This window comes from Leisingera sp. MMG026 (assembly GCF_021654205.1).
Lineage (GTDB): Bacteria > Pseudomonadota > Alphaproteobacteria > Rhodobacterales > Rhodobacteraceae > Leisingera.
The window spans coordinates 1-55397 of sequence record NZ_JAKFZM010000024.1; the positions used below are offsets into that span (position 1 = coordinate 1).

The window sequence follows — 55397 nt, forward strand, 5'->3', positions numbered from 1 at the left end:
GGCCGCTGCCGTTGCAGGTTTCCTGCAGGGGCCGGGCGCGGGAGATCCGGGAGTATTGAAGTTACGCGGTAGCCGCCTGGGGTGTGGTCTCCAGATGCGTCACCACCTTGGCGCCGCTCTCCAATGTCCGGTGCACCGGGCATCTGTCTGCAATCTCCATCAGCTTGGCCCGTTGTTCCCCGCTCAAAGGGCCGCAAAGGTGGATCACACGGGTGAACTGGTCGATTTTGGCGGGTCCCGTCGGCTGGGCATCCTGAGCATGCACCTTGTCATGGCTGACATCGACGCTGATCCCCTCCAACGGCCAGCCCTTGCGGCGGGCATACATCCGCAGCGTCATCGAGGTGCAGGCACCCAGCCCCGCCGCCACGAAGCCGTAAGGCGACATGCCGCGATTGGTGCCGCCATAGGCCAATGGCTCATCTGCAAAGGTGTGGTGATAGGGACCGGATTGCACATCCTGCAGGAATCCCTCCGGGTCGGCCTCGGTCACCCGCAGGATGCCTTCGGGGGCACCGGGCGGCGGCGCGGGCGGGGCCATTCTGACATAGCGCCCGGCCCAGGCGGCAATCACCTCGGCGGCATATTCCGCATCCGCAGCACGGGTGATCAGGTGATCGGCATCATCCAGGGTGACAAAGCTTTTGGGGTGTTTGGCCGCAGTAAAGATCGAGGCGGCATTGTCGATGCTTACTGTTTCATCCCGCGGGGCATGCAGCACCAGCAGTGCAGCCTTGAGGCCGGTAATTGCAGGCTCCAGCGCTTCGGCGTTGATATCGTCGACGAATTCCCTGCCAATGACAAAAGGCCGCCCGCCCAGGCAGACTTCAGCACGGCCTTTGGCCTCTATCTCGGGCAAGGCAGCGTCGAAGTGGTGCGAGACATGGCCGGGATCAAACGGTGCGCCCAGTGTCACCACGCCTTTGACAGACGGGATGCCTGCCCGTGCCCGCAGCACCGCCGCGCCGCCCAGCGAATGGCCGATAAGCAAAGAAGGCGCCATGCCGCGCGAGGCCAAATACTGCGCCGCCATGATCAGATCCGCGACATTGGAGCTGAAGGAGGTGTTTTCGAATTCCCCTTCGGAATGCCCCAAACCGGTAAAGTCGAACCGCAGCACCGCGATCCCCATCGCCGCCAGCCGTCCGGCAATCCGCCGCGCGGCCGGAATATCCTTGGAACAGGTAAAGCAATGGGCAAACAGCGCCGTTGCAAGCACCGGTCCCTCAGGCAGGTCGAGGCGGGCAGCAAGGGTGTTTCCGGCATGGCCGGGGAAGGAGATGCGTTCAGCGGGCATGGGCGTGGCCTTTGTTGGGTGTTCCGTTTAGATTGAGCGCTCGTTGGCACAGGAACAAGGCGGCGGCCCGCAACGTCACGTGAAGGTGAAGGCAGATGAGTGCATTAAGTCTGGCCGGAATTGGCATTTACACGCCGCAAACGGCTCGCGACAGGGAAATGTGGCGGCAGTTGCGGTTCTTTTGCGAAAGTGAACCCCAGGCCTTTGGCCGCAACCCTGAGACAGGTCATGTTACCGGTTCTGCCTTTGTGCTGTCACCGGACATGAAATGCGTTCTGCTGACCCATCACCGGAAGCTGGATCGCTGGTTGCAGTTGGGCGGCCATTGCGACGGCATTGCCGATGCGGCTTTTGTGGAGTTGAAAGAAGCCTATGAGGAAAGCGGGCTGCCGCGGATCAAGCCGCTGTCTGATCAGGTGTTTGATGTGGACATTCACGCAATCCCGGAAAATGCGTAGGACTGCGAGCATCTGCATTATGACGTTCGGTACCTGTTTCAAGCAGAGGCAGGGGATTTTGCGGTGAGCGGGGAATCCCATGCACTGACCTGGGTGCCGCTGAACCGGCTGCATGAGGTGACGGATACGCCCGGTGTACTGGTGCTGCGTGAAAAGCTCGCGCTGTTCTTAAGCGGAGGCGCCTGACGGCGCCGCAGGATATCCCGGCCCCACCTGTACAGGCGGGGCCGGCGGTTCAGGTCAGGCTTCCCCCATAAGTGCCTTGTCGAACGGATATTTGGTCAGGTTCTCGTAGCCGTCTTCGGTGATCAGAACCTGATCTTCCAGCTTAATCGAGAAATCGCCGCCCTCGGGGGAGATCAGCGCCTCGACACACAGCACCATGCCCGGTTCCAGGTCATAGTCAAAGGCGCCCTCGACCATCTGGTCCGGATAAGCAACCAGCGGCCATTCATCGCACAGGCCGACGCCGTGCATCATGCAGCCGTATTTCTGCTTTTGGAACTGCGCATCCAGCACATGGCAGCCGCGTGACAGCTCCTGGATGTTCACACCGGGCTTCAGCATCTCCATGTTATGGCGGATGTGTTCGACCCCGTGCTGCATGGCATAGACCATATCGGCGCGCGGTTTTTCATCACCGATCCACCAACTGCGGGAGATGTCGATGCAGATGCCGTAGGAGCCGACAAGATCGGTGTCGAAACTGATCATCTCGTTGTTCTGGATGATCCGGGGGCCGCATTCCTGGAACCACGGGTTGGTGCGCGGGCCGGAGGACAGCAGACGGGTTTCGATCCACTCGCCGCCGCGGCGGATGTTTTCGGCGTGCAGCACCGCCCAGACGTCGTCTTCCGAGATATTGCCGCCGGGCACATTTTCACGGGCGAACTTCTCCATCTCCGCCACAGCGGTTTCGCAGGCGTGATGGGCGCAGCGCATCGCCAGGATCTCGTCCGGGCCTTTCACCGCGCGGCATTTCTCAGTGAGTTCCTCGCCGGGGAGGATCTCCAGGCCTTGCGCCTCCAGCGCGCGCAGCCCGTGCAGCATGACCTTGTCCACTGCCAGGCGCTTGTTACTGCCGCTGTGTTCCTCCAGCAGTTTGCGCACCTCATTGGAGAACACGTCGGCGGCCACATCCACCTTGTCGCCGCGGTCGAAATAAAACAGGTCGGCGCCAGCGCGCTGTTCGCGCACTAGAGGGTTGAATTCGCTGAGAAACGGCGACTGTTTGTAATCCCACAGCACCATATAGCCGTCAGCGCAGATCAGCAGGGCGCGGAACGGGTTGTGGGTGTTCCACAGCTGCATGTTGGTGCTGTCGGTGGCATAGCGGATGTTCAGCGGGTCAAACACCAGAAGGCCGGCATAGCCGCGGTCGTTGATGAAACGGGTCAGCCGCTCCCAGCGGAAATTGCGCATTGCCTGCAAATCGGGCAGCTGCAACCCGGCCTCGGTCCATTCGCCAAAAGCCAGCTGGGTCGGGCCGATTTCAACCCGGTCATTGTTGTTCGGGGTGTTGTCGCCCAGATTGGCGCCGCGGGTTGGATCAATCTTGCGGATGTCGCGGTAATGCTCGTTCATGCGTGGCCTCCGTCGCTGCACAGGTTTGTCCAGTGTGCAGCCGTCTACTGGCGGAAGCGCTGCAGAAAACGACGGGTTCTACAGTCGTTTCTGACCCTTGGGCATCGGACAATGTGAACCGTGAAGGGTAAGCTTCAGCAAACGTGGCGGCCCGTGTTCATACACAGGGCTTAAGGCACCAGCGGGCGGGCAGCCTGCACCATTCCGGCACTTTCCATATACAGCAGCAATGCTGTCAGAAGCATAAGATGGCTGATGAAACGCAACCGGCGGGTGCCCGCAATGCTGAAAGCGGCAATCGCCGTCGACCTGAGTTGATGCGCCCAGCCGCGGTAGGGGCTTTGGGCCTGTTCCGGTTTGCGGGCCCTGGCCTGAGCGAGATCTGCTTTCTGGATTTCTTCTGGTTCGCTTTGGGTAAGCCTGACAGCTTGGAACGCCTGATCGCAGTGGGCATCAAGAGCCAGCGCAGCTTGATCAACCGGAGTGAAACATGCCCGGCCGCGCAGCCTGACAGGAGCGGGGCGTTCCCGCCGGGTTTCGGCTGGCTCGGGTGTGGCTTGCAGACTGTTTTCCGGATTGGGCTCGAATACGCTCAGGAACTGTTCGCACGTCAGCGCCACATCGGATTCGAGCCATTCAACCGAAGTTGCCTCAACAGCAGGAAGCAGCCGCCGCAGCATTTCGGCCAGAAACAGTTCCGAAATCTCCTGATCGCAATAATCGGGAAAGGCGGGCGTCAGCGAAAGTTCCAGCAGTGCCGCGGGCTGCAGCATCGCGTTTGTCAGCCGGCTGGCGCGCCGCAATGGAACCCTGCGCAACCGTACAGTCACCAGGTAATGGTCACATTGAATTTTGGCTGTATTTTCTGCCCGCGCCTCGATTGTTTCTGCCGGATGGCCGAAATCCTCGAGCGTGTCCACAACAGCCGAAACCGCTGCTGAAAGGGTCCCGGTATCGCGGGCCTCCAGTCCGAGCCTGCCTGTATACTGCACTTTTTCTGCCACCGTCCGGATCCTCCATTCAGGGTGCCGATAAAAGAAGGATAAAATTTGAACGAGTTGAAAGTGGGGCGGAAAACACGGCGTCCTGCGATACAGCGTGAACAGAGTTGCAGGAAACGGGGTGTTGTTGAAGCTCTTGTTTTTAATTGATTTAATTCGAGGGGCTCGATTTGGGTGGCTGGATTACGGCCCAATTGCGGCGGCCGGCGGACACATTGATGCCCTAGAGCCTACAATGACGCGGGAATCATCTTCACTGTTCCTGGCGGTCAAGAAGGCAGCCGCAAAACAGCCAAAGGAGCGGGCAGCAACCTTGCCTGATATTTGCCTGGTTGCGGCTTAGCCGTCGATCTGCCGCCCCATGATTGCAAGCGATTGCTGATAAACAGTTGCGGCGTTCCATTGCTTCAGAACCCGGTAGTTCGGCTCGCCCTGCTGATATCCCTTGCCGGGCTTCCAGCCTTTTTGGCGCAGGTAATTGGCGGTGGAGGCCATCGCATCCCCCATATTGTAGAAATCCACCCGCCCGTTGCCGTCCCAGTCCACCCCGTATTGCAGCGCATTGCCGGGCAGGAACTGGGTATGGCCCAGCTCGCCGTGCTTGGCACCCAGCGTGGCCGGGGTGATGGCGCCCTGGTCCACCAGCTTCAGCGCCCCCAGCGCATGCGGACGGAAAAAATCGGAGCGGCGGCAATCATAGGTCAGCGTCACGATGGCGGAAACCACCTGGCTGTCGCCCATATAGTTGCCGAACGCGGTCTCCATCCCGTGGATTGCAATCAGAACGCCGGCGGGCACGCCGTACTTACGCTCAAGTGCGGCATAGAAGTCCGGGTTGCGCGCCTTTCGCTTGCGGCCCTGCGCCACGATGGTTGCCGAGCCGCGGATCTGCATGAATTTCTCCAGCGAGTATTTAAAGCTCTTCTGGTTGCGGTCAGCAGAAATGGTACGGCGGGCATATTGCGCGGCCGCAAGCGCCTGCAGCCCCGCCTTGCGCACACCTGCGCGCTTGGCCTCGTTCTGGAAGTCCCGCTTCCAGGCGTCAAACCCGGATGAGGTATTGCCGCAAGGCGCGGCCAGGGCAGGGGAAGCTAGCAGGGCGGAAATCAAGGCAGGGGCCAGCAGGCGGCGCATGAAAGAATCTCTCAAATGTGGCTCGTAGCCTTCAGCCTAACGTGCTGGCCGCGCGTGTCTAACGGGAAAAGCCGTGCATGGTTCCCATTTACCTAAGCAAAGGCTGTTCCGGCGGCCAGGGCAAGCCCGTCCGCCACCGCTGTCATGGCATTTCCTGTTTCAACGCGGGCGTTTGGACAGATGCTGCGCATTTGCGCCTGAACCGCCCCCAGCAGCGAAGAGCCGCCGACCAGCACGATCCGGTCCACGCTGGCTGCAGGAAGACCGGCCTGCGCCAGAGTCTCGGCAGCGCAGGCCCCGATGGCAGCGGTCTGTTCTGCCAGTGTCTGGTTCATTTCTGCGGCGGGCAGCGGCACGGACAGGCCGCGCTGCAGCAGCTTAAGATCAATCGCCGCCGCGCCGCCTGCCGTGTTGGCCTGGATCTTGCCGCGCTCAACCGCAAAGGCCAGCTCGTGGCCCAGCTCATCTTCCAGCACGTCAACCAGCCGGGCCAGCCTGTCCGGCTCAACCGCATTGGCGGCCAGATCCTTGGCGGCGCGGCGGCTTTCCGGACTGTAAAGGAAAGGAATCATCTGCCAGGTGGCCAGATCGTTGAACAGCCGGTTCGGCGCAGGCAGGGTGCCGCCGCCAAAGCTGTTGCGGATCTGGCTGCCGCGCCCCAGCAGCGGCATGACATGGTGGATGCTCAGCTGCCGGTCAAAATCGGTGCCGCCCAGCCGCACCCCATGCGAGGCCAGGATGCGGGTGGCGCCGTTTGCGTCCTGTTCAAAGGCGGTGAAGTCCGAGGTGCCGCCGCCGATATCGACAATCAGCCCGCAGCCCGGCGCAGGTGCTGCAGCGCGCAGGGCGGCTTCCGGCTCAAACAGGAACAGCACGTCCTGAAAACCTGCTTCCAGATAGCAGGCGCGCAGGTCCTTTTCGGCCTGGATATTGCGATCCTCGTCCTTGGAATGAAACCGTACCGGCCGGCCGGACAGCGCATGGGTGAATTCCATATGCGTCGCCGTCTCGGCCCGCTGCTTCATCTCGGCCAGAAAGCGGGCGATAAGGGTGCCGAAACTGATCCGCTCGCCGCCCAGCCGCCGTTCCTCATGCAGCAGCGGCGTGCCCAGCAGGCTTTTCAAGGCGCGCATGAAGCGCCCCTCGTCACCGTTGATCAGCGCCCGCGTGGCGCTGTGGCCGATCCGCATGCTGCGGCTGTCCTCGTCGAAGAACACAGCGGTGGGCAGGGTCTGCTCGCCAGGTTCCATCTCGACCAGCCAGGGCCGGCCGGCCACGGCAATCCCCGCCGCCGAATTGGAGGTGCCAAAATCGATACCAAGGGTGTTGGGGGCAGTCATGGAAAAGGCTCCTTTCACAGGCGGGAGCGGGCCGGGATACAGCAGCCGCAATACAAGAGCAAGAAAAAGCAGCACTGCCGCCAGAAGCGCCGGGCGGAGGAAAACCCCGATCCACTGAGCACGCTCATGGAACAGTAAAAGGGCGCCCCGAAGGACGCCCTTTCAAAGTCATGGCTGTGCAGCTTAGCAGCTGTAGTACATGCCGAATTCGACGGGATGGGGGGTGTGCTCGTACTTGTGCACTTCTTCCATTTTCAGCTCGATATAGCCGTCGATCTGATCTTTGGTGAACACGTCGCCCTGCAGCAGGAAGTCGTGGTCGGCGGCCAGCGCGTCAACCGCTTCGCGCAAGCTGCCGCAGACGGTCGGGATGCCTTCCAGCTCTTCGGCCGGCAGGTCGTACAGGTTCTTGTCCATGGCTTCGCCGGGATCGATCTTGTTGCGGATGCCGTCCAGGCCGGCCATCAGCAGTGCTGCGAAGCACAGGTAGGGGTTTGCCGCCGGATCGGGGAAGCGGGCCTCGACGCGCTTGGCTTTCGGGCTTTCAGTCCACGGGATCCGCACGCAGCCGGAACGGTTGCGGGCAGAGTAGGCGCGCAGAACCGGGGCTTCAAAGCCCGGGATCAGGCGCTTGTAGGAGTTGGTGGACGGGTTGGTGAAGGCATTCAGGGTCTTGGAATGCTTCAGGATGCCGCCGATGAAATACAGCGCTTCCTGGCTGAGATCCGCGTATTTGTCGCCTGCAAACAGCGGCTTGCCGTCTTTCCAGATCGACATGTTCACGTGCATGCCGGAGCCGTTGTCGCCATAGATCGGCTTCGGCATGAAGGTTGCCGATTTGCCATAGGCGTGCGCCACGTTGTGGATCACGTATTTGTACTTCTGCAGCTCGTCTGCCTGCTTGGTCAGGCTGTCAAAGATCAGGCCCAGCTCGTGCTGGCAGGAGGCAACCTCGTGGTGGTGCTTGTCGACCTTCATGCCCAGACGCTTCATGGTTGAGAGCATTTCCGAACGCAGATCCTGCGCTTCGTCGGTCGGATTGACCGGGAAGTAACCGCCCTTCAGGCCCGGGCGGTGGCCCATGTTGCCCATCTCAAACTCGGCGTCGGTGTTCCAGGAGCCGTCGGTTGCGTCGACCTCATAGGACACCTTGTTGATGGTGTTGGAGTAACGCACGTCGTCGAACAGGAAGAATTCCGCTTCGGGGCCCATATAGGCGACATCGCCGATGCCGGAGGACTTCAGGTAGGCTTCTGCCTTCTGGGCGGTGCCGCGCGGGTCGCGCTCATAGGCTTCGCCGGTGTCGGGCTCAACAATCGAGCAATGGATGCAGAGGGTTTTCTCGGCATAAAACGGATCGATATAGGCGGACGTGGTGTCGGCCATCAGTTTCATGTCGGAGTTTTCAATCGACTTCCAGCCGGCGATCGAGGAGCCGTCGAACATGAAGCCTTCTTCGAGGAAGTCTTCGTCGACCAGGTCCACGTCCACGGTCACGTGCTGCAGGCGGCCGCGCACGTCGGTGAAACGGATGTCGACATAGGCGACGTCGTCTTCACGGAGAGTCTTGAGAACTGCGTCTACGCTCATTCCCTTAGTCCTTCTTTAGAGATGTCTTGGAGATTTGCTTTTAACTTACAATGCGTCCGGGCCGGTTTCGCCGGTGCGGATGCGAATGGCTTGTTCGACGGGCGAGACAAAAATCTTGCCGTCGCCGATCTTGTCGGTCTTGGCGGCATCGACGATGGCCTCGATCGCCTGGTCGACCTGATCGTCGTCCAGCACCACTTCGACCTTCACCTTGGGCAGGAAGTCGACCACATATTCAGCACCGCGGTACAGCTCGGTGTGGCCCTTCTGACGGCCAAAGCCTTTGACCTCGATCACTGAAAGGCCTTGCACGCCGACGTCCTGCAACGCTTCCTTCACCTCATCCAGTTTAAAAGGCTTGATGATGGCTTCGATCTTTTTCATCGGAATGGCTCCTCGCAAGCTTGTTGAGGGTGTCATTTCACTTCTAAATGAAGGCAGCAATGCGCGAGGCTGCAGCTGCGGCAATTGTGGCCAGGATTTGATCGTCACCGCCTAAAAATTAAGCACTGCGCCCAAGGATTGCGCAAAATTGAATCGGGAAAGAAGACGAAATGACCGAACTGCTGACCGCCGCCCAGATGCGGGCCATCGAACAGGCCGCCATCGCAACCGGCGAAGTAACAGGCCTTGAACTGATGGAGCGGGCCGGGCAGGGGGTGGTTGAGGCCATCTTTGAGGAGTGGCCGGAACTTGCGGAGCCTGTTGAAAGCGGGCGAGGGGCCGGCCCCTCGCACTCCCCGGAGTATTTGGAGAAAGTTGAAAAACCGCTGCGGACCGTGGTGCTGTGCGGGCCTGGCAATAATGGCGGCGATGGGTTTGTGGTCGCCCGGTTGCTGAAGGAGCGCGGCTGGGAGGTGGAGGTGTTTTTGTATGGAGACCCGGACAAGCTGCCGCCGGATGCGAGGGCGAATTATGAGCGTTTGGGTGCGGGCACTGTACAGCCGTGGAGTATGGAAGCTGTAGGTAACGCGGAAGGGAGCCTTTTCGTGGATGCAATTTTTGGCTCCGGATTGTCGCGTGCACCGGACAGTTCTGTCCTTGAGCCGCTGACCAAACTATACACCGAGGGCAGAACTTTGAACCGCATGGTAGCGGTTGATGCGCCAACGGGTCTTTGCATGAACAGTGGCCGTGCTTTGTGCCTGGAATATGGTGGTAACTGGAGCTGGCTTACAGTCACTTTCCATAGACCCCGTATTGGGCATTTCGTTGACGATGGGCCGGGTTACTGCGGGAGCCTGCGCACTGTAGATATTGGGCTGGCCGGGTTTGAAGCCAGGAAGGGCTTTCTGGCCAAGCAAGATGATTTCCCTGGAATGAATGAGTGCGGCGGGACGAGCGGCGAGGGTTTTGTAAACCTCGTAGATCACCGGCGGTCAGATTTACTGCCCAAAAATAGAGAAGAGCACAAGTATTCCCACGGCCACGCCCTCGTCCTCTCCGGCGGCCACGGCAAAACCGGCGCCGCGCGGCTGGCCGCCCGCGGAGCCTTGCGGATCGGGGCCGGGCTGGTCACCGTCGGCTCGCCGCGTTCGGCGATGTTTGAAAATGCCGCCAACCTCACCGCCATCATGCTGCGCCAGATTGACGGGGCGCATGGGCTGGTAGAGCTGATGGAAGACGAACGGCTCAGCGCTATTTGCCTTGGCCCTGGTATGGGGCGCGGCGCGGATACGCAGGCGATGGTGTTCGCCACATTGAAGGAAAAACGGGCAACCGTGCTGGATGCAGATGCGCTTACCCGGTTCGAGATGAAGCCGGAGGTGCTATTTGAGGCTTTGCATGAAGACTGTGTGATCACCCCGCATGGCGGTGAATTTGCCAGGCTGTTCCCGGACCTGGCCGAAAGGCTGAATGCACCTGCCGCCGCAGGCCCGGGCTATTCCAAGGTCGATGCAACCCGGGAGGCGGCAAAACGCACGGGCTGCGTGGTGCTGTTCAAGGGGCCGGATACGGTGATTGCCGCGCCGGACGGGCGCTGCTCGGTCAACTCAGCCCATTACGAGCGTTCCGCGCCTTGGCTGGCCACCGCCGGGTCGGGCGATGTGCTTGCAGGTTTTATCACCGGGCTGATGGCGCGCGGGTTCTCTCCAATGCAGGCCGCCGAAACTGCCGCCTATGTTCATGTGGAATGCGCGCTGGAATTCGGCCCCGGACTGATTGCCGAGGACCTGCCAGAGCAGGTCCCCGCGGTGTTCCGCAGGCTGGGGGTGTAACGCTCCGGCTCAGGCCGCCGGGCGCAGATCTTCGTCCGGTGCGGCGGCCGCGGCCAGTTCCAACCCGCCTGCATAAATCACATGCGGGCGGGAAAACTCCAGGATCGTCAGATCCATCATCTGCAGACCCAGATCACGGATGAATTCGCCATCCACCAGCTCATAGGCCGGCACCACTGCCTGCGGCTGGCCGAACATTGCCTTGGCACGCCAATCACGGACAAGGATCCGCTGGTCCCAAGGGACGGTCAGGTCGCTGTCTGCGCGGGTGTCGCCAAGCGATCCGGCAGAAATGCATACGGCTTGCAGCATGGCGCGGCGGGTGCGGACCGCTTCTACCCGGGCCATGCCCTGGGTGCGGGTGATGAGGCTGCCGCCTGCTTTAACCTCTTCCGCTGCGCGCTCGCCCTCGCGGGTCAGTACCAGGGTGCCGCGCAGCAGGCTGATGTTCTGGCTGCCCTGATACAGGCGCCGGGGCTGTGCTTGGCCGCGCATCGCCAATTGCGCGCGTAATGCCGCATTACCAAACGGTTTCATGTTGTTACTCGCTCTGTCTGCCTCAGACTTTTTTGTGAATCTATGCCGGAACCGGATTCCAGGCCCAGCCTTTTCCGTCGAAAGCCTGTTCATTGTTGCAATTATGCGGACGGATTGTTGCTGTTTTGCACATGGCGCCCGAGCACGCGTTTTCCGCTCGCATCCGCCGCTGTCCTTTGATAGTCACCGCGTCACACAAAGCATTTTGTGTGCGTGCGGGTGTGGCGGAATTGGTAGACGCACCAGATTTAGGTTCTGGCGCCTATGGCGTGGGGGTTCGAGTCCCTTCACCCGCACCAATTTGATTTTACAGATGAATTTTTACAAACTTAGCGCGCCGAGTGTTCTGCGCTATGTTTTTTTAACCTTGATTTTGTTCTTACTATGTTCCGGTGCGGCTGGGCCGTCTTGGATAGCTGCTTTTGCTTGGTCTGTTCTCATCACAGCGGGCGGCAGGATCGACCCCAAGGTGCCGGATCCTGCGATATGCGCGAACGGCAGCTTTGGTGAAATCCTGGAAATCTGCATTGTTCGTTCTGAAACGGTCTCCGGATCATTTATTCAGGCCGCTCAACAGGTTCAGGGCGGCTCTACCCCAAACAGGTTGCGCTCTTTGGCCAGATAGGCGAGGCGCGCGGTGGACTTGCAGCCGAACTTTTGCCGCATCCGCAGAAAGCTGGTTTTCACTGCTGATAGAGAAAGCGTGAACTGCTCGGCGATCTCATCATAAGACATTTCCTGCTGGATATGCAGACGCAGCATCTCCAGTTCTTTTCCGGAAAGGGACGGGGGGGGAAGCAGCGAGTCAAAAAACTCCGTGACAACCATGCTCAGCCTGCGCATCTCGGTATCCGAAAGCTCCCTGTCCTGCCGGGAAACAAACACCATCGATCTTTTTGATCCCGTCAGAGCCGCAAAGGCAGCGCCAAACACCAAACCGTACCGCTGAGACTTTTCGAGTATCTGCAGAGGATCGGGCAGCTGAATGGCCGACCAGCGTATGGCGCCTTCGTTCTTCAGCGCCCAATTGAATACAGGGTCATGAAGGAAGTAGTTTTCCCGGTCATACTGTTCCTTCCATTTTTCGTGGAAGGAACATTCAAAGTGCTCATATCCCATGATTGAAAAGTTGACCATGAGGGTGAAACCCGTGGTGCTTACTTCGTTGATCGCGGACCTGCAGGCCGAAAAAGCCTCGGCAATCTTCGTGCTGTTTGCTCCGTCCGAGGGCAGATTCGTTGTAATTACAGATTTTGGCATCTCAATTTTCCACCCCGAATGGCCTGCGACTTAAGTCTCTCTGCCGGCAACCTCGGTTGCCTTACCCGCAACCTAGGTCGCATTTGATGTGACCAGAGTTGCAAATAGAATGCAACAGCAAGGTAGTTGTAGACAACCGGGAATCTACCTTTAGGTGTAATTTCTGAGCGGGGAAGGTCGAAACCTGTACTGGAGATACATTTATGCAAAACGGATACGCCAGGAGCGAGGCCAAGGCTGGAACGGGTATTGAAACTATGGTTGTCCGGTTTGATCCGGTGCGGCTGCCAAAGTCCCTGAGAAGTCCCGATCAGGATGTACTGGATGCCTTTATGTCGTTGCGCAAGAGCGTGTTTGCGGAAGGCAAAAACTGGCGCGTGTGGCTGTCCTGCCGAAGCGATCTGGATCAGTACGACCATCTGGACGCCTATTACATTATCGCATTTGATCCTGCCACAGGCGAAGCGCTGGCCGGCGCGAGGCTGTTGCGCACAGATCGCGGGGGCCGCCATCCTAGCAGATCCGAAATGACTTACATGGTGCGTGATGCGGTCCGCGGCATGCTTCCAGGGCTGCCCACGGACCTGTGTGATGAAGAGCCGCCATGCGATCCCGCGGTCTGGGAACTCACCAGGTTTGCATCGAATGGTGCCGCGGGTGCAGGGCAGCTGGTGCTGCAGCGGCTGCGGACATTCCTGCAGGAGCTGGGCGGAGAACGTTTTGTGTTTCTGTCTCCGCCGGTTGTCGCACGGCTTGCCAAGTCCTCAGGCTTTGCAAATGTCGTCCCGCTTGGCCCGCTAAGAGGCGATCAAAACGGCAAGTACCGCGTTTATTCTGCCGATGTGCCCCAGCCAAGAAGCAGCGAAGCGTGAAGAGCTTTCTGTTTTTTCGCAGACAGCACAGCCTCGACGGCACTCATGGCCTCAGACGGAAATCCGAGCACTCCCGCATGTCAAAATTAAACACTCAGCAAAGTATTTCCGACTGGCGTATCCTGTCCGAGCTTCAGGGCATCCCGCGGGCGTCTCAATTCGTCATGATGGGCGGCGAAGTCAGACTGGTGCGCGGGGAACAGACAGCTGCGCCTGAAAGCCGGTGGTCTGTTCAGCTGCACGGGTTTTCCGCACGCGGCGCCACATTGCGCGATGCGCTGGACAGCTGGATAGTGATAGCCGGGCTAAGCCCCTTCGGCTTGCCATAAGCGCTGGCCCGGCCTTCTAGGTGCATCTGGGCGCAGGTTGAAAGTTCTGATCCTTGCGGGACCCGGCGCACTGAAATGCCCCGGTTGTCCGAGGCATTTTTTGCCGGACTCCGCTGCGCTGTCCTGTGCAAAAATGGTTGCAGTATTGAGCGTATGCGCAGGGTTGCAGAAATTGCATACCCCCTCTGAGCCTGGCGGTTGGGTGAAAGTGATCTTCTTCACCTAACACATTGTTCATAGGCGGTTTCCTGCAGGCTGAAAGTTGCCGTAGGCGAAATTTCGCCTATTCATTTCTCCTGGTACCAGGATGAATTTTCAACCCTGAAGGGGCGGAAAAACGCGTGATAGCTCCTAGCGCAAGCGGCGGTCTCAGGGATGGAGAGACATGCTGCTGACGGAACAGGAGACCTGAAGAAAATGAGCATTAAATTTGCAGCGCGCGCAGGTGCGGCCACTTTGGCAGCAGCGCTTGCAGCCCCGGCATTTGCGGGCCCGACTTACACCAATGACACCGGCGGCAGCTTCCGCTGGTACGGGCAATTCAACCCGTCGTTCCAGTCCTTTGACGACGGGCAGGAAGACTTTAACCGCCTGGTGGACAACGAGGCGTCAAATTCGCGCATCGGCTTTGAACTGGAGCAGGCCTATGGCGAAAACACTCTGCGGTTCCGCTTCGAGACTGCCTTTGGCTTTCGCGGCTCCGACGGGGTCAGCCAGCTGACCACCGGCGACAACATCAGCTGGGACCGCACCAACATCCGCCATGTTGATTTCCAGTTCGACACTGCCAGCTATGGCCGCTTCTCGGCAGGTCAGGGCTCGATGGCAACCGACGGCATCACCGGCGCGGATTTCTCGGGCACCGGCCTTGGCGCCTCCAACTCTGTTGCCGACTCCGCGGGCGGCTATGCTTTCCGCACCACCGGCGGCGCTCTCAGCGGTGTGGATATCGGCGATGCCTTCACCGATCTGGACGGCGGCCGTCTGGGCCGGGTCCGCTATGACACCCCGGAACTTGCGGGTTTCACCCTGTCCACCTCTTATGGCACTGACGTGCTGAAGGACGCAAACGACCGCGAAAGCTATGACGTGGCGGTGCGTTGGGCCAATGACGACGCGGCAGGTTTTGCCATCGACAGCGGCATCGGCGCCTCCTGGACCGAAGAAACCGGCAAGGCCGACCAGCGCGATATCTCCGGCTCCTTCGCAGTGCTGCACAAGGCAACCGGCCTGTCGCTGAACCTGGCTGCGGGCGAGCGCGACATTGCGGGCACCTATGCCTATGCAAAGCTGGGCTATAAGGCGGATCTGATCGCGGCGGGCTCCACCGCGTTCTCGGTTGATTACTACGATGGTTCGGACATGGTGACCGCCGGTGACAGCGCCGAGTCCTGGGGCATTGCCGCGGTCCAGAAGATCGACGCTTACAATGTCGAAACCTATCTGGCCTACCGTGACTATTCCTATGCTGATACCAGCGCCGCCACCTATCAGGATGCCAATGTGATCCTGGCCGGTGCCCGCTGGAAGTTCTGAACCTTCCTCCCTCGGTTGCAGAACGGAAAACACGCCCCTTTGCGGGCGTGTTTTTCTGTTGTGCAGCCCGGAAATCCGCGGGATTGCGCGGTAAACCGGCAATGCCTCTTGCGCCGGGGCGCCGGGGGAAATAGAAGACCGCAAATTGTCTGGGGGCGCCTGTGCGCACGCGCCCCGAATCTCTATGGGGTATAGGATGCAGGTCACCGAGACGCTGAACGAAGGTCTGAAACGCGGCTACGCCATCACCGTCACGGCTGCCGAGCTGGACGCGAAGGTCAACGACAAGCTCGTCGAAGCACAGCCGGAAGTCGAAATGAAAGGTTTCCGCAAGGGCAAGGTGCCGATGGCACTGCTGAAAAAGCAGTTCGGCCAGCGCCTGATCGGCGAAGCCATGCAGGAAGCCGTTGACGGCGCCATGAACCAGCACTTCGAGGACAGCGGCGACCGTCCGGCGCAGCAGCCCGACGTGAAAATGACCAACGAAGACTGGAAAGAAGGCGACGACGTCAACGTCGAGCTGGCCTATGAGGCGCTGCCGGAAATCCCCGAGGTCGATTTCTCCGGTGTTGAGCTGGAAAAGCTGGTTGTAAAGGCAGAAGAAGAAGCCGTCACCGAAGCGCTGACCAACCTGGCAGACACTGCCAAGGAATTCGAAGCCCGCGAAGACGGTGCGGCTGCGGAAGACGGCGACCAGGTTGTGATCGACTTCGTCGGCCGGATCGACGGCGAAGCCTTTGAAGGCGGCGCAGGCGACGACTACCCGCTGGCTCTGGGTTCCAACTCCTTTATCCCTGGCTTTGAAGAGCAGCTGATCGGCTCCAAAGCCGGTGAAGAAAAAGACGTGACCGTGTCTTTCCCGGAAGAATACGGCGCCGAGCATCTGGCAGGCAAAGAAGCCGTGTTCTCCTGCACCGTGAAAGAGGTGAAAGCCCCGAAAGCGGCCGAGATCAACGACGAACTGGCCACCAAATTCGGCGCTGACGATCTGGATGCGCTGAAAGCCCAGATCACCGAGCGTCTGGAAGCCGAATATGCCGGTGCAGCACGTGCTGTGATGAAGCGTGCGCTGCTGGACCAGCTGGACACTCTGGTCTCCTTTGACCTGCCGCCGTCGCTGGTCGAGGCCGAAGCCAAGCAGATCGCGCATCAGCTGTGGCACGAGGACAACCCGGAAGTCGAAGGCCACGATCACCCCGAGATCGAAACCACCGACGAGCACAACACCCTGGCCGAGCGCCGCGTGCGCCTGGGCCTGCTGCTGGCCGAGCTGGGCCAGAAAGCCGAAGTCGAAGTGACCGACGCCGAAATGACCCAGGCGATCATGGCGCAGGCGCGTCAGTATCCGGGCCAGGAACGCCAGTTCTTTGAATTCATCCAGCAGAACGCTCAGATGCAGCAGCAGCTGCGCGCGCCGCTGTTTGAAGACAAGGTTGTCGACCACATCGTCGAGCAGGCGAAGGTTACGGAGAAAGAAGTCTCCAAGGACGATCTGCAGAAAGCTGTCGAGGCGCTGGACGAGGAGTAATCCTCTCTGCCGACCGCGTTACGGAAAGGCCGCCTTTGGGGCGGCCTTTTTCGTTGCGGCCGGCCTTACAGAACAACCCGGTCCTGCAGCCAAAACAAGGACGGATAGGCGGCCAGCCAGATCCAGAAGAACCGGTTCAGCCCGAACAGGCAGGCATTGGCCAGATGGAACAGCGCGGCGGTGAACAGCGCCAGCACCAGTGCCTCGCGGCTGAACAGGGCCAGCGGAAACAGCACCTCGAACGACATCACGGCCCAGCCCATGGCCCACAGCAGCCGCGGGCGGTCCGCCAGCCCGCGCAGGTCCTCGCTGACCGGGTAGGCGGAGAAGCGGAAAACGTCCTGAAGCGCGCGGCCGGAACGCCACTCGGGGTTCACGATCTTCACCTGGCCGGAAATGAAGTAGCAAATCACCAGCTGCCCGGCGAGATAGGCGAATGCGTATTCCTGCCACTGTTCGGAGGGCAGCCAGCGGGCCGCAGTAAGGCAGCAAAGAACCAGAAGGCTCATCTTGTCGCTGCCGCCGTTATACGGGCCTTGGAACCGCTGCAGGATCATGAGGCCAAGTCCGAGCAGTCCCAGCAGCATCCAAGGCGTGGCAATGCCGAACAGCAGGAACCCGGACAATACCAGGCGGGGCCCGTAAATCACTTGTTCATTCCGGAAGCCCGCCAGATGTTCGGCGCTTTGCTGCAGAAAAGCGAACGCCAGCAGGATCTCGGTCATGCGCAAGGCCAACTCCAGGCTCATGCAAATGCCATCCCGGCAATCAGAAACGGGTCGGATAGGTAGGTGACAGCCTTGACCAGCTGGCCATCCTCGGCACGGTCGGTAAAAACCAGCCGGAACTGCAGATAGGGCAGCCGGGCAGCGGGCGGCAATGTGCGCTCCAGCTCGGCGGTGATGCGGCGCAGGATTTCCTGCTGGCTGTGGCCGGATGGCGCCAGCGTCAGCCGTTCCGCGCAGCTGACCAGGAACAGGTTTTCGTTCCAGCGCGGGTTCCACAGCATCCGGCAGGCCATTGCCCAGGGCGCCAGGTGCTGCGGGCGCGGCCGGAATTCATGCCATTGGGCTGGCGTGCTGGCGGCATTGGCAAGCATGGCCCATTCCACCCGCGGCGACGGGTCCACCGATTTGAAGAAACGCCAGGACGGCATCAATGCGGGCAGCAAGAGGTTCAGCAAGGACAGCATGGCGCCAGTAAAACGGAGGACCGTTAGAATTCTGCTAAAATTCCCGCTGTTTTACAGCGCAAATCTCCCGCCCGTCCTTGATGCCTTTCTGCGAAAAGCACCGCGTCCCGTTGGGCCGGGCAGCGCCCCGCCGGGCGCTGCGGCCGCCTGCGGCGCCTGGAGATCAGGGGCGCAGGCCGGTTTCCTTGAGCATGCCGCGGCGCTTGGCCTCGTGGTAATAGCCGCGCGAGTAATGTTTGACGGCCTGGTCCTGGCTGCCGTCGGAGATCAGCCAGGCGCCGCGCAGATATTTCACGGAAAATTGCAGGTTGGTGTCCGCATCCAGCAGGTCCTGGGGCTTGCCCCTGAACCCCATCGAGCGCGCGGTGGCAGGAAGGATCTGCAGCAACCCGTAATAGGGCCGGTTCACCGCATGGGGCCGGTGAGTGCTTTCGCGCACAGCCAGCCGATGCACCAGGCTGCGCGGCACCTCGTAATGATCGGCCCAATAATTGATCTTTTGCCGCAGTTCGGGCGTTTCATTGGGGTAGAGCGGCGGCGTGTGCCGTACCGGCTTGGGCGGTGAGGCCGTGCCTGCGCAAGCCGCCAGACTTGCGGCGGCAAAAAAGGAAATCAAAAGGTTCCGGCGCGTCATGCAGCCTCCGAAAATAGGGTGTTTACACCCAGCTTAACTGCGTCGCAGCAGGCTGCAACGGCGCCCTGCCGCCGCCATGCTGCAACCGGCAGGGAACCGCCAATCCGGCAGAGGTTCTACGGCGCAACCAAGCCTGCGCTGAACACTCCCGACTGGATCAAACTTTAATGATTAGACATTTGTTAAATATGGTTTCCTACTACATATTGAGTATGCGCATTGAGGCAGAAACAACCCTCAGGGCAGTTAGCCCCTCACGCCTGTGGGGCTGCTGACCAAATCGGGCAGAGGGGACCGCGGCTGTTTCCCAACTTTTCCGCGGTCCCTATAAGCGCCGGGTTCTATCTGAAACACCCGTTCACCCCAGCTGACGCACGACGCGCCGGTCCCGAATGGCCGCGGTTCTTCCTGCTGTTGGTGTTCACCAAGTACAGGCTAGGCTGCACTCAATGCCAACCGTGCCGTCTGCCGCTCCGAATGCCCCGCGGATGACAGCGCCTGCATCAGGTTTTGCTTTGCCCGGCGTCTTGCCGTCTTTCAGCGCCAACCAGGCGGCGCTGGTACATGATCGCGCCAAACCGGGCAGCATCAGGCCCGCGCACAGGCGTGCGTCGTTGCTGCGATCTACAGGATCTTGACCTGTCAGCCTGGCGGCATTCCAGAGCATGTCCCGCCGGACCGGGATCTGTCCTGAGAAGGGGGCTGCCCAGCAGACCCCGAAGGCGTGAATAGCCCGTTTCCAGGTTTAATCATCCCCTGCGGCACCGGGTCGGAAATCGCCTCGGTTTTGAAGACCGGTGTGTCGAATCTGTGCCCGCGCAGCAACCGGAACAACAGCCGGCGGCGCAAGGCCAGCTCCTCTTGCTCCAATGATTTTTCCATATCACGGCCCCGTTTTTATCCTTCTCCCGGCACCATCCTGCCAAAGGAAGGCAAACGGGAGGTTTATGGGGGAGGTGTATGTTCCTACAACTTAGGACATCTTTTCAAACTGTTAAGATAACAAAGAAAAGGCCGCTCAATCGAGCGGCCTTTTCCCTGTTTCGCTGATCCGGTTGGATCAGTTGGTTTCTTCGCCAGCGGCGTCAGCAACCGGCGCGTCGTCGTCGTCAGACGCGGCGGACCCGATATCGTCGAACAGTTCCGAGATCTCGTATTCAGCAGCGGCTTCCTCTTCGGCGGCCAGCTCCTGGATCGATTTACCGGATGCCTGCAGTTCGGCTTCTTCAACCGAGCGGGCAACGTTCAGATTGATGACGGCTTCGACTTCCGGGTGCAGGCGCACGGAGACAGAATGCAGGCCGAGGTATTTGATCGGAGCGATCAGGGCGACCTGTTTCTTGTCAACGGTGAAGCCGTCCGCAGTTGCGGCATCGGCTGCATCGCGCGGGGTGACCGAGCCGTACAGCGCGCCCGCGTCCGATGCGGAGCGAATCACGATGAACTGCTGGCCGTCCAGCTTTGCTGCCAGAGCTTCGGCCTCTTTTTTGGTTTCCAGGTTGCGCGCTTCGAGCTGCGCTTTCTGGTCCTCAAAAGAGGCGATGTTGGCCTCAGAGGCGGTTTTCGCCTTGCCCTGCGGCAGCAGGAAGTTGCGGGCGAACCCGGGCTTCACGTCAACGACGTCGCCCATCTGGCCCAGCTTTGCAACGCGCTCAAGAAGGATAACTTGCATGTGCTTATCTCCTTACTTCACGGCGTAGGGCAGCAGGGCGAGGAAGCGGGCGCGCTTGATCGCACGGGCCAGCTCACGCTGCTTCTTGGCCGAAACGGCGGTGATGCGCGACGGTACGATCTTGCCGCGCTCGGAAATGTAGCGCTGCAGAAGACGGGTGTCTTTGTAGTCGATCGCCGGTGCGTTGTCGCCCGAGAAGGGGCACACTTTGCGGCGGCGGAAAAACGGTTTGGCTGCCATGGTTTAGCGTCCTTTTCTCAAGCTAAGATCAGCGGCGCTCGCGACGGGTGTCGCGTTCATCGCGTTTCTGCATCTGGACCGAGGGGCCTTCCTTGTGCTCGTCGACCTTGATGGTCAGGACGCGCATCACGTCGTCATGCAGACGCATCAGGCGTTCCATTTCCTGAACGGCGCCGGCAGAGGCGTCAGTCTTCAGGAAGGAGTAATGCCCCTTGCGGTTCTTGTTGATCTTGTAGGCCATCGTTTTGACGCCCCAGTACTCCTGCTCGACCAGCTTGCCGCCGTTGTCGGACAGAACAGCACCGAAATGTTCGATGAGGCCTTCAGCTTGCGAGTTGGACAGGTCCTGACGCGCAATCATGACATGCTCATAGAGTGGCATGCGAACTCCTGTTTGTGTCTAGGCGCATTTCATAGAACGGGCATCAAAGCTTCCGCTGCCCGGTCACGAGAGGCTGCGCGGATCGAAAATGTCGCGGAAGCAGGGCCTCCTATACAGGCTGCGGCTGAAAGAGCAAGGCAAAAGGGCGGTTTCACGCCGCCGGCCGCTGCCGCCGCTGCAATACCGCAAGCCCGCCGTATTGATGCCCCAAAACCGGCCTTCACTGATTGACGAAGCCTTAACGCGGAGAGCAGCCGCGGCGCCGGGGCATCCGGCAGGGGCAGCTTAAGAAGGGCCAGCTTCAGAAAGGGCAGTCCAATGGCAGTGACAGATCAAACCCCGCCGCAGTTAACCCGCGCCCCGGTGGCCAATGCTTTTGGCGCTGTGGCACGCGCGGTGCCGCTGAGCTTGCGGCTGGAGGCAAACTGGAAGCTGCGCGTTGCTCTGCTGCGGGTGCTGGGGGCGGCAATGATCCTCAGCTCCACCGGGCTGTGGCTGGTTCCGGGCGCTGGCGCTGATCCGGACATGAACCTGATCCGGATCGGTATTTCGGTGGTGTTTCTGCTGATCGGGCTGGTGCTGATGACGGCGCATGACGCCGGCAACCGGCCCGAGGCGTGCTTTGATCCGGTACGCCGCGAGCTGCGGGTGCTGCAAGCCGGCAGCCGGGGCAGCCCGCGCACTGTTCTGCGCCGCAGCTATGACACCCTGGGCGGGGCGCGGCTGACGGCGGTGTCGGTGCAATTGTATGAAACAGACGGCAGCCTGCTGATCGAGCTGCCCATCGGTTCCGCCGCAATGCGCAGCCAACTGCGCGACCAGCTCAGCGGTGCGGTGCGGATCCTGACCTGACTTCACGTTTGCGCGAGGAAAATCCGCCGGCCTGCCCGGCGGGTTTTGTGTTCGCCGGTTCACAGGTAATGTTGGTTTTTGCGGGCTTCCCTTTTGGGGGCGTGCGCCGCATCTGTTGCCTCATGATTTATTCTGACGGAGCTTTTCCCATGAAAACGACCCTGATTGCTGCCGCTCTGGCTGCTGCTGCTGCAACCGGCGCTGCCGCCGCCCCGGAAAAATACGTGCTGGATTCCAGCCACAGCCAGATCTTGTTTGATTACAACCACCTGGGCTACTCGACCACCTACGGCCTGTTCTCCGGCTTTGAAGGCGAGATCATGTTCGACCAGGAAGATCCGGCAGCCTCCAGTGTTTCGGTGTCCATGCCGCTCAGCATGATGTTCACCGGCTGGCAGGCCCGTTTCGACCACTTCATGACCAAGGATTTCTTTGACGCAACCGAAGACGAAACTGTCAGCTTCACTTCCACCGCAATCGAAGTGACCGGTGAAAACACCGCGAAGATCAGCGGTGATCTGACCCTGAACGGCGTGACCAAACCGGTGGTGCTGGACGCCAAGCTGAACCAGGCCGGCGACCACCCGATGGCGAAAAAGCCCTGGGCCGGTTTCGACGCAACCGCCTCGGTTCTGCGTTCGGATTATAACCTGGGTCAGTTCGCCCCCTTCATCAGCGACGAGGTGAACATCAAGATCTCGATCGAAGCAATGAAGGCCGACAGCTAAGTTAAGCCTCAGCCTCTGCTTTGAAAGAATTGCCGCCAGCTCCTCCGGGGTTGGCGGTTTTTTGCTGCCCGGCCACCACCCCGTCTTCTCGCCCGGATACAGATCCGGCGTTGGAACCGGCGCCGCCCCCTCGCCAAAGCGTGACAGAAGTTCATTGGTGTTCTCCTGGCGGCTGCGGCAGGCTGTAACCGCCCCCTCCGGCCGCTTAAGAAAGGAGGCATCATGTTTCGCCTAGGCTACATCCTATCAGCCGGTGCAGCATTGGCCCTCGCTGCCAATCTGGCGTTCACAACGCCTGTTGCCGCTCATGATTCAGGCCGTGATACGGCCCGCGCCATTGCCGGGCTGATTGCTCTGGGTCTTATTGCCAAGAACCTGAATGACCGTAATGACCGCCACCGCGGTTACACGCATTCCTATCAGCCGCGCACCTACTACCGGCCCCATCGCGGCCGCGGCCATTATGCGGGCCGCCACAGGAACCATGACCGCGGCATACACCGCCACCGGACACGCCACGGCGGCTATTACCGGCACCGTCACTGACATCCGGATGCGGTAAAACCTGTTGCGCAGAAACAGACCGGCTGAAGCGGCACAGCGCCGCGTGTCAGCGCGGCGCCCGGCCCAAGCCTGCCAGGGGGATCAGCCCGCTGATCACCCGCAGCCGCGGGAGGGCTCCGGCCCCGGATCAGCCGGCGCCCGGATCACTCCGCCCGCTTGGCCACCAGCTCCACCGGCACCTCTACGGCAAACCCCAGCGAAGTTTCATCCGGCAGGCTTTTTCCGATCCCGAAATCGAGCCGGTTCAGCGTCAGCGTTCCGGCCATCATTGCCGTGTCTCCCTGCAGGTCCAGGCTGAAGGGCAGGGTGGCCGGCACCGTCTGTCCCTTGATGGTCAGGGTACCCGCCGCCTGATATCCTGCGGCCAGCTTTTCGATATCCGCCTTGAACAGGGCAGTTGGGAAATTCGCGCTGTCAAAGTAATCGGCGCCCATCGCCTGACCGGCAACCGATCCCAATTCCAGAGACGGGATCGACACTGTCACCTCCACATCACCTGCCGGACCCGGGGCCGCGGGGTCCTCAAAGTTGATCACCGCAGCCCACTCGCTGAAACTGCCCGAAATGACGCTGCCCATCTGGGTGACGGACAGGCCCAAAGTGCCGGACTGCACCGCCCAACCGCCCCCGGCCGCAGGGTCCACTGCCACAACAGGAGCCACGGTGCCTTCCGTGCTGTGATCCTGCGCGTTCCCGTGACTGTGGTCATGACCGCCAAAGACACCAATCACCGCGCCGCCGCCCAGGGCACCGGCCCAGACCGCCAGCGCCGCCAGCAACGGCATCAGGCTGTGGCTTTGCGCGGGTGGCTGCGGCTGATTGCTGCTGCCCGGCAGCATCCGGCGCAACGTGGCGTCGCGGTCAATCACATGATGCTTCAGCGCCCCGGCAATATGCAGGCCCAGGGAAGCGGCCAATGTCCAGACCAGAACCCAATGCAAGCCGCCGAAAAAATCCGCCGCGTGGTCGGACTTTGGCACAAACGGCAGGTTCTGCCCGAACGGCCACCAGATCGGCGCAAAACCGGTGGTCGCGGCGTGATGGATCCATCCCGACAGCGGCACTGCCACCAGCGAGCCGTACAAAAGCCAATGCACCATCTCCGCCGCCAGCGCCTCCGCCTTGCGATCGGGATGCAGCAGGCCGGGTTTCGGCTGGCTCAGCGCCCACAGGATCCGCAGCAGCGCGGTAAAGAACACCGCAACCCCCACTGTCTTATGCAATGAGAACAGCAGCGTTGCCCGTGCAATCACCGCCTGGCTGCCGTCAAACTCCGGGCTTTGGATCTCATGCGCCAGCTCATTGGCGATATACCCCAGCGGAAAGGCCGAGAAAATCAGCAGGGCGGTCAGCCAGTGAAACGTTTTGGCGACATTGCCGTAAGAGGTGAACGTGTTGGCACGGGACATTGGCGCGCTTTTCCTTGTCAAATTCCGGTGGCTCTAACCTAACCGCGGCGGGCTGCGTTGCAACGGCAGGAATTGTCAGCCGGTGCACAGCTTTGGTGCGCAATGTGCGGCTTTGCTTGTACGCAGGGGAAAGGCCCGCTAAATCAGGCAAAACGTTAAAACAGACGAGGTCTTCAATGACGATCGCATTTGTGTTCCCGGGACAGGGTGCCCAGACCATCGGTATGGGCAAGGCGCTGGCCGAGGCTTATCCGGCTGCCAAAGCCATCTTTGACGAGGTGGACGATGCTTTGGGTGAAAGCCTGAGCCAGCTGATCTGGGAGGGCGATATTGAAACCCTGACCCTGACCCAGAACGCGCAGCCCGCGCTGATGGCCACCTCGATGGCCGCCATGCGCGCCTTGGAAGCCGAAGGCGTCACCGTCGGCAAGGCCTCCTTTGTGGCCGGCCATTCCCTGGGCGAATATTCGGCGCTGGCTTCGGCGGGGTCGATTTCGGTGGCTGACACTGCGCGCCTCCTGCGCACCCGCGGTCTCGCCATGCAAAGCGCGGTTCCGGTGGGCGAGGGCGCCATGGCCGCGATCCTGGGCTTGGATCTTGAGGCCGTGCGCGCCGTGGCAGAGGAGGCCGCGCAAGGCGAGGTATGCCAGGCGGCCAACGACAATGACCCGGCCCAGGTGGTGGTCTCCGGAACCAAGGCAGCGGTTGAACGCGCCGCGGTGATCGCCAAGGAGAAGGGTGCCAAACGCGCGGTGATGCTGCCGGTCAGCGCCCCGTTCCACTGCGCCCTGATGCAGCCCGCGGCTGACGCTATGGCTGAAGCGCTGGCTGGTGTGGACATCAAATCCCCGGCCGTGCCGCTGATCGCCAATGTGCGCGCAGACGCAGTGACCAGCCCCGATGAAATCCGCGCCTTGCTGGTGGAGCAGGTGACCGGCTCAGTGCGCTGGCGCGAAAGCGTTCAGGTTATGGCCTCCAATGGTGTGACCGAATTCTGGGAAATCGGTGCGGGCAAAGCCCTGTCCGGCATGATCCGCAAGATTGACCGTGCGCTGGTTTGCCGCCAGGTGGGCGCCCCCGAAGACGCCAAGGCTGCCTCCGAAGCATAAAGGGATTTAGCCGGCGCGCGCCCGTGCCGCGCCGGCCTCTGATATAAAGGACAAGAAAATGTTTGATCTGACTGGCAAGAACGCCCTTGTGACCGGCGCTTCGGGCGGCATCGGCGGCGACATCGCCCGCGCTCTGCATTCCGCAGGCGCCACCGTTGCCCTGTCCGGCACCCGTGAAGAGCCGCTGAAGGCATTGGCCGAGGAACTGGGCGCGCGCGCCCACGTGCTCACCTGCAACCTGTCGGATGCAGAGTCTGTCGAGGCACTGCCGAAACAGGCGGCTGCCGCCATGGGCTCGGTCGACATTCTGGTGAACAACGCGGGCATCACCCGTGACAACCTGTTCATGCGCATGAAAGACGAGGAATGGGAGAGCGTTCTGAACGTGAACCTCACCTCCACCATGCGGCTCTGCCGCGGTGTGTTGCGCGGCATGATGAAGGCGCGCTGGGGCCGCATCATCAACATCTCCTCGGTCGTGGGCGCCACCGGCAACCCGGGCCAGGCCAACTATGCGGCATCTAAGGCCGGCATGGTCGGCATGTCCAAATCGCTGGCCTATGAGATCGCCAATCGCGGCATCACCGTGAACGCGGTGGCGCCGGGTTTTATCGCTACTGCGATGACCGACAAGCTGAACGATAGCCAGAAAGACGCGATCCTGACGCAGATCCCGGCCGGCCGCATGGGGGAATCGAAGGAAATCGCCTCAGCCGTTCTGTACCTGGCCAGCCAGGAAGCGGGTTATGTCACCGGCACCACGCTGCACGTGAATGGCGGCATGGCAATGATCTAGGCCCCGCGCCAACCTGTGCCCTGCAGCCTGTCTGCAGGGATTTTCAATGTCTGCCCCGGCCTGACCGGGCCGCATGAACGGTGCAGGTTTCGCTGCCAAGCAGTTGAAAAGGGACGGATTTGCGAAAAATTTGCTGTGCGCCTCTTGCAAGCACTTGATTACGGGGCCATCTGCACCCTTCATAGCCGCCAGAAGCCGTCTGGCCCTGGCTGCTGTGACCAAGCGAAACCGTTTGCCTTGGCCGCGGTCTATGTTATAGGCGGCGCATATCTGTACTGGTGTTTCCCCAAGGGAGCCGCCGCACTGTCCCCGCCCGGCGGGGATACCAACGCCCGCTCCGGGCAATAACCACGCCGCCCGAACGGGCAAGGGCAGAACTGGGCAGAGTGCCCTGAAAGACGAGGAATAGACATGAGCGACGTCGCAGACCGCGTAAAAAAGATCGTTGTTGAGCACCTGGGTGTAGAAGAAGACAAGGTCACCGAAAACGCTTCCTTCATTGACGATCTGGGCGCAGACAGCCTGGACACCGTGGAACTGGTGATGGCGTTTGAAGAAGAGTTCGGCATCGAGATCCCGGACGACGCAGCCGAAACCATCCAGACCTTCGGCGACGCGGTCAAATTCATCTCCGAAGCGTCCTAAGCCACGCTTCCGGAGAACCGGACCCAGCGGCGTCTTCCCATCGGGGAAGGCGCCGTTTTCGTTTGTCCGGCTGGGTCCTGATTCCCATTTTTCCGGAAATATTGCGGGGTGTTTGTTTGCGCTATCAAGCGGTGGCTCCGCTGCGCCGCAATTGTTCCATAAATCGTCATGATACGGCATTCCGGCGGCGGCGTTCCGTGCTAATCTCTGTGCAAGAGGCAAAACTTAGGAGATAGGCATCATGATGATTTACCCCACTATGGAGATTCAGAACGGCCGCTGCGTGAGCCTCGAAAAGGGCCGCCTGGATGAGCCGATGATCTGGCATGTGGATCCGGTGGAAACCGCCAAGAGCTTTGCGGCCGCCGGGGCGGAATGGATGCATGTGACCGACTTCAACGCAATTGAAGGCGATCACTGCAACGAGGAGCTGATCTGCGACATCATCCGCGGCGCCGGCATTCCGGTGCAGCTGGGCGGCGGTATCCGCTCGCGCGAGCATGCCGAGCATTGGATTGACAAAGGCGCAGGGCGTATCGTGATCGGCACGCTGGCCGCGCGCGATCCGCAGCTGGTTCAGGAACTGGCCAAACACCACCCGGACCAGATCGTGCTGGCCGTGGATGTATACCAGGGCCAGGTGATGACCGATGGCTGGCGCCAGTCCGGCGCAATCTCGCCCGAGGACTTTATCGCGGCGTTTGATTCCGCGCCGCTGGCGGGAATCATTGTCACCGATATCGACAGTGACATGTCGGATCTCGAAGCTCAGCTTGGCCTGATTTCCGCCCTCGCTGAAAAGTCCCGCACGCCGGTGATCGCCAATGGCGTTGTACGCAGCTCGGATGATGTTTCGCGCCTGAAATACATCTACAATATTTCCGGTGCGATGATTGGCCGGGCGCTGTTCCGCAAAACAGTGACTGTCGAGGAAGTTCTGGAAGTGGCCCGGCCCGAACCCGAGCCGGTAGCCGAGTTCCAATAAATCAATGCCTGCGGATTTTGGTCCGCAGGCGTTTTTTTGCCCCAGTTGCGGCCATCCCCCGAGGCGCGCGGAACTGAAGGCAGGGATCCGGACGGCCGGCAGCACGCTGCTGGATCATGCTTCCTTGGCGGCGGGTTCCGGTTGTTCCTGATCCTGTTGATTTGAGTTGAGCAAGGCTTTCAAATCGGCACGCAGCAGTTTAGCGTTGAATTTGATGCCGAAATAGTCGGCGTTTTGCCACAGAATCTGCGCGTCAAAAGACGCCACACCGGGCACCGAGGCGATGACACCCTCTTTGATATTGAACGGCGGTTCACGCGGTTCCTGCGGTTGCTCCAGTACCCGGATTTTTGCACCCACCCGGCTGATGTCCACAATTTTTGCAGGGAACCGGCGCTGGCGGCAGTGCAGGGTGCACGGCAAAGAGCAATGGTAACGGCGCCTTAGCCGCAAGCGTTTGCGCGTGACCCGCTCTGCCAAAAACAGGCCGGCGCCGCAGAGAAGCAGAGCTAAGAGAGAACTGGCAATAGCGGTCTTCCGCCGGTACGGCAGCAATGGGCCGAGGCTTGCCTGTGCCTGACCGGTTTGCATATCTTTCGGTACGAAATCGCAGGGCAAAGAGACGATCTGTCTGGATAAATCCTCCAGCAAGGCCCGTGCGCCCAGCCGCCGCGCACTGACTTCCGCCCGTTCCCGTCCATGGATGCGGTATACTTCGAGAAGGCCTTTTTGTTGTGTAATCAACCTCATGGCAAGCGGCTCATAGGCCCCCATGCCTGACCTGCGCATCCGCATGCGCAGCGGCACGGCCGGGTGGTCGGCCATCCAGTGGCGCAGCTTCCTGGCCTGGCCGTTCTGTTGCCCGGTCCGCAAATAATCCAGGAACTCACGCATCTCATGCCGCATAAGCGCGAGATCCGATTGCAGCATGCAGGTCGCCCTGGAGGATGCGGCAGCTATGCCTGCACTGCCGCAAACCACTGCCGGGGTAATCGATAGAGCGATAATCAATGGCCAGTGTTTCAAAACAGGACCCTTCCGGTCATGAGAGGAAGTGCAGTCGCGGTGCTGGATGCAGTAGAACCACTCAATGGATAAATGGATACCGTTAACACCCTCTATGCGGGTGTAAAATTCACCGTAAAACCGGCAACACCGTCCGGAATTGCACATCATGGTTTGTGGCATTGACCGGTGATTTTAGAACTGAAAAGACACGCAGTGCGCCTGCTGCCTGGCAAGGCGGTGCGGGACATGCCGGATTCGCGTGTCTTTTCCAGGCGGTTTCATTTGGAAGGGCAGTTGAATTGCACAGTTTTTGTGCTGGACCCGTCGGATCCTTTAGCACGCCGGACGGCTGTTATACTCCGAGCCGCACTTCTTCGCGCAGGCCGTCGCCCTGAAGCGGGAAGGCCTCCAGCAGGCGGTGCAATTGCATGAAGTTGAAATCCTTGGAGAATTGGACGCCGCAATAGCCGGGGGTTTGCCAGCGGACCTGGGCATCCATTGTGTATCCGCCGAAATCGAGTGTCACCCGCCCAGACACTTCGCAAGGGCTGTCGGGGCGCACCTTGGCGCCGGCCCGGCTCAGATCGACCAGATGAGCTTGGACTGTCCGCCCGCCCGCCTGCAAGACGCAAGGCACTGCGCAGGGGTAGCGTTTTGTGCGGCGGATTTTGCGGATGCCGATCCGGTCCAGGAAATACAGCGCACTGCCGCCCAGAACCAGAAACGACAGCCAGGCAATTGCGGCATTTCTGATTTGCTGGCTCTGCCGTGCATCGCCCGCAGCCACGGCAACCAGCTTGCTGCCATTGCCGCTTTCCTTCACCTGGTCGCAGGGCAAAGCTTCGACACGGGTTCCGAATTCCGACGTCAGCACCGGGGTTCCCATATGGCGCGCGGTTTCAAGCGCGGCGGCCCGGCCCTGGCTGGAGAGGATTTTCAGCAGGACCTGCTGCTGCTGTAAAAGCTCCTGCATGCCGGCAGCGACGGATTGAATTCCAACCGCGTTCATCCGCTGCCGCATCGGCGCGGGCGGGTTTGTGCTGATCCAGCTGCGCAGATGCTGCACATAAAAGGCATTCTGGCCGGAGCTGAGATAGGCGAGAAACCCCTTGGACGCCCGGTGCAGGTTCGACAGTTCCTGATGTACAGCGCAACTGGCGGCTGCGCGTTCCGGCAGCAGTCCAATCACCAGTAAAAATGCAGTTAGCGGGAGCCAATTGCGCATGGCGGGGCCGTTCCTTTTTGCCTTTGGACTGAAAGAATGACGTATAAATCCAAATGTGCCGTTAACGCAGGCGGCTTTTTGGGGCTGTCCAGGCTGCACAAGGCGCAGGGCACAGGCAGTAGCCGCAGGGATGCTCCAGAGACCAGAGGCGCCTCGAAACTAAGTTTCCGCCGGCCTTGGATTTGATTTTCCAGTGGCGGAAATTTGCCGGTCTCTGGCGGCTGGCCGGTGTCTGGATCTGAACCGCGGCCGGCAATGCCGGGACAGCAACATGGAAACCGGCGGGGCAGGGGCGGCAAATAAGTCAGGGCCGGACGGCCGGTGAAACGAGCATAAGCAATGTGCTGTCAGCATAGCTGGGAGAAAAAGACGGGCTGGAGGAAAATTGGCCCAGACCTCCAGCCCGGTTTTGGCAATCCACGAGGACGGATGCCGAGTTCTGTCATCATCGCTCCATCAACCTAAGGGGTATTAGTTAACAATAAACTCCACTCCCGCAATTTCTCCGTGAAATGCACAGTGCGCGCGGCGGCACTGGAGATCAGCCCGCTCTTGCACCCAGCCGCCATTCCAAGCTATTTGAACGGACGGATTGCCGAGGCAAAGGAGAGCAAGGAATGCGTCGAGTAGTTGTCACCGGACTGGGCCTGGTCACCCCGCTGGCCAGCGGAGTCGAAGAAACCTGGTCCCGGTTGCTGGACGGCCAGTCGGGCGCGGGCCCGATCACCCTGTTTGACGCCGAAGCCAGCGGTGTATCCACCACATATGCCTGTGAGGTGCCGCGCGGCGATGGCTCCGAGGGAACATTCAACGCGGATGACTGGGTCATCAAGAAAGACCAGAAGAAGATAGACGACTTCATTCTTTATGGCATCGCTGCTGCGGATATGGCTGTGCGGGACGCCGGCTGGAGGCCCGAGGATGAAGAAAGCCGCCTGCGTACCGGCGTGATGATCGGTTCTGGTATTGGCGGGTTGTCGTCGATTGCGGACACCGCCGTGATGATCAAGGAAAAAGGCCCCCGCCGGGTGTCCCCATTCTTTATCCCCGGTGCGCTGATCAACCTGATCTCGGGACAGGTGTCGATCCGCTTTGGCTTCAAGGGTCCGAACCATTCGGTTGTGACCGCCTGTTCGACCGGCGCCCACGCCATCGGCGATGCGGCGCGGCTGATTAAATCCGGCGACGCCGACGTGATGATCGCAGGCGGCGCCGAGGCGGCGATCTGCGAAATCGGTATTGCCGGTTTCAACGCCTGCAAAGCGCTGTCCACCAAACGCGCCGACGACCCTAAAGCGGCCTCGCGCCCCTATGACGCCGACCGCGACGGTTTTGTCATGGGCGAGGGTGCCGGCATCGTTGTGCTGGAAGACTACGAGCACGCCAAGGCCCGCGGCGCCAAGATCTATGCCGAGGTGCTGGGCTATGGCATGTCGGGCGACGCCTACCACATCACCGCGCCGTCCGAGAATGGCGAAGGCGGCGAACGCTCGATGAGGGCGGCGCTGAAAAACGCGGGCCTGGAGCCGTCCGCCATTGACTATATCAATGCGCATGGCACTTCGACCATGGCCGACACAATTGAGCTGGGTGCGGTTGAACGGCTGTTGGGCGACCACGCCGCCAATGTCACCATGTCTTCGACCAAATCGGCTACCGGCCACCTCTTGGGCGCGGCCGGCGCGATTGAGGCGATCTTCTCGATCCTGGCGATCCGCGATCAGGTTGCACCGCCGACCATCAATCTGGACAACCCCGCCATCGAAAGCCAAGTGGATCTGGCCCCCAACGCCAAACGTGAGCGTAAGGTTGAGATTGCGCTGTCGAACTCCTTTGGGTTTGGCGGCACCAATGCCTCGGTGATCTTCGGAAAGGCCGGCTGATGTGGCGCAGCCTCGCCTCCAACATGCTGACAGTGCTCATTGCGGCTTTGTTCCTGCTGGGCGGCCTGATTCTGTGGGGCAAATCGCAATACACCGCTGAAGGCCCGCTGGAGACAGCGATCTGCCTGCGCGTCGAGCGGGGCTCGAACATGGCACGGGTCAGCCGCGATCTGGAAACCCAGGGCGCGGTTGCCTCCGCCGCCATCTTCCGCCTCGGCGCCAAATACAGCGAGAAGACCGGCCAGCTGAAGGCCGGCAGCTTCCTGCTGGAACCGGGCTCCTCGATGGAGCGGATCATCGACGGGATCACCCATTCAGGCGCCTCCACCTGCGGCACCGAGATTGTCTACCGCGTCGGCGTGACCCGTACCCAGACCGTGGTGCGCGAATTGGATCCGGCGACCAATAAATTCGAGGAAAAGGCCGCCTTCATCCTCGGCGAAGGGGAGGTTCCTGCTGCCTACACTGAGACCCGCCAGGAGGCCGACACCCGTTACCGGATTGCGCTGGCCGAAGGCGTGACCAGCTGGCAGGTGGTTGAGGCGCTTAAGGCGATGGATGTGCTGAACGGCGCCCCCGGCGAACGTCCGGGGGAGGGCCTCCTGGCGCCCGACAGCTATGAGGTCACCACCGGCACAGACCGTGCCGCCGTTCTGGCTGAGATGCAGGAGCGCCAGCAGCTGCGCATTAACGCCGCCTGGGAAAGCCGGTCCGCAGATGCTGCGGTCGGCAGCCCCGAAGAAATGCTGGTCCTTGCCTCGATCATCGAGAAGGAGACCGGCGTGGCCTCTGAACGCGGCGTAGTCTCCTCGGTCTTCACCAACCGCCTGAACCGCGGCATGCGGCTGCAGACGGACCCGACGGTGATCTACGGCGTCACCAAGGGCGAAGGTGTCCTGGGCCGTGGTCTGCGTCAAAGCGAGCTGCGCAAGGCCACCCCCTGGAACACCTATGTGATCGAAGGCCTGCCGCCGACCCCGATCGCCAACCCCGGCATGGAAAGCCTGGAGGCCGCGGTGAACCCTGAAGCCACGGATTATGTGTTCTTTGTTGCCGATGGCACCGGCGGCCATGCGTTCGCCGAAACGCTGGACGAACACAACAGGAATGTGGCCAAATGGCGCGAGATCGAAGCCCAGCAGCAGAACAACTGAGGCTGATGCCAGGGCCGGAATTCGCACCGGAAAACAGTCTGCGGTGAGATATCCAGTAGCAGGAAGGGCGCCCTTGAGGCGCCCTTTTTGATGCAAGCCTTGGGGCCGCCCCCAAGTCAGGCCGGCGTCACGTGTAGATACAGATGTAGAAATTTGTCCCGCTCTGGTAACCGCCGCATTTATCATAGAATTCAATGGTCGCCTTGACGGTTTTTCCAGCCAACGCGCTGAACTGCGTGCTTAGGTCCACTGGCTGCATCGGCGTCACCACACCGGAACAGCCATTGCTGTAGTCATGTGAATATGTGGCGGTGTTTTCCGGATCGCTTTGGTCCGTCATGGTCAGTTTGACCACATCGTCAACGGATGTCTGGCCTTCGCCGCTGGGGCCGCCGGACATCACAATTGTGGCGTTTGCCGGAATGTTCACATAGTGGAGTGTGGCATCATAAAAGATCTTTCCGGCATCCCCCTGGACAGGTGCCGATTCCTGCGCGGTGGCGATCTGGTGATTGGTCCAACCCATGTGCGGTTCCTCGTTATCAAAAATGACGTTGCTGCACTGCGTCGTGCAGGGTCGACGCTACAATCCTGGATTGCATTTCGAAAAGGGTGATTTTGCGAAAGATGCACATCATTTAAATCACCTCCGATTTATGGGCATCCGCCTATGCAATCTTCGTTTACAGGGGCTTGGCCTGCTTTGCCGAAAGATGTGTGCCGCCCGCGTTTGCGGCAGCCCGTTGCGCACCCACCGTACGCATGCCTCGCCATATCCCTTGACTTTTCTGGTTGAATACCGTAAAGGTTGTATTGCAGCTGGAAGAAACAAGGACGGCCCCGGACTCCTCCGCCGGTGGCCGCCGTTCTTTCTCTTGTGCGGACAAAAAACGCATGAGGCAGACAAATTCATGACAGATCACCCAACAGACCAGGACGGCGCCGCTGTGCTGACGCGGCAAGTGCATTACACCGCCGATCTCCTGCGATCCCTGCAGGAGAGCATCCACCGCCTGCGCAACGAGGCGGAGGAGCTGCGCGAGCAGCTCGACGCGGAAGGCGCCGACGAAGTGACCGGCGCCAAAAGCCAGATCAGCAAACTGGAACAGCTGATCCGCGATTGCCAGAAAGTGGAGAGACTCCTTGCAGAACAAAGCACAGAATTCGCCCGCATGCTCAAATCCGAACATGAACTCGATCTCGTCGCGGCACGCGCAGCTGTCGAGCGCGGACTTTCTGGCCTGCGTTCCGCTCTCGCTCCAGAACTGGTTCTTGAATGAGCTGGAGCGCAAAGCACTCTGCGCGCTGCCGCATCTCTTTGATTTCTGGGCGCTGGACCACCAGCGGCCGCCGCCGGGCGGCTGGCGTGCCTGGGTGATCCTGGGCGGCCGCGGTGCCGGCAAGACAAGGGCAGGGGCCGAATGGATCCGCACCCTTGCCGAAGGGCCGCGCCCGCACGATCCCGGGACCGCCCGCCGCATTGCGCTGGTGGCGGAAACCTATGACCAGGTGCGTGACGTGATGATCCATGGCGACAGCGGCATTCTGGCCTGTTCGCCGCCCGACCGCCGCCCCAAATGGAAAGCCTCCGAACGCAAGCTGATCTGGCCCAACGGCGCCGAGGCGCAAGCGTTTTCCGCCCACGACCCCGAGGCCCTGCGCGGACCGCAATTCGATGCCGCCTGGGCAGATGAACTGGCCAAGTGGAAAAAGGGGCAGGAGTGCTGGGACATGCTGCAGTTTGCCTTGCGGCTGGGCCAGGACCCGCGCGTCTGTGTCACCACCACGCCGCGCAATGCGCCGGTGCTGAAACGGCTTCTGGCCGCCCCCAGCACCGTGCAGACCCACGCCGCGACCGAGGCCAACCGTGCCAATCTGGCACCGTCCTTTCTGGAGGAGGTGCGCGCGCGTTATGCCGGCACCCGTCTGGGGCGGCAGGAACTGGACGGGGTAATGCTGACCGATGTGCAGGGGGCGCTCTGGACAAACGCAGCGCTGGTCGCTGCGCAGGTGGCAGAGGCACCGCCGCTCGACCGGGTGGTGGTGGCGGTGGATCCAGCGGTCAGTTCGGGGAAGTCCTCGGACGCCTGCGGCATTGTGGTGGCAGGTGCCGTCACCCAGGGCCCGCCGCAGGACTGGCGCGCCTATGTTCTGGCCGATTCCACCGTGCAGGGCGTCGGGCCGCTGGCCTGGGCCCAGGCCGCAATTGCCGCCCGCGATACCCATGGCGCCGACCGGGTTGTGGCCGAGGTCAATCAGGGCGGTGCCTTGGTGGAGACCGTGCTGCGCCAGGCCGACCCCATGGTGCCGTTCCGCGCCTTGCACGCAAGCAAAGGCAAGTCCGCCCGCGCCGAACCCGCTGCCGCGCTGTATGAGCAGGGCCGCGTCAAACACCTGCCGGGGCTGGGAGAGCTGGAGGACCAGATGTGCCTGATGACCCCGCAAGGTTACCGCGGCAGCGGCTCGCCCGACCGGCTGGATGCGCTGGTCTGGGCCTTGCATGAGCTGATCATTCATCCAGCGGCGAAACTGCAGCTGCCGCAGGTGCGGGTCTTGTAGACGAAGCCCCGCCGCAGGCTGGGGGAACTGCGGCAATGAAAGACCAGGAAATGGCAGCGTGCAACGTTGCCATTTTCAATTTTTACAATGGGTTACATCAAGGTGTTGCGCCCCCTGCGTACGCACCGCTGGCCAAATCTTCAGGCCTCTCTGTCATTAATCATCCTCAGCAAAGGCGCAACAGGCCCTTCGGCACAGAACGCCAGAAACAGCAACCATGAGGAGCGGACAATGGTCTTTGACCTGCTGCGGCGCAACAAGCCCGAAACCCCGGAAACCGCCCTGGAACAGAAGGCCAGCCAGACCGCCCGCGTGGTCTCCTGGCAGGGCGCAGGCCGCACCGCCTGGAGCCCGCGCGACAGCGTCTCCCTGACCCGCAGCGGTTTTGCCGGCAATCCGGTCGGTCACCGGGTGATCCGTATGATCGCCGAGGCCGCCGCCGCTGTGCCGCTGGTGCTGCAGGACAGCCGCCAGCGCTATGACAGCCACCCCTGGCTGGCGCTTCTGGCCCGCCCCAACCCGGCGCAGGGCCAGGCCGAACTGCTGGAGGCGCTGTATGGCCATCTCCTGCTGTCCGGCAACGCCTACATTGAGGCGGTGACGGCAGAGAACAGCGCCCCGGCAGAGCTGCATGTGTTGCGCTCCGACCGGATGAACGTGGTGCCGGGGCCGGACGGTTGGCCCGCAGGTTTTGATTATGTGGTGGGCGGGCGCAAGCACCGCTTTGCCAGTGATCCTGTGCAATCCCCGATCTGCCACATCAAAAGCTTCCACCCGCAGGACGACCACTATGGCCTTTCATCCCTGCAATCGGCGGCAATGGCGATAGATGTGCACAACGCCGCCTCCCGCTGGTCCAAGGCGCTGCTGGACAACGCGGCCCGTCCCTCCGGTGCGCTGGTCTGGACAGGCTCGGATGGCCATGGCCGCATGTCCGAGGAACAATTCCGTATCCTAAGTGACGAGATTCAATCAAACTTTCAGGGTGCCAAGAATGCCGGCCGTCCGATGGTTCTGGAAGGCGGCCTGGACTGGAAGCCAATGGGCTTTTCGCCCTCCGACATGGAATTCCAGAAAACCAAGGACACCGCCGCCCGCGAGATTGCGCTGGCATTCGGGGTGCCGCCGATGCTGCTCGGCATTCCCGGCGATGCAACCTACGCCAATTATCAAGAGGCCCACCGCGCCTTTTACCGGCTGACCGTGCTGCCCTTGGCGGCCAAGGTCACCGCCGCGCTGGCCGATTGGCTGACCGGCTGGACCGGCGAGGCGCTGACCCTGAAACCCGACCTTGATCAATTGCCCGCCTTGGCGGCCGAGCGCGAGGCGCAGTGGCGCCGGGTGTCTGGCGCGGATTTCCTCAGCACCGCGGAAAAGCGGCAGCTGCTGGGTTTGCCCGCAGAAGCCGCCGCCGCGCCGCAAGCGGGGGGCGGACAGGATGACTGAGCACCCGATGCATGCATTCGATTGTTCCCCTGGATTGCGCCTGTCCGCCCATGAGCGGGTCGCCCAGATCCAAAACGAGGCGGTGAACCGCCGGCTCGACCGGATCGAACAAATGATGGAACGGCTGGAGAAACGCCTCTGGCTCACCGTCTACGGCGTTGCCGCGGTGATCCTGGCGCAGGCCTTTCAATCCTTCTTGACGGTTCAACTGCCGTAACAACAACAACTTGCGAGGCAAATATCATGCAGGGACCACCCCGGCTTGAACATAAATTCGCACGCTTCGGCGAGGACCTCTCGCTGAAGGACGCAACAGAAATCAGCGGCTACGCCAGCCTGTTCGGCCAGACCGACCAGGGCGGCGATGTGGTGATGCGCGGCGCCTATGCCGCTTCGCTGAAGGCGCTTCAGGATCAGGGCCGCACGGTCAAGATGCTGTGGCAGCACGACCCGGCGCAGCCCATCGGCGTCTGGGACGAGGTGCGCGAGGACAAGCGCGGGCTTTACGTCAAGGGCCGCATCCTGACCGCCACTCCCAAGGGCGCCGAAGCCGCCGCGCTGGTCGGGGGCGGCGCCATCGACGGGCTGTCAATCGGCTACCGAACCGTGAAATCCAGCCGCGGCCAGGACGGCACCCGCCATTTGACCGAGGTGGAGCTGTGGGAGGTGTCGCTGGTCACCTTCCCGATGCTGCCCGCAGCGCGGGTGGCGGGCAAATCCTCTGCTCTGGATGCCGAGGCAGACGCATTGCGCGCACTGGCCACAGGCCTGCGCCAGATCACCTGCGGCCTCAAGGCAGGCCGGACATAAAACAGGACACCAATCATGAGCAACCAAGACCTCCCGGACACCTCCGGGGACACAGCGCCCCTGGCCCATGAAGTGAAACAGGCCGTCACCGGCTTTCTTCATGAATTCAAGGGCTTTCAGAACGACGTGCAATCAAGGCTGAAACAGGCAGAAGAGCGAGTGAACATGCTGGACCGTAAGACAATCTCTCAGAACCGCCCCCATCTGGCAGCCAGCCAGGACGCGGGCGTGCCGCATCAAAAGGCGTTCAACGCCTACCTGCGCAGCGGCGACGACGACAGCCTGCGCGGGCTGGAACTGGAGGGCAAGGCGATGTCCACAGCCGTGGGCGGCGACGGCGGCTATCTGGTCGACCCGCAGACCTCGGAAACCGTCAAAGCGGTGCTGAACGCCTCCGCCTCGATCCGCGCCGTCGCTTCCGTGGTGCATGTAGAGGCATCGTCATATGACGTGCTGATCGACCACAGCGAAATGGGGGCCGGCTGGGCCAATGAAACCGGCCCGGCGGCAGAGACCTCCACCGGCACTATCGACCGCATCTCGATCCCGCTGCACGAACTGAGCGCGTTGCCCAAGGCTTCGCAGCGGCTGCTGGATGACAGCGCCTTTGATATCGAGGGCTGGCTGGCAGGCCGCATTGCCGACAAATTCTCCCGGTCCGAGGCCGACGCCTTTATCAACGGCGACGGCGTCGATAAGCCCCGCGGTTTCCTTGATTATACCGTGGCTGAAAATGACATCTGGACCTGGGGCAGCATCGGCTACAAGGCGACCGGCGTGGACGGTGAGATCGGCAACGGCGACGCGATCATCGACCTGGTCTATGCGCTGGGGGCGGAATACCGCGCCAATGCCACCTTCATTCTGAACTCCAAGACTGCGGGAATGCTGCGGAAACTGAAAGACGCCGATGGCCGCTTCCTGTGGTCCGACGGCCTGGCCGCGGGTGAACCTGCACGCCTGATGGGCTACCCGGTGCTGATCGCCGAGGACATGCCGGATCCGGCCGCCAACAGTTACCCGATTGCATTCGGCGACTTCCGCGCGGGCTACACGATTGCCGAACGCCCGGATCTGCGGGTGCTGCGCGACCCGTTCAGCGCCAAGCCGCATGTGCTGTTTTACGCGACCAAGCGGGTCGGCGGCGACGTCAGCGACTTTGCTGCGATCAAGCTGATGAAATTCGGCGCGAGCTAACGCTTTGCGCTGATGGCGGACCGGCAGACCGGTCCGCCGGCGGGCATGCACCCTACAGTCTTTTGCCGTCCAGCTGCTCCCCTCCGTCCGAGCGGCAAGGGATGGTGCATGCCCGTCGAACCCCACCCGGACAGCAGATCAGGGCCGCAGCAGGGGAAGGCCCGCAGGAGTGAGATGATGATGCTGAGCGAAGTGACACCCGTGCCCGAGGCCGCCCTGCCGCTGGCCCAGTTCAAGGCGCATTTGCGTCTGGGCACCGGCTTTGGCGAGGACAGTCTGCAGGATGAGGTGCTGTTTGGCTTTCTGCGCGCCGCCCTGGCAGCGATTGAGGCCAGGACCGGCAAGGCGCTGATAACACGCGAATTCGAGCTGGAGATCCGTCACTGGCGCGACCGCGTCCGGATGATCCTGCCCATCGCCCCGGTGCAATCGGTGACCAGGGTTGCAATACGCGACGCCGGCGGCACCGAAACGGTTCTGGATGCCTCCCTTTATCACCTGGAGCGCGACAGCCAGCGCCCGCGTCTGTGCCCGGCAGGCAGCCTTCTGCCGGCCATTCCAACCGGCGGTCTGGCGCGGATTTCCCTGCAGTGCGGCATGGCCGGGGACTGGGGCGGTTTGCCCGCCGATCTGGGCCAGGCGGTGATGCTGCTGGCTGCGCATTACTACGAATACCGGGCCGACACCGGCCTGCACGGCGGCTGCATGCCCTTTGGCGTGACCAGCCTGATCGAACGCTACCGCAGCCTGCGGCTGACCTTGGGAGGCCTGGTATGAAAAACCCTCCGAAACTCACCCGCAAGCTGGTGCTGGAAGACCCCCAGCGCAGCTCCGATGGCGCCGGCGGCTATACCGAGGACTGGGTGGCGCTTGGCACCCTTTGGGCCGAGGTGAAGTCGCTCTCCGGGCGTCTGAGCGGGGACAGCCTGTCTTTGCAAAAATACAGGATAACTTTGCGTGCATCGCCCGAAGGCTTTGCATCCCGGCCCCGTCCGGATCAGCGATTCCGCGACAGCAACAGGATCTACCGTATTGATGCAATTGCAGAATCCGATCCAGATGCCCGCTACCTGACGTGTTTCGCGGTTGAGGAGGTGAGCGGATGACCTATGCCATCGCAGGCGGGCTGCAATCCGCCGTCTACACCCATCTGACCGGTGACGCGGGCCTCACAGCTCTGGTCGGCGGCGCGATCTATGACGCCATTCCCGCAGGCCCCTTGCCGCAGACCTATGTGGCGCTGGGATCGGAGGAGGTGCTGGACCGCTCCGACAAGACGGCAGGCGGCGCCGAGCACCGGTTCTTCATCACTGTCACCACCGACACCGCCGGTTTTGCGGGCGCCAAGGCCACCGCCGCGGCGGTCTGCGACGCGCTGGTTGGCGCCTCCGTGCCACTGACCCGCGGCCAGCTGACCGGACTCTGGTTCGATCGGGCCAAAGCGGAACGGCTGTACACCGGCGGCCGCCAGATCACCCTGCGGTTCCGGGCGCGGGTGGATGACGTCTGAATATCAGGACACCCCTAAAACCAATTGAATTACCGGGAGAAAACCCATGACAGTTCAAAACGGCAAGGACCTTTTGGTCAAAGTGGACATGAACGGCGCCGGCCTGTTTGAAACCATCGCAGGCCTGCGCGCCACGCGGATCAGTTTCAATGCAGAAAGCGTCGATGTGACCAGCCTCGAAAGCCAGGGCGGCTGGCGCGAGTTGCTGGCTGGTGCTGGCGTGCGCTCGGCAAGTATCTCCGGCTCCGGCATCTTCCGGGACGAGGCGACGGATGAACGTGCCCGGCAGTTGTTTTTCGAAGGGCTGACGCCGGAATTTCAGGTCATCATCCCGGATTTCGGCATCGTGCAGGGCGCGTTTCAGGTGACCGCGCTTGAATATGCCGGCAGCCACAATGGCGAAGCGACCTATGAGCTGTCGTTGGCCAGTGCCGGCCAGCTCAGCTTTACAGCGGTATAACCAATGGTGAATCCCCATGCAGGCGAGGCGGAATTACTCGTGAATGGAATGCCTTACGCGCTGAAGCTGACTCTTGGCGCGCTGGCGGGGCTGGAGGCCGCGCTGGAGGAAGGCGCGCTGGTGGATCTGGTGCAGCGGTTTGAGCAGGGCCGGTTTTCCGCCCGCGACGTGCTGGCGCTGCTGGCGGCCGGCCTTGAGGGCGGCGGCCATGACCTAAGCCGTGATGACCTTGCCGCTGCCACCATCACCGGCGGTCCCATGCAGGCGGCGCGGGTGGCGGCAGAGCTGCTGGTGCGCAGTTTTGCTGTGCCGGAAGGCAAATGAGCGCGCTCGACTGGCCCGCCCTGATGCGCGCGGGCATGGCAGGCCTCAGGCTGCTGCCGCGCGACTTCTGGCAACTGACCCCGGCAGAGCTGCGGCTGATGCTGGGCGAGGCGGCAGCACCGCAGCCGCTTGGCCGGGACCGGCTGGCGGCGCTGATGCAGGACTTCCCCGACATCCCGGGCCCTCAGGAAAAGGAGACAACAGATGGCTGACTCGTCATCAATGGCAGAACTGGAATTGCAAGGCGAGGCTTTGGGAGAAGCGCTGGACGGTGCCTCTGGAATGGCCGCTGCCTTTGCAGAAACGCTGGGCCGTGTGAAAGAAGGGTTTTCCGAAACCGGCCGCGACGCGCAGATACTGGACCGCAGTCTTTCCAAGGGCTTGCGGCGTGCTTTTGACGGGCTGGTGTTCGACGGCGACAGCCTGTCGGAGTCGATGGACACGCTGGCGCGCTCGATGATCCGCACCACCTACAACGCTGCCATGAAACCGGTGATGAACCATGCCGGCGGGTTGCTGACCGACGGCCTCACCTCGCTGATCGGAAACATCCTGCCTTTTGCCGATGGCGCCGCCTTCAGCCAGGGCAAGGTGATGCCGTTTGCCAAGGGCGGCGTTGTCACCGGACCAACCGCATTCCCGATGCGCGGCGCCACCGGGCTGATGGGCGAGGCCGGTCCGGAAGCGATCCTGCCGCTGACCCGCGGCGCTGACGGCTCGCTTGGCGTGCGCAGCCAGGGCGGCGGCGGGGTCAATGTGGTGATGAATGTCTCCACCCCCGACGTCAAAGGCTTTGAACGCAGCCGCAGCCAGATTGCCGCACAGCTGTCCCGCGCGTTGTCACGCGGCGGACGCAACCGTTAAGGATGGAGGGTAACCAGATGAATTTCCACGAAGTCCGCTTTCCCGCTTCGCTTAGCTTCGGCTCGGTCGGCGGGCCTGAGCGGCGCACCGATGTGGTGACGCTTGCCAACGGGTTTGAAGAACGCAACACCCCCTGGGCGCATTCCCGCCGCCGTTATGATGCCGGTCTGGGCCTGCGTGCGCTGGAGGATATCGAGGTGCTGATCGCCTTCTTCGAGGCCCGCCAGGGACAGCTTTACGGCTTCCGCTGGAAGGACTGGAGCGACTACAAATCAGCCCGGCCCAGCGCCGAGGCGGATTTCCGCGATCAGGTGATTGCCATCGGCGACGGCAGCACCGTGACGTTCCAGCTGGCCAAGACCTACCGGTCGGGGGAGTTCACCTATCAGCGCCCGATTGCCAAGCCGGTAGCGGGTTCTGTGCGGGTCGGCATCGAACAGGATGAGCTGCGCGAAAGCGTCGATTACCAGCTGGACACCGCCACCGGGTTGATCACCCTGGCGCATCCGCCGGAGGTCGGTCTTAGCATCAACGCCGGCTTTGAATTCGACGTGCCGGTGCGCTTTGATACCACTGGCATCCAGACCAGCGTGGCGTCGTTCCAAGCAGGTGAGGCGCCGGCGGTGCCGGTGGTGGAGGTCCGGGTATGAGCAGTCTTTCCAACGCGTTACAGGCCCATCTTCAGACCGGCGTCACCACGCTCTGCCGGGCCTGGGCGCTGGAACGGCGTGAGGGCACGGTGCTGGGGTTCACTGATCACGACTGTGTGCTGAGCTTTGACGGGTTGCACTTTCAGCCAGGCAGCGGGCTGACGGCACGGGCCGTGAGCCAAGCCACCGGTCTGTCTGTCGACAACACCGAAGCGCTGGGGGTTTTAAGCGACGCCGCCGTGCGCGAGGAGGACATTGAGGCCGGACGCTTTGACGGCGCCGAGGTGCGCTGCTGGCTGGTGAACTGGCAGGATGCATCAATGCGCTGGCTGCAGTTCCGCGGATCGATCGGCGAGATCCGCCGTGCGGGCGGTGCGTTCGAGGCTGAGCTGCGCGGGCTGACGGAGCTGCTGAACCAGCCGCTTGGGCGGATCTATCAGAAACCTTGCACGGCGGTGCTGGGCGATGCGGCCTGCCGCTTTGATCTGGAGACGCCCGGCTACGCGGTTGAGCTGCAGACCATCGCAGTTGAGCGCAACGAGGTGTTCCATTGGGACGCGCTGCCGGGATTTGAACCGGATTGGTTCACCGGCGGGCGGCTGATGGTGCTAAGCGGTGCGGCAAAAGGGCTTTGGGGCGCCGTAAAGGCGGATCAGACCAAGGCCGGCGGGCGCCGGATCACCCTGTGGGAACCGATCCGTGCGGCAGTGGCACCGGGGGACACGGTCCGGCTGGAGGCCGGTTGCGACAAGCGCATGGAGACCTGCCGGCTGAAGTTCAATAACCTGCTGAATTTCCAGGGCTTCCCCGATATTCCGGGCGAAGATTGGGTGATGGCGGTGCCGCGCCAGTCCGGCATGAACACCGGGGGCAGCAGACGATGAGCCGGGTGGTTCAGGCCGCCCGCGGCTGGATCGGCACGCCTTATGTGCATCAGGCCGCCTGCAAGGGCGCGGGCTGCGATTGCCTGGGCCTGATCCGGGGGCTGTGGCGGGAGCTGTGCGGGGCCGAGCCCGAGGCGCCGCCCGCCTACACGATGGATTGGTCCGAACCGCAGGGGGCTGAGGCGCTGTGGCAGGCCGCGGCGCGGCATTTGGTGGCGAAACCCTTGTCTGAGGCCGCCGCCGGCGATGTGATCCTGTTCCGGATGCGCGATGGCTCGGTGGCCAAGCATCTGGGGGTGCAGTCGTCCGTATTAGAACTGAGGGCTGGCGTGCGGGACGCTCTCAAACCAGGTCCCGCTTTCATCCACGCCTACACTGGCCACGGGGTTGTCGAAAGCCCGCTGAGCCCGCCCTGGCAGCGCCGCATCGTGGCGCGGTTTCACTTTCCAAAGGAGCTGATCTGATGGCAACCATTTTTCTTTCAGCCGCCGGTGCGGCGATTGGCGGCACAATCGGCGGCACCGTGGCGGGGCTGTCGTCGGCGGTGATTGGCCGCGCGGTGGGCGCCACTCTGGGCCGGGTGATCGACGAACGGCTGCTGGGCAGCGGCGCGGATCCTGTGGAGACAGGCAGGGTCGACCGTTTCCGCCTGACCCAGGCCAGCGAAGGCACACCGATGACGCAGGTCTATGGCCGGATGCGGCTGGGCGGCCAGGTGATCTGGACCTCGCGCTTTCTGGAAACCTCCCAGACCAGCGGCGGCGGCGGCAAGGGGCGGCCCAGCCAGCCGCAGGTGACCAGCTACGGCTATTCCGTGTCGCTGGCGATTGCGCTGTGCGAGGGCGAGGTCGCGCATGTGTCCCGCGTCTGGGCTGATGGCGAGGAAGTGGCGCCCAAGGATCTGAACATGACCGTCTACACCGGCAGCATGGACCAGCTGGCCGATCCGGTGATGGAAGCGGTCGAAGGCGCAGGCCGGGTGCCCGCCTACCGCGGCACCGCCTATGTGGTGATGGAGAACCTGGACCTTGGGCGGTTCGGCAACCGGGTGCCGCAGTTTTCATTTGATGTGCTGCGCCCCGAGCAGCCCGCCAGCAGCAGCCATGCGCAGGACCTGGGCCGGCTGGTGCAGGGGGTGGCGCTGATGCCCGGCACCGGCGAATACGCGCTGGCATCGGATGTTGTGCAATATTCCGGCGGGCCGGGGGATGCCAAGCCAGCCAATGAGCATACGCCCTCGGGCCTTAGTGATCTCAAGACCTCGCTGAACGCGCTGGAGGCTGAGCTGCCGGCCTGCGGTGCGGCTTCGCTGATTGTGTCGTGGTTCGGCGGCGACCTGCGCTGCGGCGAGTGTTCGCTGAAACCCAAGGTGGAGCATAAGCACGCCGAAGGCAGCATGCCCTGGTCCGTCAGCGGCGTGACCCGCACCGCGGCCGAGGAAGTGCTGAAGAAGGACGGCGAGCCGCTTTATGGCGGCACCCCGGCGGATGCCTCGGTTATCCAGTCGATCCGCGAGATGCAGGCGCGCGGGCTGCGGGTGATGTTCTACCCGTTCATCCTGATGGATCAGGCCGAGGACAATTCGTTGACCGATCCCTGGACCGGGGCTGCAGGCCAGCCGCATCTGCCCTGGCGCGGGCGGATCACGCTGTCTGCGGCGCCCGGACAGCCGGGGTCGCCCGATGGCACTGCGGCGGCGGAGACTGAAGTTGCGGCGTTTATTGGCACCGTCACTGCGGCGGATTTCACCTTGGGCGAGGGAACCGTCACCTATACCGGGCCGCAGGAGTGGAGCCTGTCGCGTTTTATCCTGCACAATGCGGCGCTCTGTGCGGCGGCGGGCGGGGTTGAGGCGTTTTGCATCAGCTCGGAAATGCGGGCCTTGACCCAGATCCGCGGCGCCACCGGCTTTCCGGCGGTTCAGGCCTTGAAAGGACTGGCGGCAGAGGTGCGCGCGCTTTTGGGTGCAGAGACCAAAATCGGCTATGCCGCTGACTGGTCTGAATACTGGGGCTATCAGTCGCCGGAGGGGGACCGCTATTTCCACCTCGACCCGCTGTGGGCGGACGGCAACATCGATTTCATTGGCATCGACAATTACATGCCGTTGTCCGATTGGCGCGACGGCGAGGACCATCTGGACGCGCAATCCGGCGTCCCGGCGATCTATGATCCGGACTATCTGCGCAGCAATGTCGAAGGCGGCGAGGGGTTTGACTGGTACTACCGCTCGCCGGAAGCCCGCGAAGCGCAAATCCGCACCCCGATCACCGACGGTGCCCATGATGAACCCTGGGTCTGGCGTTACAAGGATATCCGCAGCTGGTGGACAAGTGAGCATCACGAGCGGATCGGCGGGGTGCGGCAGGCCGTGCCCACCGATTGGGTGCCGCAGTCCAAGCCCGTCTGGTTCACCGAACTGGGCTGCGCTGCCATCGACAAGGGCACCAACCAGCCGAATAAATTTCTGGATCCGAAAAGCTCGGAATCAAAACTGCCGAGGTACTCCAACGGGTTGCGGGACGATCTGATGCAGATTGCCTATCTGCGGGCCTTTCTGGGTTATTGGGGAGAGGCCGCCAACAATCCGCTGTCAGAAGAGTACGAAGGGCGGATGCTGGACATGGCCAACGCCTATGTCTGGGCCTGGGATGCGCGGCCGTTTCCGGCCTTTCCCAGCCGCATTGAGATCTGGAACGATGGCGAAAACTATCTGCGTGGCCATTGGCTGAACGGGCGCGCCGGGCAGCGGACCCTGGGATCGGTGGTGGAGGAGGTCTGCTACCGCTCCGGTCTGTATGACATTGATGTCACTGGCCTATATGGCGTGGTGCATGGGTTTGCGAACCCGGATGTCAGCGACGCGCGCACTGTTTTGCAGCCCCTGATGCTGCGGCACGGGTTTGATGCGGTGGAACGTGACGGGCTGCTGAAGTTCCGGATGCGCAAAGGGACAGGCGCCGAGGCGCTGGCGCTGGCGCATTTGGCCGGGAATGACGAGATGGACGGCAGCCTGGAGCTCGCCCGCGCCAGCGAGGCGGATCTGGCGGGCCGGGTGCGGCTGCGGTTCACCGAATGGGGCGGCGACCATGCTGCCGGTTCCGTTGAGGCGGTGCTGCCGGATGAGGCGACGCATAGTGTCAGCCAGAACGAGCTGCCGCTGGCGCTGACCCGTGCCGAGGCGCGTCAGGTGGTCAGCCGCTGGCTGGCCGAGGCGCGGATCTCACGCGATACGGCGCGGTTCTCGCTGCCGCCTTCGATGCTGCATCTGGGGGCGGGGGATGTGGTCTCCCTGCCGGTGGAGGGCAAGGACCAGCTCTACCGTATCGACCGGGTGGAGCAGGCGGAAGCGCAGATGGTGGAAGCGGTCCGGATCGAGCCCGGTGTCTATGATCTGGCCGCAGTGGCGGAGGAGCTGCCGGGGGTCAATGCCTTTGCAGCCCCTGGGCCGGTGCTGCCCTTGTTCATAGACTTGCCCTTGATGCGCGGCGACGAGGTGCCGCATGCACCGCATCTGGCACTGACGGCGCAGGCCTGGCCTGGCAGCGTAGCGGTTTACGGCGCGGAGGCGGATGAAAATTACGCGCTGGAACAAGTGGTTGCGGCGCGGCAGGTGGTCGGGGTGACACAATCGCCGCTGTTCGCCGCCGGTTCCTGGCGCTGGGATCTGGGGGTGGATCTTCAGGTAAAGCTGATCTCCGGCTCGCTTGAAAGCCGCGATATGCAGGCAGTGCTGAATGGTGCCAATGCGGCGGCGATCGGCGATGGCTCGGCCGGAAACTGGGAGCTGTTCCAGTTCCGCGAGGCAGAGCTGATTGCGCCGCAGACATATCTGTTGCGCGGCCGCTTGCGCGGACAGCAAGGCACGGATGCGCTGATGCCTGCGGTCTGGCCTGCGGGATCATTTGTGGTGCTGCTGGATGGAACACCAGTGCAGATGGAACTGGCGCCGGAACAGCGGCGCCAGCTGCGGCACTACCGGATCGGCCCGGCGCGGCGGTCGCTGGAGGATCCGTCTTATCTGCATCTGCAGGAGGCGTTTGAGGGCGTTGGCCTGCGCCCCTATGCGCCGGTGCATTTGCGGCTGGCAGGCGGTTTGGGGGCGGACATTGCGGCTTCCTGGGTGCGCCGGACGCGGATTGAGGGTGACAGCTGGGAGCTGGAGGAGGTGCCGCTGGGCGAAGAGATCGAATCCTACCGCATCCGGGTGATGCGCGGGAACACGGTGCTGCGGGAGGAGAATTCCGGAACGCGGGGCTGGACCTATCCGGCGGCACTGCAAGCAGCCGACGGGGTGCAGCCGGGCGACAGTCTGGAAATCGCGCAGCGCTCCGCCCGGTTCGGCGCCGGACCTGCGGCCAAATGTGTGCTGGGATGAGGTTTCCAGTGCTGCCCGGCGATGTGTCTGCCGTGGCACGGGCGCTGCTGGCGGTGCCGGTGAACATACGGCTGCACCTGTGCCGCCGTATCTTAGGCGGTGCGGCGGAGGCGGCGGCGCATTGCCGCCTGATGGGCCGTCTGCATCCGCGCTGGGGCGATGGGTCTCTGAGTGCGGCAGCCCGGCGGTTTGCATTGGCCGCCGAGCCGTTTCTGGATGATCCGGAATATCTAAGCTGCACCCGGCTGGTGCTGCGGGAACTGGCGGCAGCGATGGATGCGGAGCGGAGCGCTCCCGCCCGCTGATCCGGGCAGGGAACCTGTCCGGCCAGCCGTTGGGCGCAGCGCCGCCTGGCGGCGGCGCGGGCGGATTGCAACTAAGGGCAGGCGCTCACCCGGCGCCTGCGGCTTGATTCCGGGCGCAAAAACCTGCCATCCTGAAGCGCATCAAATACACTTGTACGCCGCCGGGGCCAGCGCCAACTGGGCGGTAATCTGCTGTTTCAGCTGCGCCTGATCCGACTCATTCATTTCAAAAATATGCCTCATCACGGGTTTGCGTTTGCTGCATTCCACCTTAGATAGGTAGTCTGAGCGGAGAAAGGACGTTGACCCATGGCAAAAACACAGCAAGCCGTAACGCCAGTGGATCCCGTATGGGACCGCATCACCCGCGAAGCAGAGGAGGCCGTGGCCACCCAGCCATTGATGGGCGGGCTGGTCCATGCCTGTATCCTGCACCACAAGACGCTGGAGAAGGCGCTGTCCTACCGGATCGCCGCCAAGCTGTCCTCAAACGAGATGTCGATGACAATCCTGCGGGAAATTGTCGATGACGCCTATGCGGACTGCCCGGAACTGGTAGAGGCGGCCCGTGCCGACCTGATGGCGATCAACGAGCGCGACCCGGCCAGCCACCGGCTGCTGCAGCCGATCCTGTATTTCAAGGGGTTCCAGGCGGTGCAGGCTTACCGGGTCAGCCATTACCTGATGGAGCAGGGGCAAAAGGATCTGGCCTATTTCTTTCAGATGCGCACGTCCGAGATTTTCGGCATCGACATCCACCCCGGCGCACGGATCGGCAAGGGGATCATGATTGATCATGCCCATTCCATTGTGATCGGCGAGACCGCGGTGGTGGGCGACAATGTGTCGATGCTGCATTCGGTGACCCTGGGCGGCACCGGCAAGGAAGAGCAGGACCGCCATCCGAAAATCGGCGATGGCGTGCTGATCGGCGCAGGGGCCAAGGTGCTGGGCAACATCAAGGTTGGCCATTGCAGCCGGATTGCCGCCGGGTCGGTGGTGCTGGCGGAGGTTCCGCCCTGTACCACAGTGGCGGGCGTGCCGGCCAGGATTGTCGGCGAGGCGGGTTGTGATCAGCCTTCGGTCAATATGGATCAGGTGGTGCCGGCGGGGTCTCCTGCTGCGGAGTGAGGCATCTGGCGCCGGCCGCGGGAATTGAGTATTTGCAAGAAAGATGAAGGGGCGTTTGGCGCCCCTTTTTTGTTGACCGGGTTTTTGGGGTAAGGGACTGGGGTTCCGCTTCTTTTCTCAGGATTTCCGGCCTTGTTTCCGTCTGCGCCGGGGCGTTGGCTGAGCATCTGGTTCTGCTTCGGCTGCAACGCTTTGAACACCAGTCTTTCCTTGCGTGGCTGCGGCGGTCTTTCCTTGATCAGAGCGGCGGTGATGGGCATATGTTTGGAAGCAATTGCTAACTGAGACGACAGGAACGGGGGAAAGACGATGATTTACACAACCGAAGGCCGCGGCCGTTTGTATGGGTCGATCCTGGAAACCGTGGGTGACACGCCGGTCATCCGGTTGAACCGGATCGCACCGGATCATGTTCAAATGTATGTGAAGTTTGAGGCGTTCAATCCGGCGGGATCGGTGAAGGACCGGCTGGCGCTGAACATCATTGAGGCTGCCGAACGCGAGGGCCGGCTGGCGCCGGGGCAGACCGTGGTGGAGGCGACCAGCGGCAATACCGGGATCGGCCTTGCGATGGTGTGCGCCGCCAAGGGCTATCCTTTGGTGATCACCATGCATGACGGGTTTTCCGTCGAGCGGCGGCGACTGATGCGGATGCTGGGCGCCAAGGTGGTGCTGACCCGCAAGGAGGACAAGGCCGTCGGCATGGTGGTGAAGGCCAAGGAGCTTGCCGAAGCAAACGGCTGGTTTCTGGCGCATCAGTTTGAGACCAAGGACAACGCCGACATTCATGAGGCCACCACCGCGCGGGAGATCCTGGGCGATTTTGACGGGCAGCGGCTGGATCATGTGGTGCTGGGCTATGGCACCGGCGGCACGGTCACCGGTCTGGGGCGGGTGCTGAAGGGCGCGCGGCCGGATCTGAAAATCACCCTCAGCGAGCCTGCCAATGCGGCATTGGTGCAGTCCGGTGAGGCGCAGGCGCGCAATGATGAGGGCGAGCCGGCGGCGACGCATCCGGCCTTTAACCCGCACCCGATCCAGGGCTGGACCCCGGATTTCATCCCGCTGGTGCTGCAGGAGGCGTTGGACAAGGGCTATTTCGATATGCTGGAGCCGGTGAGCGGCGAGGAGAGCATTGCTTGGTCCAAGCGGCTGGCGGCTGAAGAAGGCATCCTGACCGGGATTTCCGGCGGTGCAAGCCTGGCGGCGGCGATCAAGGTGGCGGAGAGCGCGCCGGAGGGAGCTGTGCTGCTGGCGGTGCTGCCGGATACTGGTGAGCGCTATCTGTCGACGCCGCTGTTCGACGGCATCGCGGCGGAGATGGACGCGGATGAGGCGGCGCTGTCGGCCTCGACGCCCGGCTTTCAGTATTGAGAGGTCAGCGCGCCGCCGCTGGTGGCGCGGGCGCGGCGGGTGTTGCGCAGGTGAGTATTTTTGGAAAGATGAAAGGGGGCGGGCGCGCCCCTTTTTTCGTTTGTGTTCAGCTGCCTGACTGCGTGTCTTGAGGTAAAGGAAAAGCCCCGGTCTTGGCCGGGGCTTTTAAGGTTTCGCAGTGAAGGCGGATCAGGCCAGCATCACCATCGGGTTTTCCAGGTTGTCCTTGATCGCGTTCAAAAGCTCCGCGCCAAGGGCGCCGTCGATCACCCGGTGGTCGACCGAGAGGGTTACGGACATCACCGTGGCCACCGCCAGCTCGCCGTCTTTGCCGACGATGGGCTTTTTGACGCCGGCGCCAACCGCCAGGATGCCGGCATGCGGCGGGTTCACGATGGCGTCGAAATTGTCGATGCCGAACATGCCGAGGTTGGAGATCGCGAAGGAGCCGCCCTGGTATTCATGCGGCGCCAGCTTGCGGTCGCGGGCGCGTTTGGCGAGGTCCTTCATCTCGGTTGAGAGCGCAGAGAGCGATTTCATATCGCTGTCCTGCAGAACAGGGGTGAACAGACCGCCTTCGATAGCGACGGCAACGGCCACATCCGAGGCTTTCATTTTCAGCACCCGGTCGCCGGCCCAGACAGCATTCGCATCCGGCACCGATTGCAGCGCCAGGGCGCAGGCCTTGATGATGAAGTCGTTGACCGAAAGCTTCACGCCGCGGCCTTCAAGCTGCTTGTTCAGCTCACCGCGGAATTTCAGCAGCGCATCCAGCTGGATATCGCGGCGCAGGTAGAAATGCGGCACCGTCTGCTTGGCCTCGGTGAGGCGGGCGGCGATGGTTTTGCGCATCCCGTCCAGTTTGACCTCTTCGAAGTCGCGGCCCTCGTACATGCGGGCAACCTGATCGGCGGAGGGGCCGGTTGCCGGTGCTGCGGCCGCCGGGGCAGCGGCGGCGGGTGCAGCGTCTGCTTTCGCGGCAGCGGCGGCTTGCGGCTTGGCGCTTTCGACGTCGGCCTTGACGATGCGGCCTTTGGGGCCTGAGCCTTTGATTTGGGCGAGGTCCAGGCCCTTGTCCGCGGCGATGCGGCGCGCCAGCGGTGACGCGAAGATCCGGCTGCCATCAGACGCGGCGGGGGCTGCCGGGGCTGGTGAGGCCGCGGCAGGAGAGGGCGACGCTGCAGGCCCCGGCTCGGCTGCGGCAGATGCTGCGGCGGGTTCAGAGGAGGCCGGAGCAGTGCCGATGTCATCAGCGCTTTCGCCGTCTTCCAGCAGCACCGCGATCGGGGTGTTGACCTTCACGCCTTCAGAGCCTTCGGCGATCAGGATCTTGCCGACCACGCCTTCGTCCACGGCTTCGAATTCCATGGTGGCCTTGTCGGTTTCAATCTCCGCCAGCAGGTCGCCGGAGGAGACAGTGTCGCCCTCCTTGACCAGCCATTTGGCAAGGGTGCCTTCCTCCATGGTGGGAGACAGCGCGGGCATCAGGATTTCTGTGGGCATCTTGAGGCTCCTTACCGGTAGGTCACTTGCTTCACGGCTGCGACCACCTCATCCGTGGTGATCAGCGCGTGGCGTTCGAGATTGGCTGCATAAGGCATGGGCACGTCCTTGCCGGTGCAGGTGATGACCGGCGCATCAAGGTAATCGAAGGCCTGCTGCATCACTTCCGAAGCGATATAGCTGCCGACCGAACCCTGCGGCCAGCCTTCCTCAACCGTGACCAGACGGTTTGTCTTCTGCACCGATGCGATCACCGTGGGCAGGTCCATCGGGCGGATGGTGCGCAGGTCGATGACCTCGGCCGAGATGCCGTCTTCTGCAAGCTTATCAGCCGCTTCCAGCGCATAGGTCATGCCAATGCCAAAGGAGACGATGGTGGCGTCGGTGCCTTCCCGCCAGATCCGGGCCTTGCCGAAGGGGACGGTGTAGTCATCCAGCTTAGGCACATCAAAGGCGCGGCCATAGAGGATCTCGTTCTCCAGAAAGATCACCGGGTTGGGATCACGGATCGCGGTTTTCATCAGCCCCTTGGCGTCGGACGCGGAGTAGGGCATCACCACCTTGAGGCCGGGGACCTGCATGTACCAGGCGGCGTAGTCCTGGCTGTGCTGGGCGCCGACGCGGGCGGCAGCACCATTGGGGCCGCGGAACACCATCGGGGCGCCCATCTGGCCGCCGGACATATACAGCGTCTTGGCCGCCGAGTTGATGATGTGGTCAATCGCCTGCATGGCGAAGTTGAAGGTCATGAACTCGACAATCGGGCGCAAGCCCCCGAAGGCCGCGCCGGTGGCGATGCCGGCAAAGCCATGTTCGGTAATCGGCGTGTCGATCACCCGCTTGGCGCCGAATTCGTCCAGCAGGCCCTGGGAGATCTTATAGGCGCCCTGGTACTCGGCGACTTCCTCGCCCATCAGGAACACATCTTCGTCGCGGCGCATTTCCTCGGCCATGGCGTCGCGCAGGGCTTCGCGGACCGTGGTCTGCACCATTTCGGTGCCTTCCGGATAGTCCGGTTCCAGGGTCACGGAGGCGACCGGCGCAGCCGCGGCAGCAGTGGCGGGCGCCGCAGGTGCCTCGGCCGCCGGCGCTTCGCTGGCGGCGGCGGATGCCGGCGCGGCAGAGGCGTCGTAGCTCTCTCCGTCCTCGACCAGCACCGCGATGGGCGTGTTCACCTTGACGCCTTCGGTGCCTTCGCCGATCAGGATCTTGCCGACGATGCCTTCGTCAACAGCTTCGAACTCCATCGTGGCCTTGTCGGTTTCGATCTCGGCCATGATATCGCCGGAGTTCACGGTATCGCCTTCCTTGACCAGCCATTTGGCCAGCGTGCCTTCTTCCATGGTCGGCGACAGGGCGGGCATAAGAATTTCGGTTGCCATATCAGTTGCTCTCCGTAGGAGTGATCATTCCGACGATGTTGCCTTGACCGTCCTCAACATAGGCGCAGCGGCCAATTCCGGGGTAGTCCTGGGGCGGCAGCGCCTCGGCACCGCCGTTGCCAAGCGCCCAGCTGTAGCGCTCGTCACAGTCGTCGACTTCAAATGTCATGGTGCCGCCGCGGACCGGGCCGCCGGCGGCAGGGGCATCGCCCATACGTTTCATCAGGCCGCCGGTCACGCCAAGGGCCATGCCGATATCGGCGCCTTCGATCAGGTGATACGCCATATCTTCGCCGCCCGGCATCGGCTCAAACTGCCAGCCGAACAGACCGCTGTAAAAGGTCTTTGCGGCCTCAACATCCGTTGCGTGGATTTCGAAATGCGGCATCAGGCGCTGGCCTCCTGCGGGACTTCGTCGGCGTAAATGTCGGTCCACAGCTCTTCGAGCGCGGGTTCCGGGCTTTCCTTGGCGAAATCTGCGGACTTGGAGACGATCTCCTTGATCTCCTTGTCGATCGCCTTGAGGTCGTCCTCGGTCGCGTGCTTGCCGGTCAGCAGCATCTCGCGGACCTGCTCGATCGGGTCGCGCTCCTCGCGCATTTTCTGGACCTCTTCGCGGGTCCGGTACTTGGCCGGGTCCGACATTGAGTGGCCGCGGTAGCGGTAGGTTTTGACTTCCAGGATATAGGGGCCGTCGCCGCTGCGGCAGTGGGCCACGGCGCGCTCGCCGGCTTCCTTGACGGACAGCACGTTCATGCCGTCGACCGCCTCGCCCGGAATGCCGAACGCCTTGCCGCGTTCCCAGATCTCGGCGCTGGAGGTGGAGCGCTGCTGCGAGGTGCCCATGGCGTATTGGTTGTTCTCGATCACGAAGACCACCGGCAGTTTCCACAGGGCGGCCATGTTGAAGGTCTCGTAGACCTGACCCTGGTTGGCGGCACCATCGCCGAAATAGGCAAATGTCACGCGGCCGTTGCCCTTGTATTTGTCGGCAAAGGCGAGGCCGGCACCAAGCGGCACCTGGGCGCCGACGATGCCGTGGCCGCCATAGAAATGCTTCTCTTTCGAGAACATATGCATGGAGCCGCCCTTGCCCTTGGAGTAGCCGCCCTCGCGGCCGGTCAATTCGGCCATGACGCCGTCCGGGTCCATGCCGCAGGCCAGCATATGGCCATGGTCGCGGTAGGAGGTGACGCGCTTGTCGCCTTCCTCAGCTGCGGCCTCAAGCCCGACAACAACCGCTTCCTGGCCGATGTAGAGGTGGCAGAAGCCGCCGATCAGACCCATGCCGTAAAGCTGGCCGGATTTTTCCTCGAATCGGCGGATCAGCAGCATTTCGCGGTAGTGTTTCGTCAGCTCTTCGGCAGAAACGTTTGGTTTCTTTGCGCTTTTCCTAGCGGCCATGGTGGTCGACTCCCCCTGCAGGCTAGATAGTTTAGTGTTAAACCAATTGATAC

Annotated in this window: 60 protein-coding genes and 1 tRNA gene; 38 read left to right on the plus strand and 23 right to left on the minus strand. The window is 62.1% G+C overall.

The window, feature by feature from the left end:
• Positions 1–61: 61 nt before the first annotated feature.
• Positions 62–1297, minus strand: coding sequence for a bifunctional alpha/beta hydrolase/OsmC family protein (locus L1069_RS14145; protein ID WP_129371054.1), 1236 nt, complete (start codon positions 1295–1297; stop codon positions 62–64).
• Positions 1298–1392: 95 nt separating this feature from the next.
• On the opposite strand from L1069_RS14145, the gene L1069_RS14150 reads away from it, so the two are divergent.
• Both L1069_RS14150 and L1069_RS24170 read left to right on the plus strand, forming a co-directional pair.
• Complete coding sequence (locus L1069_RS14150) at positions 1393–1755, plus strand: hypothetical protein (protein ID WP_237456088.1); 363 nt, start codon at positions 1393–1395, stop codon at positions 1753–1755.
• A 63-nt stretch (positions 1756–1818) separates the two neighbouring features.
• On the plus strand, positions 1819–1941 hold the full coding sequence (locus tag L1069_RS24170; RefSeq protein ID WP_275423078.1) for a hypothetical protein: 123 nt from the start codon (positions 1819–1821) through the stop codon (positions 1939–1941).
• 54 nt (positions 1942–1995) lie between these two features.
• Here the strand turns inward: L1069_RS24170 and dddP are convergent, their stop codons facing one another.
• Positions 1996–3339, minus strand: a complete 1344-nt coding sequence (dddP, locus tag L1069_RS14155) for a dimethylsulfonioproprionate lyase DddP (RefSeq protein ID WP_237456089.1) — start codon at positions 3337–3339, stop codon at positions 1996–1998.
• A 170-nt stretch (positions 3340–3509) separates the two neighbouring features.
• The gene (locus L1069_RS14160) at positions 3510–4343 is read right to left on the minus strand and encodes a hypothetical protein (protein ID WP_237456091.1); all 834 of its coding nucleotides are present in this window, start codon (positions 4341–4343) and stop codon (positions 3510–3512) included.
• Between the two features lie 121 nt (positions 4344–4464).
• On the opposite strand from L1069_RS14160, the gene L1069_RS14165 reads away from it, so the two are divergent.
• Positions 4465–4683 (plus strand): hypothetical protein, encoded by a 219-nt coding sequence (locus tag L1069_RS14165; RefSeq protein ID WP_164982731.1) that lies wholly within the window; start codon positions 4465–4467, stop codon positions 4681–4683.
• On the opposite strand, the gene L1069_RS14170 is transcribed toward L1069_RS14165, so the two are convergent.
• From L1069_RS14170 to L1069_RS14185, 4 genes are all read right to left on the minus strand, one after another.
• The gene (locus L1069_RS14170; RefSeq protein WP_129371049.1) at positions 4680–5474 is read right to left on the minus strand and encodes a lytic murein transglycosylase; all 795 of its coding nucleotides are present in this window, start codon (positions 5472–5474) and stop codon (positions 4680–4682) included. The genes L1069_RS14165 and L1069_RS14170 overlap by 4 nt on opposite strands.
• Positions 5475–5566: 92 nt before the next feature.
• Positions 5567–6814, minus strand: a complete 1248-nt coding sequence (locus tag L1069_RS14175; RefSeq protein ID WP_237456093.1) for an Hsp70 family protein — start codon at positions 6812–6814, stop codon at positions 5567–5569.
• A gap of 183 nt (positions 6815–6997) precedes the next feature.
• On the minus strand, positions 6998–8404 hold the full coding sequence (glnA, locus tag L1069_RS14180; protein ID WP_129371047.1) for a type I glutamate--ammonia ligase: 1407 nt from the start codon (positions 8402–8404) through the stop codon (positions 6998–7000).
• A 45-nt stretch (positions 8405–8449) separates the two neighbouring features.
• Positions 8450–8788, minus strand: a complete 339-nt coding sequence (locus L1069_RS14185) for a P-II family nitrogen regulator (RefSeq protein ID WP_008554830.1) — start codon at positions 8786–8788, stop codon at positions 8450–8452.
• Positions 8789–8958: 170 nt separating this feature from the next.
• Between L1069_RS14185 and L1069_RS14190 the strand changes: the two genes are divergently transcribed.
• Entirely contained in the window at positions 8959–10623 is a 1665-nt protein-coding gene (locus L1069_RS14190; RefSeq protein ID WP_237456095.1) for an NAD(P)H-hydrate dehydratase, read from the plus strand.
• Between the two features lie 9 nt (positions 10624–10632).
• On the opposite strand, the gene L1069_RS14195 is transcribed toward L1069_RS14190, so the two are convergent.
• Positions 10633–11160, minus strand: a complete 528-nt coding sequence (locus L1069_RS14195; protein WP_129371045.1) for a Hint domain-containing protein — start codon at positions 11158–11160, stop codon at positions 10633–10635.
• 215 nt (positions 11161–11375) lie between these two features.
• Here L1069_RS14195 and L1069_RS14200 point away from each other — a divergent pair.
• A tRNA-Leu gene (locus tag L1069_RS14200) sits at positions 11376–11459 on the plus strand.
• A gap of 280 nt (positions 11460–11739) precedes the next feature.
• Here L1069_RS14200 and L1069_RS14205 read toward each other — a convergent pair.
• The gene (locus L1069_RS14205; RefSeq protein ID WP_237456097.1) at positions 11740–12420 is read right to left on the minus strand and encodes an autoinducer binding domain-containing protein; all 681 of its coding nucleotides are present in this window, start codon (positions 12418–12420) and stop codon (positions 11740–11742) included.
• 203 nt (positions 12421–12623) lie between these two features.
• On the opposite strand from L1069_RS14205, the gene L1069_RS14210 reads away from it, so the two are divergent.
• From L1069_RS14210 to tig, 4 genes are all read left to right on the plus strand, one after another.
• Positions 12624–13292 (plus strand): acyl-homoserine-lactone synthase, encoded by a 669-nt coding sequence (locus L1069_RS14210; protein ID WP_129371043.1) that lies wholly within the window; start codon positions 12624–12626, stop codon positions 13290–13292.
• 77 nt (positions 13293–13369) lie between these two features.
• Positions 13370–13621, plus strand: a complete 252-nt coding sequence (locus L1069_RS14215; RefSeq protein ID WP_211037638.1) for a hypothetical protein — start codon at positions 13370–13372, stop codon at positions 13619–13621.
• Between the two features lie 417 nt (positions 13622–14038).
• On the plus strand, positions 14039–15157 hold the full coding sequence (locus L1069_RS14220; protein WP_237456098.1) for a porin: 1119 nt from the start codon (positions 14039–14041) through the stop codon (positions 15155–15157).
• A 196-nt stretch (positions 15158–15353) separates the two neighbouring features.
• Positions 15354–16685 carry a trigger factor gene (gene tig / locus L1069_RS14225; protein ID WP_129371040.1) on the plus strand — a complete coding sequence of 444 codons (1332 nt, stop codon included), beginning with the start codon at positions 15354–15356 and terminating at the stop codon, positions 16683–16685.
• Between the two features lie 65 nt (positions 16686–16750).
• Here the strand turns inward: tig and L1069_RS14230 are convergent, their stop codons facing one another.
• The 6 genes from L1069_RS14230 to rpsF form a co-directional block, all read right to left on the minus strand.
• Positions 16751–17434 carry an HTTM domain-containing protein gene (locus L1069_RS14230; protein ID WP_237456099.1) on the minus strand — a complete coding sequence of 228 codons (684 nt, stop codon included), beginning with the start codon at positions 17432–17434 and terminating at the stop codon, positions 16751–16753.
• Complete coding sequence (locus L1069_RS14235; protein WP_237456100.1) at positions 17431–17877, minus strand: hypothetical protein; 447 nt, start codon at positions 17875–17877, stop codon at positions 17431–17433. Before L1069_RS14235 ends, L1069_RS14230 begins: the two co-directional genes overlap by 4 nt.
• A gap of 163 nt (positions 17878–18040) precedes the next feature.
• A complete protein-coding gene (locus L1069_RS14240) occupies positions 18041–18511 on the minus strand; it encodes a lytic transglycosylase domain-containing protein (protein WP_134829955.1) in 471 nt (156 codons plus the stop codon).
• Positions 18512–19571: 1060 nt separating this feature from the next.
• Positions 19572–20183 (minus strand): 50S ribosomal protein L9, encoded by a 612-nt coding sequence (gene rplI / locus L1069_RS14245; protein ID WP_129371035.1) that lies wholly within the window; start codon positions 20181–20183, stop codon positions 19572–19574.
• Between the two features lie 12 nt (positions 20184–20195).
• A complete protein-coding gene (rpsR, locus tag L1069_RS14250) occupies positions 20196–20423 on the minus strand; it encodes a 30S ribosomal protein S18 (RefSeq protein ID WP_005852865.1) in 228 nt (75 codons plus the stop codon).
• 28 nt (positions 20424–20451) lie between these two features.
• Entirely contained in the window at positions 20452–20805 is a 354-nt protein-coding gene (rpsF, locus tag L1069_RS14255; protein WP_237456101.1) for a 30S ribosomal protein S6, read from the minus strand.
• A 318-nt stretch (positions 20806–21123) separates the two neighbouring features.
• Here rpsF and L1069_RS14260 point away from each other — a divergent pair, with 318 nt between their 5' ends.
• The 3 genes from L1069_RS14260 (at position 21124) to L1069_RS14270 (ending at position 22931) form a co-directional block, all read left to right on the plus strand.
• Positions 21124–21657: a hypothetical protein gene (locus tag L1069_RS14260; protein WP_237456102.1), complete on the plus strand. Its 534-nt coding sequence runs from the start codon at positions 21124–21126 to the stop codon at positions 21655–21657.
• Between the two features lie 149 nt (positions 21658–21806).
• On the plus strand, positions 21807–22385 hold the full coding sequence (locus L1069_RS14265) for a YceI family protein (RefSeq protein ID WP_134829953.1): 579 nt from the start codon (positions 21807–21809) through the stop codon (positions 22383–22385).
• A 222-nt stretch (positions 22386–22607) separates the two neighbouring features.
• Positions 22608–22931, plus strand: coding sequence for a hypothetical protein (locus tag L1069_RS14270; protein WP_129371032.1), 324 nt, complete (start codon positions 22608–22610; stop codon positions 22929–22931).
• Between the two features lie 161 nt (positions 22932–23092).
• Here L1069_RS14270 and L1069_RS14275 read toward each other — a convergent pair whose 3' ends face one another.
• Positions 23093–24358 (minus strand): cytochrome b/b6 domain-containing protein, encoded by a 1266-nt coding sequence (locus L1069_RS14275; RefSeq protein ID WP_237456103.1) that lies wholly within the window; start codon positions 24356–24358, stop codon positions 23093–23095.
• A 176-nt stretch (positions 24359–24534) separates the two neighbouring features.
• On the opposite strand from L1069_RS14275, the gene fabD reads away from it, so the two are divergent.
• The 4 genes from fabD (at position 24535) to L1069_RS14295 (ending at position 27893) form a co-directional block, all read left to right on the plus strand.
• Positions 24535–25467 carry an ACP S-malonyltransferase gene (fabD, locus tag L1069_RS14280; protein ID WP_129371030.1) on the plus strand — a complete coding sequence of 311 codons (933 nt, stop codon included), beginning with the start codon at positions 24535–24537 and terminating at the stop codon, positions 25465–25467.
• A 58-nt stretch (positions 25468–25525) separates the two neighbouring features.
• Positions 25526–26263 (plus strand): 3-oxoacyl-ACP reductase FabG, encoded by a 738-nt coding sequence (gene fabG / locus L1069_RS14285; RefSeq protein WP_237456104.1) that lies wholly within the window; start codon positions 25526–25528, stop codon positions 26261–26263.
• A 411-nt stretch (positions 26264–26674) separates the two neighbouring features.
• Entirely contained in the window at positions 26675–26908 is a 234-nt protein-coding gene (locus L1069_RS14290) for an acyl carrier protein (protein ID WP_005982462.1), read from the plus strand.
• A gap of 241 nt (positions 26909–27149) precedes the next feature.
• The gene (locus tag L1069_RS14295) at positions 27150–27893 is read left to right on the plus strand and encodes a 1-(5-phosphoribosyl)-5-[(5-phosphoribosylamino)methylideneamino] imidazole-4-carboxamide isomerase (RefSeq protein WP_237456105.1); all 744 of its coding nucleotides are present in this window, start codon (positions 27150–27152) and stop codon (positions 27891–27893) included.
• A 114-nt stretch (positions 27894–28007) separates the two neighbouring features.
• On the opposite strand, the gene L1069_RS14300 is transcribed toward L1069_RS14295, so the two are convergent.
• Both L1069_RS14300 and L1069_RS14305 read right to left on the minus strand, forming a co-directional pair.
• The gene (locus L1069_RS14300) at positions 28008–28823 is read right to left on the minus strand and encodes a PilZ domain-containing protein (RefSeq protein WP_237456106.1); all 816 of its coding nucleotides are present in this window, start codon (positions 28821–28823) and stop codon (positions 28008–28010) included.
• Positions 28824–29253: 430 nt separating this feature from the next.
• A complete protein-coding gene (locus tag L1069_RS14305) occupies positions 29254–30126 on the minus strand; it encodes a PilZ domain-containing protein (protein WP_134829947.1) in 873 nt (290 codons plus the stop codon).
• Between the two features lie 617 nt (positions 30127–30743).
• On the opposite strand from L1069_RS14305, the gene fabF reads away from it, so the two are divergent.
• Together fabF and mltG are read left to right on the plus strand one after the other, a co-directional pair.
• The gene (gene fabF / locus L1069_RS14310; RefSeq protein WP_237456107.1) at positions 30744–32009 is read left to right on the plus strand and encodes a beta-ketoacyl-ACP synthase II; all 1266 of its coding nucleotides are present in this window, start codon (positions 30744–30746) and stop codon (positions 32007–32009) included.
• Entirely contained in the window at positions 32009–33163 is a 1155-nt protein-coding gene (gene mltG / locus L1069_RS14315; RefSeq protein ID WP_237456108.1) for an endolytic transglycosylase MltG, read from the plus strand. Before fabF ends, mltG begins: the two co-directional genes overlap by 1 nt.
• A gap of 127 nt (positions 33164–33290) precedes the next feature.
• Here the strand turns inward: mltG and L1069_RS14320 are convergent, their stop codons facing one another.
• Positions 33291–33689, minus strand: coding sequence for a hypothetical protein (locus L1069_RS14320; RefSeq protein ID WP_129371023.1), 399 nt, complete (start codon positions 33687–33689; stop codon positions 33291–33293).
• Between L1069_RS14320 and L1069_RS14325 the strand changes: the two genes are divergently transcribed.
• From L1069_RS14325 to cysK, 20 genes are all read left to right on the plus strand, one after another.
• Positions 33688–34443, plus strand: a complete 756-nt coding sequence (locus L1069_RS14325; protein WP_237456109.1) for a hypothetical protein — start codon at positions 33688–33690, stop codon at positions 34441–34443. The two genes, L1069_RS14320 and L1069_RS14325, sit on opposite strands and share 2 nt — an antisense overlap.
• Entirely contained in the window at positions 34436–35722 is a 1287-nt protein-coding gene (locus tag L1069_RS14330; protein ID WP_237456136.1) for a terminase family protein, read from the plus strand. The genes L1069_RS14325 and L1069_RS14330 overlap by 8 nt, the downstream gene beginning before the upstream one ends.
• A 231-nt stretch (positions 35723–35953) precedes the next feature.
• Positions 35954–37168, plus strand: coding sequence for a phage portal protein (locus L1069_RS14335; RefSeq protein ID WP_237456110.1), 1215 nt, complete (start codon positions 35954–35956; stop codon positions 37166–37168).
• Positions 37161–37385, plus strand: coding sequence for a hypothetical protein (locus tag L1069_RS14340; RefSeq protein WP_027259106.1), 225 nt, complete (start codon positions 37161–37163; stop codon positions 37383–37385). Before L1069_RS14335 ends, L1069_RS14340 begins: the two co-directional genes overlap by 8 nt.
• Before the next feature lie 26 nt (positions 37386–37411).
• A complete protein-coding gene (locus L1069_RS14345) occupies positions 37412–37978 on the plus strand; it encodes an HK97 family phage prohead protease (RefSeq protein ID WP_237456111.1) in 567 nt (188 codons plus the stop codon).
• Positions 37979–37993: 15 nt separating this feature from the next.
• Positions 37994–39175 carry a phage major capsid protein gene (locus L1069_RS14350; RefSeq protein WP_211037633.1) on the plus strand — a complete coding sequence of 394 codons (1182 nt, stop codon included), beginning with the start codon at positions 37994–37996 and terminating at the stop codon, positions 39173–39175.
• A 177-nt stretch (positions 39176–39352) separates the two neighbouring features.
• Positions 39353–39952: a hypothetical protein gene (locus L1069_RS14355; RefSeq protein WP_237456112.1), complete on the plus strand. Its 600-nt coding sequence runs from the start codon at positions 39353–39355 to the stop codon at positions 39950–39952.
• Positions 39949–40281, plus strand: a complete 333-nt coding sequence (locus L1069_RS14360; protein WP_134829942.1) for a head-tail adaptor protein — start codon at positions 39949–39951, stop codon at positions 40279–40281. The genes L1069_RS14355 and L1069_RS14360 overlap by 4 nt, the downstream gene beginning before the upstream one ends.
• Positions 40278–40685, plus strand: coding sequence for a DUF3168 domain-containing protein (locus L1069_RS14365; RefSeq protein WP_237456113.1), 408 nt, complete (start codon positions 40278–40280; stop codon positions 40683–40685). Before L1069_RS14360 ends, L1069_RS14365 begins: the two co-directional genes overlap by 4 nt.
• A 46-nt stretch (positions 40686–40731) precedes the next feature.
• A complete protein-coding gene (locus L1069_RS14370; protein WP_237456114.1) occupies positions 40732–41145 on the plus strand; it encodes a phage major tail protein, TP901-1 family in 414 nt (137 codons plus the stop codon).
• Positions 41146–41148: 3 nt separating this feature from the next.
• Positions 41149–41469: a gene transfer agent family protein gene (locus tag L1069_RS14375; RefSeq protein ID WP_237456115.1), complete on the plus strand. Its 321-nt coding sequence runs from the start codon at positions 41149–41151 to the stop codon at positions 41467–41469.
• The gene (locus tag L1069_RS14380; protein WP_129371013.1) at positions 41466–41681 is read left to right on the plus strand and encodes a rcc01693 family protein; all 216 of its coding nucleotides are present in this window, start codon (positions 41466–41468) and stop codon (positions 41679–41681) included. Before L1069_RS14375 ends, L1069_RS14380 begins: the two co-directional genes overlap by 4 nt.
• Positions 41674–42333, plus strand: a complete 660-nt coding sequence (locus L1069_RS14385; RefSeq protein WP_134829938.1) for a phage tail tape measure protein — start codon at positions 41674–41676, stop codon at positions 42331–42333. Before L1069_RS14380 ends, L1069_RS14385 begins: the two co-directional genes overlap by 8 nt.
• 17 nt (positions 42334–42350) lie before the next feature.
• On the plus strand, positions 42351–42983 hold the full coding sequence (locus L1069_RS14390; RefSeq protein ID WP_237456116.1) for a DUF2460 domain-containing protein: 633 nt from the start codon (positions 42351–42353) through the stop codon (positions 42981–42983).
• Positions 42980–43867 carry a DUF2163 domain-containing protein gene (locus L1069_RS14395; RefSeq protein ID WP_237456117.1) on the plus strand — a complete coding sequence of 296 codons (888 nt, stop codon included), beginning with the start codon at positions 42980–42982 and terminating at the stop codon, positions 43865–43867. Before L1069_RS14390 ends, L1069_RS14395 begins: the two co-directional genes overlap by 4 nt.
• Entirely contained in the window at positions 43864–44331 is a 468-nt protein-coding gene (locus tag L1069_RS14400; protein WP_237456118.1) for an NlpC/P60 family protein, read from the plus strand. Before L1069_RS14395 ends, L1069_RS14400 begins: the two co-directional genes overlap by 4 nt.
• Positions 44331–48245 carry a glycoside hydrolase/phage tail family protein gene (locus L1069_RS14405; protein ID WP_237456119.1) on the plus strand — a complete coding sequence of 1305 codons (3915 nt, stop codon included), beginning with the start codon at positions 44331–44333 and terminating at the stop codon, positions 48243–48245. Before L1069_RS14400 ends, L1069_RS14405 begins: the two co-directional genes overlap by 1 nt.
• Positions 48242–48550 carry a hypothetical protein gene (locus L1069_RS14410; RefSeq protein ID WP_237456120.1) on the plus strand — a complete coding sequence of 103 codons (309 nt, stop codon included), beginning with the start codon at positions 48242–48244 and terminating at the stop codon, positions 48548–48550. The genes L1069_RS14405 and L1069_RS14410 overlap by 4 nt, the downstream gene beginning before the upstream one ends.
• Before the next feature lie 309 nt (positions 48551–48859).
• The gene (gene cysE, locus L1069_RS14415; protein ID WP_129371006.1) at positions 48860–49681 is read left to right on the plus strand and encodes a serine O-acetyltransferase; all 822 of its coding nucleotides are present in this window, start codon (positions 48860–48862) and stop codon (positions 49679–49681) included.
• Positions 49682–49990: 309 nt separating this feature from the next.
• Positions 49991–51055 carry a cysteine synthase A gene (gene cysK, locus L1069_RS14420; protein ID WP_237456121.1) on the plus strand — a complete coding sequence of 355 codons (1065 nt, stop codon included), beginning with the start codon at positions 49991–49993 and terminating at the stop codon, positions 51053–51055.
• A gap of 189 nt (positions 51056–51244) precedes the next feature.
• Here the strand turns inward: cysK and L1069_RS14425 are convergent, their stop codons facing one another.
• From L1069_RS14425 to pdhA, 4 genes are read right to left on the minus strand one after another with little or no spacing between them, the layout of a single operon-like run.
• Complete coding sequence (locus L1069_RS14425; RefSeq protein WP_237456122.1) at positions 51245–52558, minus strand: pyruvate dehydrogenase complex dihydrolipoamide acetyltransferase; 1314 nt, start codon at positions 52556–52558, stop codon at positions 51245–51247.
• Between the two features lie 11 nt (positions 52559–52569).
• Positions 52570–53940, minus strand: a complete 1371-nt coding sequence (locus tag L1069_RS14430) for a pyruvate dehydrogenase complex E1 component subunit beta (RefSeq protein WP_237456123.1) — start codon at positions 53938–53940, stop codon at positions 52570–52572.
• A gap of 1 nt (position 53941) precedes the next feature.
• Complete coding sequence (locus L1069_RS14435) at positions 53942–54328, minus strand: VOC family protein (protein ID WP_237456124.1); 387 nt, start codon at positions 54326–54328, stop codon at positions 53942–53944.
• Positions 54328–55344, minus strand: a complete 1017-nt coding sequence (gene pdhA, locus L1069_RS14440; RefSeq protein WP_134829933.1) for a pyruvate dehydrogenase (acetyl-transferring) E1 component subunit alpha — start codon at positions 55342–55344, stop codon at positions 54328–54330. The genes L1069_RS14435 and pdhA overlap by 1 nt, the downstream gene beginning before the upstream one ends.
• Positions 55345–55397 lie beyond the last annotated feature (53 nt).

Coding starts and splice junctions, on each gene's coding strand:
- L1069_RS14350 (WP_211037633.1), top strand. CDS start 37,994: ATGAGCAACCAAGACCTCCCGGACACCTCCGGGGACACAGCGCCCCTG.
- L1069_RS14190 (WP_237456095.1), top strand. CDS start 8,959: ATGACCGAACTGCTGACCGCCGCCCAGATGCGGGCCATCGAACAGGCC.
- L1069_RS14375 (WP_237456115.1), top strand. CDS start 41,149: ATGGTGAATCCCCATGCAGGCGAGGCGGAATTACTCGTGAATGGAATG.
- L1069_RS14325 (WP_237456109.1), top strand. CDS start 33,688: ATGTGCGGTTCCTCGTTATCAAAAATGACGTTGCTGCACTGCGTCGTG.
- fabD (WP_129371030.1), top strand. CDS start 24,535: ATGACGATCGCATTTGTGTTCCCGGGACAGGGTGCCCAGACCATCGGT.
- L1069_RS14360 (WP_134829942.1), top strand. CDS start 39,949: ATGAAAAACCCTCCGAAACTCACCCGCAAGCTGGTGCTGGAAGACCCC.
- L1069_RS14175 (WP_237456093.1), bottom strand. CDS start 6,814: ATGACTGCCCCCAACACCCTTGGTATCGATTTTGGCACCTCCAATTCG.
- L1069_RS14265 (WP_134829953.1), top strand. CDS start 21,807: ATGAAAACGACCCTGATTGCTGCCGCTCTGGCTGCTGCTGCTGCAACC.
- L1069_RS14425 (WP_237456122.1), bottom strand. CDS start 52,558: ATGCCCACAGAAATCCTGATGCCCGCGCTGTCTCCCACCATGGAGGAA.
- mltG (WP_237456108.1), top strand. CDS start 32,009: ATGTGGCGCAGCCTCGCCTCCAACATGCTGACAGTGCTCATTGCGGCT.
- L1069_RS14210 (WP_129371043.1), top strand. CDS start 12,624: ATGCAAAACGGATACGCCAGGAGCGAGGCCAAGGCTGGAACGGGTATT.
- cysE (WP_129371006.1), top strand. CDS start 48,860: ATGGCAAAAACACAGCAAGCCGTAACGCCAGTGGATCCCGTATGGGAC.
- L1069_RS14270 (WP_129371032.1), top strand. CDS start 22,608: ATGTTTCGCCTAGGCTACATCCTATCAGCCGGTGCAGCATTGGCCCTC.
- L1069_RS14235 (WP_237456100.1), bottom strand. CDS start 17,877: ATGCTGTCCTTGCTGAACCTCTTGCTGCCCGCATTGATGCCGTCCTGG.
- L1069_RS14275 (WP_237456103.1), bottom strand. CDS start 24,358: ATGTCCCGTGCCAACACGTTCACCTCTTACGGCAATGTCGCCAAAACG.
- L1069_RS14170 (WP_129371049.1), bottom strand. CDS start 5,474: ATGCGCCGCCTGCTGGCCCCTGCCTTGATTTCCGCCCTGCTAGCTTCC.
- L1069_RS14240 (WP_134829955.1), bottom strand. CDS start 18,511: ATGACGCGCCGGAACCTTTTGATTTCCTTTTTTGCCGCCGCAAGTCTG.
- L1069_RS14150 (WP_237456088.1), top strand. CDS start 1,393: ATGAGTGCATTAAGTCTGGCCGGAATTGGCATTTACACGCCGCAAACG.
- L1069_RS14390 (WP_237456116.1), top strand. CDS start 42,351: ATGAATTTCCACGAAGTCCGCTTTCCCGCTTCGCTTAGCTTCGGCTCG.
- fabF (WP_237456107.1), top strand. CDS start 30,744: ATGCGTCGAGTAGTTGTCACCGGACTGGGCCTGGTCACCCCGCTGGCC.
- L1069_RS14405 (WP_237456119.1), top strand. CDS start 44,331: ATGGCAACCATTTTTCTTTCAGCCGCCGGTGCGGCGATTGGCGGCACA.
- L1069_RS14345 (WP_237456111.1), top strand. CDS start 37,412: ATGCAGGGACCACCCCGGCTTGAACATAAATTCGCACGCTTCGGCGAG.
- L1069_RS14410 (WP_237456120.1), top strand. CDS start 48,242: ATGAGGTTTCCAGTGCTGCCCGGCGATGTGTCTGCCGTGGCACGGGCG.
- L1069_RS14395 (WP_237456117.1), top strand. CDS start 42,980: ATGAGCAGTCTTTCCAACGCGTTACAGGCCCATCTTCAGACCGGCGTC.
- rplI (WP_129371035.1), bottom strand. CDS start 20,183: ATGCAAGTTATCCTTCTTGAGCGCGTTGCAAAGCTGGGCCAGATGGGC.
- L1069_RS14195 (WP_129371045.1), bottom strand. CDS start 11,160: ATGAAACCGTTTGGTAATGCGGCATTACGCGCGCAATTGGCGATGCGC.
- L1069_RS14320 (WP_129371023.1), bottom strand. CDS start 33,689: ATGGGTTGGACCAATCACCAGATCGCCACCGCGCAGGAATCGGCACCT.
- L1069_RS14205 (WP_237456097.1), bottom strand. CDS start 12,420: ATGCCAAAATCTGTAATTACAACGAATCTGCCCTCGGACGGAGCAAAC.
- L1069_RS14230 (WP_237456099.1), bottom strand. CDS start 17,434: ATGAGCCTGGAGTTGGCCTTGCGCATGACCGAGATCCTGCTGGCGTTC.
- L1069_RS14355 (WP_237456112.1), top strand. CDS start 39,353: ATGATGCTGAGCGAAGTGACACCCGTGCCCGAGGCCGCCCTGCCGCTG.
- tig (WP_129371040.1), top strand. CDS start 15,354: ATGCAGGTCACCGAGACGCTGAACGAAGGTCTGAAACGCGGCTACGCC.
- rpsF (WP_237456101.1), bottom strand. CDS start 20,805: ATGCCACTCTATGAGCATGTCATGATTGCGCGTCAGGACCTGTCCAAC.
- fabG (WP_237456104.1), top strand. CDS start 25,526: ATGTTTGATCTGACTGGCAAGAACGCCCTTGTGACCGGCGCTTCGGGC.
- L1069_RS14295 (WP_237456105.1), top strand. CDS start 27,150: ATGATGATTTACCCCACTATGGAGATTCAGAACGGCCGCTGCGTGAGC.
- L1069_RS14380 (WP_129371013.1), top strand. CDS start 41,466: ATGAGCGCGCTCGACTGGCCCGCCCTGATGCGCGCGGGCATGGCAGGC.
- rpsR (WP_005852865.1), bottom strand. CDS start 20,423: ATGGCAGCCAAACCGTTTTTCCGCCGCCGCAAAGTGTGCCCCTTCTCG.
- cysK (WP_237456121.1), top strand. CDS start 49,991: ATGATTTACACAACCGAAGGCCGCGGCCGTTTGTATGGGTCGATCCTG.
- L1069_RS14220 (WP_237456098.1), top strand. CDS start 14,039: ATGAGCATTAAATTTGCAGCGCGCGCAGGTGCGGCCACTTTGGCAGCA.
- L1069_RS14435 (WP_237456124.1), bottom strand. CDS start 54,328: ATGCCGCATTTCGAAATCCACGCAACGGATGTTGAGGCCGCAAAGACC.
- L1069_RS14385 (WP_134829938.1), top strand. CDS start 41,674: ATGGCTGACTCGTCATCAATGGCAGAACTGGAATTGCAAGGCGAGGCT.
- dddP (WP_237456089.1), bottom strand. CDS start 3,339: ATGAACGAGCATTACCGCGACATCCGCAAGATTGATCCAACCCGCGGC.
- L1069_RS14305 (WP_134829947.1), bottom strand. CDS start 30,126: ATGCGCAATTGGCTCCCGCTAACTGCATTTTTACTGGTGATTGGACTG.
- L1069_RS14145 (WP_129371054.1), bottom strand. CDS start 1,297: ATGCCCGCTGAACGCATCTCCTTCCCCGGCCATGCCGGAAACACCCTT.
- L1069_RS14370 (WP_237456114.1), top strand. CDS start 40,732: ATGACAGTTCAAAACGGCAAGGACCTTTTGGTCAAAGTGGACATGAAC.
- L1069_RS14185 (WP_008554830.1), bottom strand. CDS start 8,788: ATGAAAAAGATCGAAGCCATCATCAAGCCTTTTAAACTGGATGAGGTG.
- L1069_RS14340 (WP_027259106.1), top strand. CDS start 37,161: ATGACTGAGCACCCGATGCATGCATTCGATTGTTCCCCTGGATTGCGC.
- L1069_RS14300 (WP_237456106.1), bottom strand. CDS start 28,823: ATGCTGCAATCGGATCTCGCGCTTATGCGGCATGAGATGCGTGAGTTC.
- L1069_RS14335 (WP_237456110.1), top strand. CDS start 35,954: ATGGTCTTTGACCTGCTGCGGCGCAACAAGCCCGAAACCCCGGAAACC.
- L1069_RS14260 (WP_237456102.1), top strand. CDS start 21,124: ATGGCAGTGACAGATCAAACCCCGCCGCAGTTAACCCGCGCCCCGGTG.
- L1069_RS14290 (WP_005982462.1), top strand. CDS start 26,675: ATGAGCGACGTCGCAGACCGCGTAAAAAAGATCGTTGTTGAGCACCTG.
- glnA (WP_129371047.1), bottom strand. CDS start 8,404: ATGAGCGTAGACGCAGTTCTCAAGACTCTCCGTGAAGACGACGTCGCC.
- pdhA (WP_134829933.1), bottom strand. CDS start 55,344: ATGGCCGCTAGGAAAAGCGCAAAGAAACCAAACGTTTCTGCCGAAGAG.
- L1069_RS14430 (WP_237456123.1), bottom strand. CDS start 53,940: ATGGCAACCGAAATTCTTATGCCCGCCCTGTCGCCGACCATGGAAGAA.
- L1069_RS14400 (WP_237456118.1), top strand. CDS start 43,864: ATGAGCCGGGTGGTTCAGGCCGCCCGCGGCTGGATCGGCACGCCTTAT.
- L1069_RS14365 (WP_237456113.1), top strand. CDS start 40,278: ATGACCTATGCCATCGCAGGCGGGCTGCAATCCGCCGTCTACACCCAT.
- L1069_RS14215 (WP_211037638.1), top strand. CDS start 13,370: ATGTCAAAATTAAACACTCAGCAAAGTATTTCCGACTGGCGTATCCTG.